This is a genomic window from Streptomyces sp. STR69 (assembly GCF_024519455.1).
Lineage (GTDB): Bacteria > Actinomycetota > Actinomycetes > Streptomycetales > Streptomycetaceae > Streptomyces.
The window spans coordinates 55,193-112,105 of record NZ_JALJRY010000022.1 but is presented as its reverse complement, the minus strand read 5'-3'; the positions used below and the strand labels follow the sequence as shown (position 1 = coordinate 112,105).

The window sequence follows — 56,913 nt, the reverse complement described above, 5'->3', positions numbered from 1 at the left end:
TGAGGGCGGGCGTTGATGTACGCCGTTGTCACACCCACTCGCAGTGTGTGCGCCGCGGCTGCCTGCGCCGCCGTCAGTTTGAAGTAGACCAGGACGCCGTCGTTCACGTCCTTCCAGATGTACGCCGGGAAGGACGCGGCCTCGCTTCCGCTCCCGATCGTGACGTTCCCCGTCCACTTCGCCGCCCGCGCGTCGGACGGATGCGCGTACGTCATCAGCTCGGCGTTCTTGAACTCGCGCGGCGTCCCGTCCCAGTTCCCGAGCCGCCACAGGGCGCTCGCGGCGGACGGGTCACCTGTGATGCTCAGGGTGTGCAGCGACGTCGTACCGCCCGCCGTCACCGCCACCGACTGCGTGTGCACGGCGAGTTCGCCCTTGAAGACGGTCAACGTGTACGTCCCCGGCAGCATCCCCTTGCAGGAGAAGGCGCCGGTGCCGGCCGCGGCCTTCGCCCAGTACTGCGCGTCCGCGTTGGAAAAGCCCACTGTGTAGGGGTACTTGGAGTCCATGCCCTTGAGGCCGACCCCTGCCACCTTCCCCCGGCCTGCCTTGCCCACCCAGCCCGTGATGCCGAGCGAGTCAACCCACGACGTGTCGAGATTCGCCGCGAAGAGGGAGGACGAAGGTGTGCCGCCGTCCGTGAAGGCCACCACGAACGGGCCCTGCAGACCGAAGCGTTCGGGCTCGGTCTGGGCCTCGTTGTAGTGCAGGATCTCGTACAGCCCCGCCCCGCCCTCGTTCGAGTGGCGCAGCAGCGAGCGGTAGAAGGGACCGCCGGAGGCCTTCTCGTGGTTGGAGCGGACGACCCACAGGCCGACCGAACCCGTCGTGAAGCCGACGTGGTCGTAGTCGATGGTCCGCTTGCCCGAGTAGTGCTTGGAGCGGGTCGTGCCGTCCGGGTGCTTCCAGACGTCACCCGCCTCGATGATCGTGTCCGTGGTCGAATCCCAGGCGTCTGAGCCGGAGTTGGGGAACACTCCCGGCTTCACCCGCACTATGTAGCGCGTCGCGGTGAAGGACGCGTCCGCCTTGTTCGTCCACAGGTAGACGTTGTTCTCGCCGCTGCGGGCCGCGTACCACTGGGTGATCGGGCCGTGGACCACCTTCACCAGGATCGTCGAACCCGACTGCTTGATGGTGACCGTGGAGGCGCCGAGCCCGGACTCGACATGCGAGTGCTTGCCGCCGTAGCCCTCGTACTCCTTGCCCTTGTAGGCGAGGGACGTGATGTCACCGGTCGACTTGGAGACCTTGAGGACGAGTGAGGCGCCCGTGGTGATTACGTAGTTGGAGCCGTCGTCGGTGTATCCGAACGCGGCGGCGGAGGCGGACGAGAGGAGGCCGGTGCCGCCCGCGACGGCCGCGCCGGTGGCGGCGACACCGATCGCGGAGGCCCCGAGCACCCGCCTGCGGGTGAGGTGCTTCTTGTGCGTGCTCAAGCGACTTGCTCCGTGTGACTCCGTGCGAGAGGAACCTTGCGCTTCCTTGTCGCCGCCGGAGGGGAAGGGGTTGCCGCCCGACCGGAGATTTTTCCGGGGCTGTCGGCTACGACTTCGTTGCCGCGAAGTCGCCCTTCACGGACAGCTGTCGGCCGGCCGCCGTGGCCGCCGCCGAGTAGCTGTCGTCCTTCGCGTCCCGGCCGCCGCGCTCATGGTTGTACTGCCCGGCGAAGACCCAGTCCCCGACCGCCACCGTACGGCCCTCCTTGAGCACCCAGGTGTAGACCAGGAACCCGTCCTGCTCCGTCACCGTCTGCGTGAAGTCCTGCTCGGGCAGCGAGCGCCAGGCGCCCGCAGAGCTGACCCCGGCGGTCAGCTTGACCTTCAACTGGACGGTGAGCGCGGTGAGTTGCTTGGTCGTCTTGAGGGTGACGTCGCTCTGCGCCCAGAAGTCGTTGCTGCCCGGGTCGATCGAACCGTCCGACCACAGCGGGCCGTCCTGTGTACCGGAGGCGGGCGGCAGCACGGGCGCGGACGGCGAGGCCGTCGCGGACGTCGTCGGGGAGGCGCTCGCCTCGGACGAGCTGTGCGAGGTGCCCGAGCCCGAACTCGGCTTCGGGGCAACCGGTTTGACCGGGGTGCGGCTCGTCGCGTCCGGCGACGGCGTGGGGGTCGGGGTCGGTGAGACGGACACCGTCTGTTCGGCGGGGGAGTTGCCCTTCACCGCGGACGCCACCGCGTAGCCGCCGATCGCGAGGACGCTCGCCACCGCCGCCGTCGCGCTGACGACCCGCACCCAGCCGAACACGGGCGGCCGGGTGGCCCGGTGGTCGGGACGCGACTGCGCGGCCATGCCGCGTTCGAGCCGCGCCAGGATGCGCGCCCGGTCGGGCTCGTGGCCCTCGGCCGCCTCGTGCAGCCGGGCGCTCAGCTCGTCGTCGTGGACGTTCTGGTGCCTCATCGGTTCCTCCCTCCGGTCTCGCCGCCGCGCGCCATCGCCGCGTGCATCTGCAGCGGAGGGCTCTGCGGGCCGAGCAGGCGCTGCAACTCGGCCATGCCCTTCGACGTCTGGCTCTTAACCGTACCGACGGAAACACCGAGCGCGAGCGCGGTGTCCTTCTCCGACAGATCGAACGCGTGCCGCAGCACCACACAGGCCCGCTTGCGGAACGGCAGCCTGCGCAGGGCCTCTTGGACGTCGACCACGCCGGCCACGTCCGGGTTCTCGGTCTTCTCCTCGCGCTGCGACCAGAACAGGGCGACCCGCCGCCGCTCGCGCACCGCGCTGCGGATCCGGGTGCGGGCCAGGTTGGCGACGACGCCACGGGCGTAGGCCGCGGGATGGTCGGCGGCGCGCACCCGGTCCCAGCGGTGCCAGAGCGCGAGCAGCGCGTCGGCCGCGAGATCGTCGGCGGCGTCCGCCTCGCCCGTCAACAGGTGGGCGAGACGCGACAGTTCGGCGTAGTGGCGTTCGAAGAAGGCGTGGAACTCCACGGAGGCGGCGTCGTCGACGACTGTGCCCACGGCGGACCTCTCCTCGCTGCGTGGTTGTGTGTGTCATGTAGATGACACGTGATCATTCGGGGGTGACCCCGACGAGATCCGGAAGCGTAGCAGTGATCAATTGGCTGGATTGGTGCAGGCCTTCGAACGCCGTCCGACAGGTCGACGACAGGCTGGTGCGTCGACCCTGATTCCGTAACACGGGGAAAACCTGAAACAGGTTCAACGCGGGAACAATCCAGCCAGCATCCGCGCACCGATCACTGAGGCCAACGAGGAGTACCCGCATGTCCGAGTCACAGAAGGTGGCCGACCGGCCAAGTGCCGAACCACCGGCGGCGAACGGTGTCGACCGGTTCTTCAAGATCTCCGAACGGGGATCCACCTTCGGTCGTGAGATACGCGGCGGCTTCGCCACGTTCTTCACGATGGCCTACATCCTCGTCCTGAACCCGATCATCCTGGGCAGCGCCAAGGACAAGTTCGGGCACTCGCTCGACACCGGCCAACTGGTCACCGCCACCGCCCTGGTGGCCTGTGTGATGACGGTCATCATGGGCGTCGGCGGCAACCTGCCCCTCGCCATCGCCGCGGGCCTCGGCCTCAACGCTGTCGTCGCCTTCCAGTTGGCCCCGCTGATGAGCTGGCCCGACGCGATGGGCCTCGTCGTCATCGAGGGCGTCCTGATCTGCGTCCTGGTCCTCACCGGACTGCGCGAGGCGATCATGAACGCGATCCCGCAACAGCTCAAGCAGGCCATCGGCGTCGGCATCGGGCTGTTCATCGCGTTCATCGGCTTCGTCGACGCCGGCTTCGTCAGTCGTATACCGGACGCCGCGCAGACCACGGTTCCCGTGCAGCTCGGATCCGTCGGCCATCTCGCCGGCTGGCCCGTCCTGGTCTTCTGTCTCGGCGTACTGCTGACCATCGCACTGGTCGCCCGCAAGGTGAAGGGCGCGATCCTGATCAGCATCGTCACGATGACCGTCCTCGCGATCATCATCAACTCCGTCGCCGACATCAAGAGTTGGGGCCTGATGACCCCCAAGGTGCCGGACAAGATCGTGGACACGCCCGACTTCGGACTCATCGGCCACTTCAGCCTGTTCGGGGCCTTCGGCGAGACCAGCGCGATCACCGTGATCCTGCTGATCTTCACGCTGATCCTGTCGGACTTCTTCGACGCCATGGGCACGATCGTGGGTATCAGCGCGGAGGCCGGTCTCCTGGACGACGACGGTCAGGTGCCGAACATCGGCCGCGTCCTGTTCATCGACGGTGCCGCCGCCGTCGCCGGCGGAATCGGGTCCGCGTCCTCCAACACCGCGTACATCGAGTCGGCTTCGGGTGTCGGTGAGGGGTCGCGTACCGGGTTCTCGAATCTGATCACCGGTGGGTTGTTCGGGCTCGCGCTGTTCCTGACCCCGCTGCTGACGATCGTGCCGTTGCAGGCGGCGGCGCCCGCGCTGATCGCGGTCGGGTTCCTGATGATGACCCACGTCAAGTACATCGACTGGGACAAGTACGAGATCGCGATTCCGGCGTTCCTCACCATCGCCGCGATGCCGTTCACGTACTCGATCACCGACGGGATCGGGGCGGGGTTCATCTCCTACGTCGTGATCAAGACGGTGCTCGGCAAGGCGAAGGAGGTCAACTGGCTGTTGTGGGGGGTGTCCGCGCTGTTCCTCGTGTACTTCGCCATCGACCCGGTGGAGCAGATCCTGGGCGTCAAGTGAACGACGGCCCCGGCCACCCGGCCGGGGCCGCTCGCTAACTCTTCAGCGCCGCCTTCATCATCGCCTTGGCCACCGGGGCCGCCAAGCCGTTGCCGCTGATCTCGGACCTTGCCGCGTCCGACTGCTCGACCACTACCGCCACCGCGACCTCTTTGCCGGTCGAGTCGGACTTGCCGTAGGACGTGAACCAGGCGTACGGGCTCTGGTCGTTGTTCTCGCCGTGCTGGGCCGTGCCCGTCTTGCCGCCCACTGTGACGCCGGCGATCCGGGCGTTCGTGCCGGTGCCCTCGGTGATGACCGTCTGCATCGCCGACTGGAGTTGCTGCGCCGTGCGTGAGCTGACGATCTCCTTCGTCGTCGTGCTGTCGTCGTAGTTGTGGACCACATCGCCGCCACTGTCGGTGGTCTCCGACACCATGTGCGGGGAGACCAATTTGCCGTCGTTGGCTATAGCGGCCGACACCATGGCCATCTGGAGCGGGGTGGCGGTCACGTCGTACTGGCCGATGCCCGTCAGGGCTGTCGACGACTTGTTCATGTTCGACGGATAGACGCTCGGGTACGCCCGCACCGGGATGTCCAGTTCCTCGTCGTTGAAGTCGAACTTCTCGGCCATCTCCTTGACCTTGTCCTGCCCCAGGTCCACCGCCATCTTCGCGAACACGGTGTTGCACGAGTACTGGAGCGCGACCCGGATCGAGGCGTTCGTGCAGGGCGCGGACGAACTCTCGTTCCTCAGCGGGGTGACCGTGCCCGGCAGCGTGTACGGCGAGGGGCTGGTCGTCTTCTCGTCCACCGAGGAGTAGAGCCCGTCCTCCAGGGCCGCCGCCGCCACGACCAGCTTGAACGTGGAACCCGGCGGCAGCGGCTGACGCAGCGCACGGTTGGTCAGCGGCTTGTCGGGGTCCGCGTTGAGCTGCTTCCAGGCCGCCGCCGCGGTGTTCGCGTCGGTCAGCGACGAGGGGTCGTAGGACGGGGTCGAGACCACGGCGAGGATCTTGCCGGTCGTCGGATCGATCGCGACGGCCGCACCCTTCTTGTCACCGAGCGCGTTGTACGCCGCCTTCTGCACATCCGGGTCGATCGTCGTGACCACGTCGCCCGGGGCGGCCCGCTCGCCGGTGACCGTGTCCATGACGGTCTTCAGGCCGCTGTCCGTGCCGTCGAGGAGGTTCGCGTAGATCCCCTCCAGCTGCGTCGGCGCGTAGCTCTGCGAGGCGTAACCCGTCACCGCCGCGTAGAGCTTGCCGTCCGTGTAGGTGCGTTTGTAGGCGAGGTCGCTGCTGCTCTCCGTCCGCGTCGAGCCGGTGATCGCGTTCCCGGCCACGATGATGTTCCCGAGCGGGTCCGCGTACGTCGCGATCGCGTTGCGCCGGTTGTCCTTGTCGTCCGCCAGCGCCTGGCCGTCGTAGAACTGCACCCAGGTCGCCCTCACCAGGAGGGCGAGCACCAGGAGCAGTGCGAAGACGGAGGCGCGCCTGATCGTCTTGTTCATCCCGCTCTGAAGACGACCGGACGGGAACGAATCGTTCCCTTACGACACTTTTCTCATCCAGCGCTCATGAAGTCAGCGTCAGCACGAGTTCGTCGATCTCCTCGCCCCGCGCGTTCGCGAACCCCCGGTCCTGCCCGCTGACCCGGAACCCGCACTTCTCCAGGACACGCCGCGAGCCCGCGTTGTCGGCCGCCACGCGCGCGTGCAGCGGGCGTTCGGGCTCCTCGGCCAACAGGTCGCGCAGCGCGGCCGTCGCGATGCCCTTGCCCCAGTAGGCGCGGTCGATCCAGTACGTCACCTCGCGCTCGCCCGGGTCGCCGTAGACCGCGGCGTTGCCCACGACGTCGCCGTCGGCGAGGACCGTGCGGTTCAGAACCCCGGGCAGGGCGCGGATGCGCTTCCAGTGGGCGTCGAAGGCGTCCCTGTCGGTCGGGTCCTTCGCGGTGAAGGCGGCCATCCGGACGGACTCGGGGTCGTTCGTCAGCCGGAAGAAGACCGGCAGATCACTGTCGTGGACCGGCCGGAGCGCGACGTCCATGGGTCAGAGCCTCCGGGTGGCGAGAGTGAGCCGGTCACGGGCGTCGAACAGGGCGTCCTTCACCATCTGTTCGTGCGCGGGGGTCAGCCGGGCCACCGGCACCGAGCAGCTGATCGCGTCGCGGGCCGGGGTGCGGTAGGGGATCGCGACGCCGAAGCAGCGCAGGCCGAGCGTGTTCTCCTCGCGGTCCACGGCGAAGCCCTGCTCACGGACCTGGTGGAGTTCCTCGATGAGCTTCTCGCGGTCGGTGATCGTGTGCTCGGTGAGTGCGGGCAGCGTCTCCGGGAGCATCTTGCGGACCTGCTCGTCCGAGTAGGTGCTCAGCAGCGCCTTGCCCAGCGAGGTCGAGTGCGCCGGGAGGCGGCGGCCGACGCGGGTGAAGGGCCGTAGGTAGTGCTGGGACTGGCGGGTGGCCAGGTAGACCACGTTGGTGCCGTCGAGGCGGGCGAGGTGGATGGTCTCCGTGGTGTCGTCGGAGAGCCGGTCCAGGGTGGGGCGGGCCGCCGCCACGACCTCGTCGCCGTCGATGTACGACGTGCCGACCAGCAGCGCCCTCACACCGATGCCGTACCGCGTGCCCGTCGCGTCCGTCTCCACCCAGCCCAGCTCCACCAGCGTGCGCAGCAGCATGTAGAGGCTGGACTTGGGATAACCGACGGCCTCCTGGACCGCCGCGAGGGAGTGCATACCGGGCCGGCCCGCGAAGTATTCGAGCAGCTCCACCGTCCGCACCGCGGACTTGACCTGTGCCCCGCCGCTTGTCTCGCCTGCCGACATCGCCCTTGACCCCTTCGTTCGACGAGAACCTTGAGTTATCGTCTCCACGAGCATATTCATCATCAGAGACAGCGTTCAGCATATCGAACGAGCCTGGTGAATGACCCAGAACTGCGGCATTACATGTGGAGGGACCCGCGGTGGCAGCAGCACCAGTCTGGAGTGTCGACCCCCGAACCGGGAAGCAGCGGGAACAGGTTGCGGTGGAGGCCACAGCCCAGGAGGTGGACGCCGCCGTCCGCGCCGCGTACGCCGCACGGGGTTCCCTCGCCGACCGCACGGTCCGCGCGGCCTTCCTGCGCGGCGCCGCCGACCAGCTCGAAGCGGCCAAGAACCAGTTGGTCGAGGTCGCCGACGCGGAGACCGCGCTCGGCCCGGTCCGGCTGAACGGCGAACTCGCCCGCACCTGCTACCAGTTGAGGGCCTTCGCGGACATCGTCGACGAGGGCGCCTTCCTCGACGTCGTCATCAACCACCCCGACGACACGGCCACCCCGCCGATCCCGGACCTGCGCCGTTACAAGGTGCCGCTGGGTGTCGTCGCCGTCTACTCGGCCTCCAACTTCCCCTTCGCCTTCTCCGTCCCCGGTGGCGACACCGCGAGCGCGCTGGCGGCCGGCTGCCCGGTCGTCGTCAAGGCCCACCCCGACCACCCCGGCCTGTCCGAGCTGGTCGCGAAGGTGCTGCGCCGGGCCGCCGCCGAGCAGGGCATCCCGGACGGCGTCCTCGGCCTGGTGCACGGCTTCGAGGCGGGCGTCGAACTGGTCAAGCACCCGCTGGTCTCGGCGGCCGGCTTCACCGGTTCCGTACGCGGCGGCCGTGCCCTCTTCGACGCGGCTGCCTCCCGTCCCGTCCCGATCCCCTTCCACGGCGAACTGGGCTCCCTCAACCCCGTCGTGATCACCGAGGCGGCGGCGGCCGAGCGGGCCGAGGCGATCGGCACGGGGCTCGCGGGTTCGATGACGCTGGGCGTCGGCCAGTTCTGCGTGAAGCCCGGGCTGGTGCTGGTGCCGTCCGGCTCCGCCGGGGACGGGCTGGTCAAGTCCCTCACCGATGCCGTCAGCGACACGGACTCCGGGGTTCTGCTGGACCACCGGATGCGGGACAACTTCCTTGCCGGTGTCGCCGAGCGGGCTCAACTCCCTGACGTGGACTCGCCGGTGACGCCCGGCGCGGGCAGCGAGCACACCGTGAGCCCAGGGTTCCTGACGGTTCCGGCGGAGAGGCTCGCGTCCGAAGGGGCGTACGACCTGCTGCTCGAAGAGTGCTTCGGGCCGGTCACCGTGGTGGCCCGCTACGACGACGACACGCAGGCGAATGCCGTGCTGTCGCGGCTGCCCGGGAATCTCACGGCGACGGTTCATCTGTCGGCGGAGGAAGCGGCGGGGGAGGGGCGGGGGGCGGAGATCCTGGCGGAGCTCACGCCGCTCGCCGGGCGGGTGTTGGTTAATGCGTGGCCTACGGGGGTTGCGGTGGCGCCTGCGCAGCACCACGGGGGGCCGTACCCGGCGACGACCTCTACGTCAACGTCCGTTGGTGGTACGGCTATTGAGCGGTGGCTGCGGCCTGTGGCTTATCAGAACACGCCTGAGGCGTTGCTGCCGTTGGAACTCAGGGACGACAACTCCCTCGGGTTGCCTCGGCGTTATGACGGGCGTTTGGAGCGGTAGCGCCATTGGGGGTGCGGTTGAGTGCGGAGTACCGGTCCGTTGTGGCTGGTCGCGCAGTTCCCCGCGCCCCTAAAAACCATTGCCTGGGCCTGAGATAGTTAGTGGATGGACTTGGAACTTCCCGAACTGCCTTTCCCCCTCCGCACTTACGGCCCCGATGGGCACTGGTCCTACGAGGACGGTGTGCTCACCGGGTGGGCCGGATCCCGGCAGGACCGGTTTGTGCCGCCGACCGGTGAGGGACTGGAACCCGCCTCCGACGCGCCCCGGTTGCTCGGGGCGCCGCATGGCGACTTCCAGCTCATCGCTCGCGTCACCGTCGGGTTCGCGGGGTCGTTCGATGCCGGTGTGCTCTATGTCCATGTCGGGGAGCGGGCCTGGGCGAAGTTGTGTCTGGAGTACTCGCCCGATGTGCCCACCGTCTGCACGGTGGTCACGCGGGGGCACTCCGACGACGCCAACTCCTTCACTGTCGACGGGAGTTCGGTGTGGCTGCGGATCAGCCGCACCGGGCGGGCCTTCGCCTTTCACGCCTCGCGTGACGGTGAGCGGTGGATCTTCGTGCGGCTCTTCACCCTCGGTGACGAGAAGGAGACGGACGAGGCCCTGGTCGGCTTCATGACGCAGTCGCCGATGGGGGAGGGGTGTGTCGTGACGTACGACCACCTTGAGTTCAGGCCGAGTTGGCCGGACGACCTGAGAGACGGAAGCTGAGCGAGGCCGTCACCGCGAAGAGGGCCGCGCTGATCGCGAGGCTCTCCCGCAGGCCCGCCGTGAACCCGCCGGAGACCAGCGCCCCGAACACCGCGATCCCCAGCCCGCCGGCCACCTGCCGCGCCGAGTTGAGCACCCCGGCCGCCAGGCCCGCCCGCTCGGCCGGTACCGCGTCCATCATCACGGCGGTCAGCGGCGGGACCGTCAGGGCGCAGCCGAGGGCCATCGGCACGAGCAGCACCGCCACCAGGAGCGGGGGTGTGCGCTCGTCGACGCAGAGCAGCCCGAGCGCGCCCGCTCCGGCCAGCAACTGTCCGATCAGCATGGGCAGTCGGGCTCCGTAGCGGCCCGCCAGCTTGCCCGACACGACGTTCGTCACCGAGATCAGGCCGGCCATCGGCAGGAACATCAGCCCGGCGTACAGCGCCGAACGGCCCTGCACCTGCTGGAAGAAGAGCGAGAAGAGGAAGACCACGCCGTAGAAGGCGACACTGCACGCCGCACCCGCCGCGACCGCCACGGACACCGTGCGACTGCGGAACAGGCCGAGCGGCACCACGGGATGTGCTTGTCGCAGCTCGACCCTGACGAAGACCGCGCCCGCGACGAGGGCGATCAGCGACGCCACAACTCCCGTTGCCCCGCCCTCGATCACCGCGAACGTCACGGCGGTGAGCGCCACCACCGCCGTCAGCTGGCCCGGCAGGTCGAGCGGCGCGGGCCGGCGTTCCGAGCGCGGTGAGCGGACCAGCAGCACCAGCGCCACCGCGCCCAGCGGCAGGTTGATGAAGAAGATGCCGCGCCAGTCCCAGACCGTGGTCAGCGCGCCCCCGGCGACCGGGCCGAGGGCCACCGCGATCGAGCCGCCCGCCGCCCAAGTGGCCACCGCCCGGGCCCGCTTGGCCGGTTCGGGGTAGGCCTGCCGGACGAGGGACAGCGAGGCCGGGAGGACGGCGGCGGCGGCCACGCCCTGGAGCACGCGGGCGCCGATCAGCGTGGGCAGGTTCGGGGCCAGGCCGCAGGCCGCCGAGGCGAGGGTGAACACGGCGACGCCGATCGCGTACGCCCGGCTCGCCCCGGCCCGGTCCGCGAAGGCGCCGGTGGACAGCATGAGGGCGGCGAAGGAGAGGGTGTACGCGTCCACCACCCACTGCAGTCCCGACATCCCGCCGCCCAGCGCCTGTCCGATCGACGGCAGCGCCACGTTCACCACCGACGCGTCGAGGGTGATCAGCGCGAAGCCGAGGAGGGCGGCGGTGAGGGTGAGAGCGGGGGAGAGCGGGGTCAAACCGCCGGTGCGGGGCGTGAGTTGGGTGGTGGTCGTTGGCATGTACCCATGCTGCGGAACCGCGACGGCATAGAGTAGTGGCCGGAACGCCATACAGCCGGAGGTTCTGGCCATGCCGAGGAAACGGCCCCCGCACCGCGTCGCGATCGTCGCGCCGTCCCCCGTCTCCATGTTCAACCTGGCCATCCCGGAGATGCTCTTCGCCAAGGTCGAGGTCGACGGTGCGCCTGGCTACGAGGTGACCATCTGCAGCTTGGACGGCGGGCCGGTGGTCACGACCGGCGGGCTGCACCTCCAGGTGGGCCGCGGCCTCGACGTGCTGCACACCGCCGACACCGTGGTGCTCGCGGGCACCGGCCGGCGGTACGAACCCGACCCGGCCGCGGTCACCGCCGTCCGCGAGGCCGCCGCCGCGGGCAAACGGATCGCCTCCATCTGCAGCGGCGCCTTCGTACTCGCCGAGGCCGGGCTGCTCGACGGCCGCAGCGCCACCACGTACTGGGGCGTGGCGGACGAGCTCCGTGAGCGCTACCCGGCCCTCGACCTCAGGGGCGACGTCCTCTACGTCCAGGACGGCCAGGTCCTGACCGCCTCCGGATACGCCGCCGGCATCGACCTCTGTCTGCACATCATCCGCACCGACTACGGCGCCGCCGTCGCCAACGAGGTCGCCCGCCTCGCCCTCGTCGCACCCGTACGGCCGGGCGGGCAGACGCAGTTCACCCAGACCCCGCTGCCGCCCGAACGCGGCACCGCCTGCGCCGACACCCGGGGCTGGGCCATGCGCAACCTCGACAAGCCGCTCACCCTCACCGACCTGGCCCGGCACGCGGGCGTGAGCGTCCGCACCCTCACCCGCCGCTTCCACGCCGAGAGCGGGGTGAGCCCCCTGCAGTGGCTGCTCCACCAGCGCGTCGAACGCGCCAAGGAACTCCTGGAGACCACCACCCTCCCCATGGACCAGGTGGCCCGCGCCTGCGGCCTGGGCACGGCGGACTCCCTGCGCGGCCACCTGGTCCGCCGCACCGGGCTGACCCCGAGCGCCTACCGGACGCAGTTCAGCCACCTGGGAACCGAAGCGGCGGACATCACGTCATCGGTCGCATGACGAGTGATCGCGACACCGACACCCTGATGATCCGCACGGCCCTGCCGGCCGAGGTCGACGCCATCGCCGGCCTGCACCTCCGTGCCCGGTCGACCTACTACCCCGACGGTCTGCCGCCGTCCGACTTCGACTGGCGCGCCGCCTGGCTGGCCTCCGTCGAACGCCCGGACGGCCATGTGCTGTGCGCGGTCGAGGACGGCCGTATCGTCGCCGTCGCCTCCTTCCGCACCGCGGAGGGCGACCCGGCGGAAACGGTCAAGCTGTTCCAGTTCCACGTCGACCCCGACCGCTGGCGCTCCGGCCTCGGTACGGCCCTGCACAGGGCCTGCGTCGAGCAGTGGCGGGCCGACGCACGGCGGACCGCCGTACTCGACGTGCATGTCGACAACGAACGGGCGCAGGCCTTCTACGTCCGTCAGGGCTGGGTCGCCGACCCGGCCGACGGCGATCACCATCTGGGGATGCGCCTGGACCTCACCGGGGAATGAACCGCGCCGAAGGAACGTTCCTGGGGGGAAACGGAGGGAGTCTCCGTCAACCGCACACGTCCTGGAAAGAGCCGAAGAATGCGCGTCGAGATCTGGTCGGACATCGCCTGTCCCTGGTGCTACGTGGGCAAGGCCCGCTTCGAGAAGGCCCTCGACTCCTTCCCGCACCGCGACGGCGTCGAGGTCGTCCACCGGTCCTTCGAGCTCGACCCGGGCCGCGCCAAGAGCGACATCCAGCCCGTGCTGAAGATGCTCACCAAGAAGTACGGCATGAGCGAGGCGCAGGCGCAGGCGGGCGAGGACAACCTCGGCACGCAGGCCGCAGCCGAGGGCCTCGACTACCGCACCCGTGACCGCGACCACGGGAACACCTTCGACATGCACCGCCTCCTTCACTTCGCCAAGGAGCAGGGCCGCCAGGACGAGCTGATCCAGGCGCTGTACAAGGCGAACTTCGCCGAGGAGCGGTCCGTCTTCGGCGACGACGAGCGCCTCGTCGAACTGGCCGCGGGCGTCGGCCTCGACGCGGACGCCGCCCGCAAGGTGCTGGCCGACCCGAGCGCCTACGCCGACGACGTCCGCGCCGACGAGCGCGAGGCCGCCGAACTGGGCGCGAACGGCGTGCCCTTCTTCGTCCTCGACCGCAAGTACGGCGTCTCGGGCGCCCAGCCCGCCGAGGTCTTCGCCCAGGCCCTGACCCAGGCGTGGGGCGAGCACTCGCCCCTGAAGCTGATCGACAACGGTGACGCGGAGGCCTGCGGCCCGGATGGGTGCGCGGTGCCGCAGGCCTGAAAGCCGCAGGTCAGGGCGGACACATAAGCGTTGCTTAGAGGATTCACGCAAAAATACGCAATGGACGAGGCTCGAACGGCACCGCAGAGTGGGTGCCATGGAGACCTTCGAGAGCCTCGTCCGTGCCGAGTTCGCCCCGAAGAACACCTACCTCAACACGGCGAGCACCGGCCTCCTCCCGAGGCGCACCGTGACCGCCATGCACACCGCCGTCGAGGCGGCCTCGATCGGCACACCGACCGACATGTTCGACGACGTCGAGGCGTCCCGCGCCGCCTTCGCCCGCCTGACGCGGGTACCGGTCGACCGGGTGGCGGCCGGGGCCTCGGTGGCGGTCTACAGCGGACTGATCGCCTCCTCACTCCCGCCCGGCGCCGAAGTCCTCACCGCCGAGGCCGACTTCAGCTCCGTCGTGAACCCCTTCCACATGCGCGCCGACCTCAAGGTGCGCGCCGTCCCGCTGGAGCGGATCGCCGAGTCGGTACGCCCCGGCACCGCGCTCGTCGCGGTCAGCGCCGCCCAGTCCGCCGACGGCCGCATCGCCGACCTGCCCGCGCTCCGGGCGGCGGCACACGAACACGGGGCGCGTACATACGTCGACGCCTCGCAGGCCGTCGGCTGGCTGGACCTCGACGCGGACGCCTACGACTATGTCGCCGCCGTGGGCTTCAAGTGGCTCTTCTGCCCGCGCGGGGTCGCCTTCCTGGTCACCCCGGAGGACCTCGGCGGCCTCAACCCGGTCTTCGCGGGCTGGGTCGCGGGCGAGGCCCCGTGGGACAGCTGCTACGGCCCGGTCGCCGAACTCGCCCACTCCGCCCGCCGGTTCGACGAGAGCCCGGCCCTCTTCTCCTACGCCGGTGCCCGCCACTCCCTCGCCCTGCTGGAGGAGTTGGGCGTGGACGCCGTACGCGCCCACGACCTCGACCTGGCCGACCGCTTCCGCGCGGGCCTGGCCACCCTCGGGCACGAGCCCGTCGCGTCCCCGGGGTCCCCGATCGTGTCGGTGCCCGGACTCGGCGGACGGCAGGGGGAGTTGAGCACGGCGGGTGTCGAAGTCTCGAACCGGGCGGGGAACTTGCGTGCCGCCTTCCACCTCTACAACACCCCGCAGGACGTCGACCGGCTCCTCGGCGTCCTCGCGGGCTGACGCCGGTCGCGCGGCTCACCTCACCGGTGTGAAGTCCCGCGCCCCGATGAACTCCGGCCGTCGCACCGGCGCCGCGAACGGCTCGACTGCCTTGTTCTCCACGCTGTTGAAGACGATGAAGACGTTGCTGCGCGGGAACGGCGTGATGTTGTCGCCGGAGCCGTGCATGCAGTTGCAGTCGAACCAGGTCGCCGAACCGGCCCTGCCCGTGAACAACCTGATGCCGTACTGGGAGGCCATGCCGGTCAGCGCCGCGTCGGACGGGGTGCCCGCGTCCTGCATCCGGAGCGACTGGCGGTAGTTGTCCTCGGGGGTCGCGCCCGCGCAGCCCAGGAACGTGCGGTGCGAGCCCGGCATGATCATGAGGCCGCCGTTGGTGTCGTGGTTCTCGGTGAGCGCGATCGACACGGACACGGTCCGCATGTTCGGCAGACCGTCCTCGGCGTGCCAGGTCTCGAAGTCCGAGTGCCAGTAGAAGCCGCTCGCGCCGAACCCCGGCTTGACGTTGATCCGGGACTGGTGGACGTACACGTCCGAGCCGAGGATCTGCCGCGCCCGCCCGACGACCCGTTCGTCCCGCACGAGCCGGGCGAACACCTCGCTGATCCGGTGCACTTCGAAGACGGACCGGATCTCCTTCGACTTCGGCTCGACGATCGACCGCTCGTCGGCCCGGATCGCGGGGTCGTCGACCAGACGTTCCAACTCCCGCCGGTAGACGTCGACTTCGTCGTCACGGAGGAGTTCCGGCATGGCGAGGAAGCCGTCGCGCTCGAAGGACTGGAGGTCGCCGGGCGGGATCGGCCCGGCTGCGTCGGGGGAGCCCCAGACGACGGGGTCCCTGCGCGGGACGGACACCTCGGTGGTGCCGCGGCTGGGGTACAGGTCGGTGGTGTCGGTGACGGTGGTCATGCTCTTCAGACCTCCTCGGGCTCGGTCAGCAGCGGGTATACGCCGTTCTCGTCGTGGTCCTCCCGTCCGGTGACGGGCGGGTTGAAGACACAGATGCAGCGGAAGTCCTCCTTGATCCGCATCGTGTGCCGCTCGTGTCCGTCGAGGAGGTACATGGTCCCGGGCGTGATCGTGTACGTCTGCCCGGTCTCGCTGTCGGTGAGTTCGGCCTCGCCCTCGACACAGACGACGGCCTCGATGTGGTTCGCGTACCACATCGACGTCTCGGTGCCCGCGTAGAGGACGGTCTCGTGGAGCGAGAAGCCGACCCGCTCCTTGGCGAGGATGATGCGCTTGCTCTCCCAGGTGCCGGACGCGGCCTTGACGTGCCGGTCGGTGCCTTCGAGTTCCTTGAACGAACGGACAATCACGGTGCTGTTTACGCCTCCTTGACGTGGTGTCGGACGGTCGGGTTGTTCAGACGGTTTCTCGTACGGCGCGGGCGAGGATGCTGAGCCCCTCGTCCAGTTCCTCGGGGGTGATGGTCAGTGCGGGCAGCAGTTTCACGACCTCGCCCTGCGGGCCCGACGTCTCGACGAGCAGGCCGAGTTCGAAGGCCCGGGCGCAGATCCGTCCGGCGCGCTCGGGGTCCTTGAACTCGATGCCCCAGACGAGCCCGCGGCCCCGGTACTCCTTGATGTCGGCGAGGTTCTCCTCGGTGATGGAGATCAGTCCCTGCTCGACCTGTTCGCCGCGGGTCCGGGTCTGCTTCTCCATCGCGGAGCCGTCCGCCCAGTACGTCTCCAGGGCGGCGGTGGCGGTGACGAACGCCGGGTTGTTGCCGCGGAACGTGCCGTTGTGCTCGCCCGGCTCCCAGATGTCCAGCTCGGGCTTGAACAGGCACAGGGACATCGGAAGGCCGTAGCCGCTGATGGACTTGGACACGGTGACGATGTCGGGCACGATCCCGGACTCCTCGAAGGAGAAGAACGCGCCGGTGCGTCCGCAGCCCATCTGGATGTCGTCGACGATGAGGAGCATGTCCTGGCGTTCGCACAACTCGGCGAGCGCGCGCAGCCATTCGGGGCGGGCGGCGTTGATGCCGCCCTCGCCCTGCACGGTCTCGACGATCACCGCGGCGGGCTTGTTGAGGCCGGAGCCCTGGTCCTCCAACAGCCGCTCGAACCACAGGAAGTCGGGGACCTGGCCGTCGAAGTAGTTGTCGAACGGCATCGGCGTGCCGTGCACCAGCGGGATACCGGCACCGGCCCGCTTGAACGCGTTGCCGGTCACGGCCAGCGAGCCCAGCGACATCCCGTGGAAGGCGTTGGTGAACGACACGATCGACTCGCGGCCCTTCACCTTCCGCGCCAACTTCAGTGCGGATTCAACGGCGTTGGTGCCGGTCGGGCCCGGGAACATCACCTTGTACGGCAGATCGCGGGGCCGCAGCACCAGGTCCTGGAAGGTCTGCAGGAACGCGCGCTTCGCACCGGTCGACATGTCGAGCCCGTGGGTGACGCCGTCGCGCTCCAGGTAGTCGATCAACGCCCGTTTCAGGACAGGGTTGTTGTGCCCGTAGTTGAGCGAGCCGGCGCCCGCGAAGAAGTCGAGGTAGGCGCGGCCGTCCTCGTCGTACATACGGCTGCCCCGGGCCCGGTCGAAGACGGTGGGCCAGCCGCGGCAGTAGCTGCGGACCTCGGACTCCAGGGTCTCGAAGACGCTGAGATCGGGCTGGGTGATGGTCACGCGAATCGCTCCTAAAGGGGTGGGGGGTTCTCGGAGGCCGGGGTCTCAGAGACTCAACGGGCCGATCCGGTACAGCACTTCGGGGTCGTGGGGTCCGTCCGGGAAGTCACCGGCCTCGAACAGGACCGTGCGCTCGACGGTGGCGCCGTGGCGTTCGGCGTACGACGTGAAGAGGCGCTCGGAGGCGGTGTTGCCGGGTGAGATCGTGGTCTCGATCGCGGTCAGCCCGTAGTGGGCCGAGACCCGCTCGGTGAGCCCGTCGAGGAGCCGGGCGGCCAGTCCGCGGCCACGCTGCGCGGCGTCGACGGCGACCTGCCACACGAGCAGGGTGCCGGGCCGGTCCGGCGGCACGTACCCGGTGACGAAACCGACCGGTTCCCCGCGCTCGTCCCGCACGACGGCGGAAGTGCCGGCGAAGTCCCGGCACCACAGCAGATAGCTGTACGACGAGTTCAGGTCGAGGGCGTTCGAGTCCTTGGCAATACGCCAGAGCGCGGCGCCGTCGGCCACCGTGGGGCGGTCTATGTGCAGGTCTGCTCGGGTGGCGGTCATGCAAATTGAATTTACCGAGGGAAATTCGAAATTGCATGGAGGGATGGGGTTACGTCCGCTGCTGCGCTGTGTTATCACGCGGGCGAGTGCGGTTTAAATGTGTGGATTTGACCTGTAGATAAAGGGCAAAGCGGGCGGTCTGTGTAACGGGTCACAAGCGTGTGACCCTCACGAGATCTACGCGAATTATTTGCGTTTAGGGGCACGGAAACCGGGCAGAAGAATTCTGGAATTACATCCGAAATCAGAATTGGGTGCCGGTCGTACCGTCGATGCTTTCCCGCAGGAAATCGGCGTGACCGTTGTGCCGCAGATACTCCTCGACCGAGGGTTACCGCCACGCCCCTTCCACGGCAGTCCGGGCCGCCTCCGGGTCCACCGCTACCCCCTGCGCGGCCAGTGCCGTGCCCAGTGCTGCCAAGCAGCTCTGTACCGCACCCACCGTCGCGTCCACTCCGTAGTGGTTGACCCGGATCATCTCCTTGGACAGGGCGCCACCGCCCGCCGCCAGCGGCAGGGTCGGGTGCGACGCCAGGGCCCTCGTCACCAGCTCCGACGCGACGACACCCGGCGGTGTCCTGAGTGTCGTGGCGACCGGGGCGGCCTCGGACGCGTTGTGGACGTACGGCTCCAGGCCGCCGCCCAGGGCAAGTGCGCCCGCCCGTGTCGCCGCAGCCGCTACCGCGTGGCGGCGCATCACCGTGTCCAGGCCTTCCGACTCGATCCGCGCCACGCATGCCTCCAGGGCGAGCATCTCCAACTGGGCCGGTGCGTGCGGCAGCGCCTTGCGGCCGGCGTCGGTGCAGCGGACCTTCCAGTCCAACAACGAGAGGTAGGAGCGGCGCGGGGCTCCGGGGTTGGACGTCATCCGCGACCATGCGCGCTCGCTCACCGACACCGCCGACACACCCGCGGGGCCGCCCATCGCCTTCTGCGCGCCGATCACGCACAGGTCGACACCCCACGCGTCCGGCAGCACCGGTTCCGCGCCGATGGAGGCCACCGCGTCGAGGTAGAAGAGGGCGCCGTGCGCGCGTACGACCTCGCCGATCTCCGCGACCGGGTTGGTGTTGCCGGTCGCCGCCTCCGCGTGGACGAGGGAGACGAAGTCGATCTCCGGGTGCTCGGCGAAGGCCTCTCGGATCTGCTCCGCGGTCACCGCCGTGTGGAATGGGACCGCCAGGTCGATCACCTCGGCGCCGCAGTCCCGCAGCCAGTCTCCGAAGGTCTGCCCGTAGGGGCCGGTGATGACGTTCAGCGCGACCGTGCCCTGACCGGCCGTCGAACGGATCGCGCCCTCCAACGGCAGCAACGCTTCGCCCTGCATGATCACGACATCCTGATCGGTGCCGAGCAGCCGGGCCACCCGGTCCTCGATCGAGGCGAAGTGCGCGGCGCTCAGCGGGGCCAGGTCAAGGAAGGGGTGCGTCACGGCGGTGCTCTTTCACTCGCGGGGACCGAAGGTGTCCCGGGATCGATGGGAACGAGCGTAACCGGCGCCCCGCACTGCCCTCCGCGCCCCTCTGACCGGCGACTTCTTAGCCCGTACGGCCCCGTGCCCGACACCTCACCACGAGCGGGCCGCCCCGCCCCTCCGAATAATCGGAAGCCACAGTTCCGTCACAGGAGGCCTCCGTGAACACGCTCCTCGGCCGCCGGGCCCGCACCCTGGCCGCCACCACCGCGACGGCCGCACTCGTCCTCGTGGCCGGCTGCACGTCGAGCGACAGCGGCGGCAGCGGTTCTAAGACCGCCGCCGGTGGCGTCGAACTCGTCAAGGCGGGTCGGCTCACGACCTGCACCCACCTGCCCTACCCGCCCTTCCAGTCCGAGATCGACGGCAAGGTGCAGGGCTTCGACGTCTCCCTCATCGACCTCGTGGCCAAGAACCTCGGCGTGAAGCAGCAGATCCTCGACACCCCCTTCGAGAACTTCAAGACCGGCGCCTTCCTCAACGCCGACGAATGCGACCTCGCTGCCGCCGGTATGACCATCACCGCCGAGCGCAAGAAGAACGTCGACTTCTCCGACCCCTACTTCGACGCCACCCAGGCCGTCCTCGTCGACAAGAAGAGCGGGATCACCTCCCTCGCCGACGTGAAGACCAAGGGCAAGAAGCTCGGCGCCCAGGCGCAGACCACCGGCGAGGACTACGCGAAGAGCAAGGGCTTCGACCCCGTCTCCTTCGAGTCCTCCGACGCCGTCCTCAACGGCCTGCGCACCGGCCAGGTCCAGGCCGTCATCATCGACTACCCCGTCGTACAGGGCTGGTTGAAGACCAAGGCCAACGCCGACGCCTTCGAGGTCGTCGACAACCTCAACACCGGTGAGCAGTACGGCTTCACGGTCAAGAAGGGCAACACGAAACTCCTCGCCGCCATCAACAGGGCGATCAAGGACGCGAAGGCCGACGGCACGTACAAGAAGCTGTACGAGAAGTGGATCGGCCCGTACGACGCCTCGGCCGCCTCGCCGTCACCCTCGGCCTCATGACCGACCTGCAACTCCAGCCGAGGGCGAAGGGCCTGACGCGTCGTCAACGGCGCAGGCTGTCCAGGGGAGTTCAGTACACGGTGTTCCTCGGCGCGGTGATCGCCTTCGCGGTCACCGCCGACTGGGGCCGGCTGAAGAACCAGTTCGCGCAGTGGAGCATCGCCAAGCAGATGTTCCCCGACGTCATCACGCTGGCGTTGAAGAACACGGTGCTCTACACCCTGTCGGGCTTCGTCTTCGGACTCGTCCTCGGCATGGTCGTCGCGCTGATGCGGCTGTCGTCCGTCGGACCGTACCGCTGGCTCGCCGGGATCTACATCGAGATCTTCCGGGGCCTGCCCGCCCTGCTGATCTTCATCTTCGTCGGTGTCGCCGTGCCGCTCGCCTTCCCCGGGACGGAGATCGTCGGCGGTACGTACGGCAAGGTCGCCCTCGCGCTCGGCCTGGTGTCGGCCGCGTACATGGCGGAGACGATCCGCGCGGGCATCCAGGCGGTACCCAGGGGGCAGCTGGAGGCGGCCCGTTCGCTCGGCTTCTCGCAGGCGCGGGCCATGGTGTCGATCGTCGTCCCGCAGGCGCTCCGGATCATCCTGCCGCCCCTCACCAACGAACTCGTGCTGCTCTTCAAGGACTCCTCCCTGGTCCTGTTCCTCGGCGTCACCCTGGAGGAGCGCGAACTGTCCAAATACGGACGGGACTTGGCCAGTACGACCGCCAACTCCACGCCCATCCTGGTCGCGGGCCTGTGCTATCTCCTCGTCACGATCCCGCTGAGCTTCGTGGTGCGCCGCATGGAGACGAAGACCGGGGAGGCCGTGCGATGACCGCCCCGTCGGGGAATCCCGAGATCGAAGTGCGCGGCCTGCACAAGTCGTTCGGCACGAATGAGGTACTGCGCGGCATCGACCTGGAGATCGGGCAGGGGGAGGTGGTGTGCGTCATCGGGCCGTCGGGCTCGGGCAAGTCGACCCTGTTGCGGTGTGTGAACCTGCTCGAAGAACCCACCGAGGGGCGGGTGTTCGTCGGCGGCACCGAGGTCACCGACCCCGATGTCGACATCGACGCCGTACGCCGTCGTATCGGCATGGTCTTCCAGCAGTTCAACCTCTTCCCGCACCTGACCGTCACCGAGAACCTCACCCTGCCCCAACGCCGGGTCCTGCGCCGGGACAGGGCGGCGGCCGAGAGGGTCGCCGCGGAGAACCTGCGGCGCGTGGGTCTCTCCGAGAAGGCGGCGGCCCACCCCGCGTCCCTCTCCGGCGGCCAGCAGCAACGCGTCGCGATCGCACGGGCGTTGGCGATGGACCCCGAGGTGATGCTCTTCGACGAACCGACCTCCGCACTCGACCCGGAACTGGTGGGCGACGTACTGGCGGTCATGCGGATGCTCGCGAACGAGGGCATGACCATGATGGTGGTCACCCACGAGATGACGTTCGCACGCGAGGTCGCTGACCGGGTGGTGTTCATGGACGCCGGGGTGATCGTCGAGGACGGCACACCGGACCGGGTCATCACCAAGCCGCAGCACGCCCGCACCCGCCATTTCCTGTCCCGGCTGCTGGACCCCGCGATGGCTGACGTGGACGACGAGGGCAGCGGCCCCTGAGGGGCGCGGGGCTGTGCCGATTTGCGGCTGCGCCGCGTGGGCGCGACCAGCCACGACGGACCCGCACCCGACGAACTATCGTGCGTCCATGAGCGATCTACCGGTGCTGCACATGAAGGGCCGAGTCCTGGTGGGCCCCGAGGACATCCGCGACGAACTCTGGGTCATCGACGGCCGCATCTCCTACGACCGCCCCGTCCACGCCGACGACATCCGGACGGTCGACGGCTGGGCCCTCCCCGGCCTCGTGGACGCCCACTGCCACGTAGGCCTGGGAACCCATGGCCCGGTAGACGCCGAGACCGCCGAGCAACAGGCCCTCACCGACCGCGATGCCGGCACCCTCCTGCTCCGCGACGCGGGTTCGCCGTCCGACACCCGCTGGATCGACGACCGCGAGGACCTACCGAAGATCGTCCGCGCGGGCAGACACATCGCCCGCACCCGCCGATACATCCGCAACTTCGCCCACGAGATCGAACCGGACGAACTCGTCGCCTACGTCGGCCAGGAGGCCCGACGCGGCGACGGCTGGGTCAAGTTGGTCGGCGACTGGATCGACCGCGACCTCGGCGACCTGTCGGCCTGCTGGCCGCGCGAGGCCGTGGAGGCGGCGATCGCCGAAGCGCACCGGCTCGGCGCCCGTGTCACCGCGCACTGCTTCGCGGAGGACGCGTTGCGCGACCTGGTCGAGGCGGGCATCGACTGCATCGAGCACGCGACCGGCCTCACCGAGGAGATCATCCCGCTGTTCGCCTCGCGGGGCGTGGCGATCGTCCCGACCCTCGTGAACATCGCGACCTTCCCGAAGCTCGCCGAGGGCGGCGACGCCAAGTACCCACGCTGGTCCGCCCATCTGCGGCGACTGTACGAGCGGCGCTACGACACCGTGCGCGCCGCCTACGACGCGGGCGTCCCGGTGTACGTCGGCACGGACGCCGGGGGGTCGTTGGCCCACGGCCTGGTCGCCGCCGAGGTCGCCGAGCTCGTCACCGCCGGCATCCCGGCCGTGGAGGCGCTCTCGGCGACCGCGTGGGGCGCGCGGCGGTGGCTCGGGCGGCCCGGGCTCGAGGAGGGCGCGCCGGCGGACTTCGTCGTGTACGAGGCGGACCCGCGCGCCGATGTCCGCGTCCTGGCGTCGCCGCGACGAGTGGTGCTGAACGGGCTGGTGGTCGAATAGTCGCCAGTCGATTCGAATGCGTTCACGGAAAACCCACGATGGGGTGAAGTGACGCGGGATCGCTGACGGTTCACCCTTCGTGGGTAATTCTTACCGGGTCCCAAGCATGTCTCTTCTGGGGGTCCCACACCTTGAACGGCACCAACTTCCGCATGCCCGCACGCCGTTGGGCCACCGTCGCCACGGCCGCCGCTCTCGCCGCCGGTCCCGCGACGCTGGCCGGCGCGGGGTCCGCCCACGCGAGAACCGACCAGGGTCGTGCGAGCGCCGTCGTCCTGCGTACCGGGCTCGACGTGTCCCTGCTCAACAAGACCGTGGACGTTCCGCTCGCGGTCTCCCTCAACGAGGTCCAGGCACCGCAGAGCGCCGAAAAGACCGCGCTCAGCGCCCAGTTGGACGGGGTGAACGGTGGGCAGCCGTTCAGTGTGCTCAGCGCGGACGTCGCCACGGCGAAGGCGACGGTGTCCGCGACGCAGGCCGAGGGGTACACGAACCTCGCCCATGTCCGGCTCCATGTGCCCGGGTTGCCGTTGCTCTCGCTCATCGAGGTCGACGCGGTCACCTCCAAGGCGACGTGCGAGGCGGGGAAGGCGCCGGTCGCCACGTCGCATCTGCCGGGGGCGGTGACGGTGCTCGGTAAGCGGGTCACGGTGACCGCCGGTGGTCCTACGGAGGTTCAGGTGCCGGGGGTCGGGTCGGTGCGGCTCGACTTGTCCAAGACGTCGACCACGTCCCGGACGGCCGCTGCGACCGCGCTCCAACTCAAGGTGTCCGTCAACCCGTTGAAGCTGAACGTGGCGGATGTGGAGGGGACGGTGACGTTGGCGCGGGCGACCTGTGAGGCACCGTCACCGTCACCGTCACCGTCGTCGGCCCCGGACGTGAAGCCGCAGGGGGCTCCGGTGGAGGAGGGGTTGGCCGAGACGGGGGGTAGCTCCATGACACCGTATGTCGCGGGTGGGGCAGTGTTGTTGCTGGCGGTGGGCGGGGGAGCGGTGATCACGGCGCGCCGCCGTCGTGGCTAGGGCAACCACCTTTCCCACCCACCCGTCTCGGATGCTTGAAAGGCGACCTCTCGACCGACCGAGTCGGGTGGTGGGTGGGCATGGGCCGGGGGTCCAGGGGACGGAGCCCCCTGGTACGGGATGTCACTTCCCCGACAACGTCACCGCCTGGTCCAGTGCCTGCAAGAACCTGTTGACCGTTGTCCGGTCTCGTACCGCCAACCGTAGCCACTCCTCGCCCAACCCCGGAAACGTGTCCCCCCTGCGCACCGCGAAGCCCAGGTCGCGCAGATGCCGTCGGACGGCAACCGCGTTGGGAACGCGAACGAGGACGAAGGGGCCCTCGGCGGGTTCCATGACCTGGAGGCCGTCAGGGGCGAACTCGGTGAGGCCGGCGACGAGATGGGCCCGGTCGGCGGCGATGCGGTGGGCCGCGTGGGCGGCCTCCACGAGGGCCGGTGACTCCATGCACGCCTCCGCCGCGGCGAGCGCGGGTGTGGACACCGGCCACAGGGGCTGGGCCCGTTCGAGTTCGGCGATCGTCTCGGGGGCTGCCAGGACGTAGCCGATCCGCAGCCCCGCCAGACCCCACGTCTTCGTGAGGCTGCGCAGCACCACCAGGCCGGGGATGTCGGTCCGGCCCGCGAGCGCCTCGCGCTCACCCGGCACCGCGTCCATGAACGCCTCGTCCACCACCAACGTCCGCCCCGGGCGGGCGAGTCGGGCGATCGAAGCCGCAGGGTGGAGGACGGACGTGGGGTTCGTCGGGTTGCCGATCAGCACCAGGTCCGCGCCCTCGGGAACCGCCCCCGGGGTCAGCCGGAAACCGTCCGCCTCCCGCAGCAGCACCCGCTCCACCGCGTGCCCCGCGTCCCGCAGCGCCGCCTCCGGCTCCGTGAACTGCGGGTGCACGACCACCGGCTGACGGACCTTCAGCGCGCGGGCGAGCAGCACGAACGCCTCGGCGGCACCCGCCGTCAGCAGTACCCGGTCCACCGCCAGCCCGTGCCGCGCCGCGACCGCCGCCCGCGCCGCCCGCCCGTCCGGGTAGGCGGCGAGACCGGTCAGTGAACCGGCTATCCGTTCGCGCAGCCAGGTGGGCGGGGTGTCCGCGCGGACGTTCACCGCGAGGTCGATCAACCGGGCGCCGTCGTCCCGGACTTCGGCGTCGCCGTGATGACGGAGGTCATGGGTTTCGCGCGTGGGCTCGTGCGCGTTGTCCGTGGGGTCGTGGGCTCTGTCAGTGTGCATGGGCGTGCCCACCGTGATGGTGATGCCCGTGGTGGTGACCGTCGTGGTCGTGACCGTCGTCGTCCGGGTGGAAGTGCGGCTGCTGCGGTTGCCCCACCTTGTCCTCGAAACCGGGCAGCGCGATGCGGTACACGCACGAGTCGCAGTTCATCCGCAGATCACCCTTGACCGCCTCCCGGTACCGCTCCATCACCAGGTCGAGCAACTCCGGCTCCGGACCGATGACTTCGGCCGACCGTACCTCGGTCTCCGGGTGCGCCGCCGCCCAGCCCTCCGTCTGCTGTCGCACCCGCTCCGGCAGGATGCCCGTGAACAGGAAGTACGGCAGCACGACTATCCGCCGCGCGCCCAGCTTCACACACCGGTCAAGACCGCTCGGCACGTCCGGCGCCGCCAGGGACACGAACGCCGGCTCCACGCCAGCGTAGCCTCGCCCCTCCCACAGCAGCCGCGCCGCCTTGTGCACCTCGGCGTTGGCGTCCGGGTCCGTCGACCCGCGCCCCACCAGCAGCACCGTCACATCGGCCCGGTCCTCGGGCGTGCGCGCCGACTCGCCCAGTGCCTCGTCGAGCCGCCGCTCCAGCACCTTCAGCAGCGACGGGTGCGGGCCCAGTGGGCGGCCGTACGTGTAGGAGATCCTCGCGTGCCGCTCCTTCTCCCGGGCCAGCGCCGCCGGGATGTCCCCCTTGGCGTGCCCGGCGGACACCAGCATCAACGGTACGGCGGCGAACCGGCGCACCCCGCGCTCCACCAGTTCGGTCACCGCGTCGCCCAGCGGCGGCGGCGAGAGCTCGATGAACCCGCCCGCGACGGGCAGTTCGGGATGGCGGCGGCCCAACTCCCGTACGAAGGACCGGAACGCCTCGGCTCCGGCCTCGTCCCGGGTGCCGTGTCCGGCGATGAGCAGGGCGGGCGGCGGGGTGGTCACGATGTCTCCTCGGACGGTGATGTGGGGTGGTACAGAAGGGCGTTGAGGGCAGCCGCGGCGACCGCCGAACCGCCCTTCTCGGACACGTTGCTCACGGCGGGCAGCCCGCTCTCGCGCAACGCGGCCTTGGACTCGACCGCGCCGACGAAGCCGACGGGCAGCCCGATGACGAGTGCGGGGGAGGCGTCCAGCGTGAGCAACTCCTCCAGGGCGGTCGGCGCGTTGCCGATCACCCACAGGGCGCCGGGCCCGACCTCGTCGTGGGCGAGCCGGATCGCGTGGGCCGAACGCGTCAGCCCGGGACCGGACCTGGCGTCCTTCAGCCGGCACACGGTCTTGAGCTGTGTGATCCCGGCCGCGACCATCGCCACGTCCACGACCACCGGCGCCCCCGCGTGCAGCGCGCTGTGCGCCTTCGCCAACTCGCCCTCGTCCAGGACCAGATCGGACGCGTACTCCAGATCGGCGGCGGAGTGGACGACCCGTTCCACGACCGCGCGGGTCAGCGGCGGGAGGTGCGAGGTGTCCAGGCGGGCGCGCATCCGCCGGTAGGACTCCACCTCGATCGGATGAACCACCCGGTCCACAGGGATCATTCGGCCACCTCCTGCGCTGCCCGATCCGCCTGCCAGCGGTACCCGCGCGGCGTCACCATGCGTCCGGCGATGTCCCGGGTCGCCGTGTTGCCCACGGTCACCACAGTCATCATGTCGACCGTCGCCGGATCCAGCGCGGCCAGCGTCGTCAGTCGGCTGGATTCGTCCGGCCGCGAGGCGTTCCGTACGACACCGACCGGCGTCGCCGGTTCCCGGTGTTCGGCGAGGACGGCGAGGGCCTTCGGGAGCTGCCAATCGCGGCCCCGGCTGCGGGGGTTGTAGAACGTCACCACGATGTCCGCCTCGGCCGCGGCCCGCACCCGGCGCTCGATGACCTCCCACGGAGTGTGCAGATCGGAGAGGCTGATCGACACATGGTCGTGGCCGAGGGGCGCCCCGAGGATCGCGGCGGCGGCCAACGCGGCCGTCACGCCCGGGACTCCGACCACGTCGATGTCGTCCGAGGCCTCCGCCAGCGCGGGCGAGGCCATCGCGTACACCCCGGCGTCCCCGCTGCCGATCAGCGCGACCGCCTGCCCCTTCCGCGCCTCGGCCACGGCCGTACGGGCCCGCTCCTCCTCGGCGCCGAGCCCCGACTCCAGGACCAGTGTCCCGGGCCGCAGCAGATCGCGGATCTGGTCCACGTACTGGTCGAGCCCCACCAGCACGGCCGCGCGCCGGAGTTCGGCCTTGGCGCGCGGGGTGAGCAGATCCCGGGCGCCGGGTCCGAGCCCGACCACCGCGAGCCGACCGCGCGCGAGCCGCCGTGCGACGGCACAGGTCGCCATCGCAGGCTGCCCGTCGGCGCGCTCCGACTTCCGCTTGGGGACGAGGAGTTCGCCCCCGCCGACGAGCGCGGCGGCCTCCGCCACGGACGGTGTGCCCACGGCGGTGAGCGGCGCCTCGGAGGGGTTGGGCACCTCTACGGCCGCCAACTCCTCGGCGGAGTAGGTCACCAGGGGCACACCCAGTCGCTGAGCCGCCTCGACGATGCCGGGCTCGTCCGACTTGGCGTCGACGGTGGCGAGTTCGGCGAGGGACGCGACGGACAGCCCGGCGTCGCGCAGTGCGCTCTCGATGAGTCCCGACACCTCGTCCACCGGCGCCCCCTTGGACGCCCCGACCCCGACGACCAGGGACGGCGGCCGGAGTACGACCTCCCGCTCGGCGGGCTCGACGGTGCGATCGGTGACACGGACGACGTAGGAGCCACCCGTTCCCGACACCCGGAGCGGCGGCAGCGGCCACGCCAACTCGGCGTCCAGGGCGACCGGTTCGCCGTCGAGCAGGGCCCGGGAGACGCCCGCGACATCCCCCTCCACGGGGAACCCGAGCGTGTCGAGGCCGGTCACTCCGACCGCGTCCGTGGCCGTGGTCACGACGGGCCGGGCGGCCAGCAACTCGCCCACCTCCACGGCGAGTTCATTGGCCCCGCCGCCGTGCCCACCGACCAGCGACACGGCGAACCGGCCGCCCTCGTCGACGCACACGACCCCCGGGTCGGTCCGCTTGTCGCCCAACAGCGGGGCGATCAGCCGTACTACGGCTCCCGTCGCGAGGAAACAGACGAGCTGCTCGCACTCCGCGAACGCGGCCCGGACGGCGTCCCCGACGGGACCCTCGTACACGCGCGTACGGTCCGGCCACGCGGCGGCCAGCCGGTCCCGCGCCGTCGCTCCCGCCGCGGTGGCGGAGATGAGGCCGATCACTGAGCAACTCCTTCAACAGATGCCGGAGGCCGGACGCCCCACAGCAGAAAAACGGGATTGGTCGCCGCCAGCCGGGTCACATCACCCGGCAGCGGCGCGAGCCGGGACGACTGCAGCAGCACGCCGTCGACCGCGAACCCGGCAGCGCCGAGTGCCTCGCGCACCGCCGGTACCCGGTCCAGCGCGGCCATCGCGACGACCACGGTCCGCCGGGCCCGCCGGGCGCACGCGGTGACGATGGCGGGCAGTTCGCGCCCGCCGCCGCCGACGAACACGGCGTCGGGGTCGTCGAGATCGGACAGCACGGTCGGCGCCGCCCCGTGCACGGTGTGCACGTCGACGCCGTGCGCCTCGGCGTTGGCACGGATCCGCTCGACACCGTCCCGGGTCTTCTCGACGGCGGTGACGGCGGCGCCGAGCCGGGCGCACTCGACGGCCACGGAGCCGGAGCCGGAGCCGATGTCCCAGACCAGTTCGCCGAGCCGCGGCCCGAGCCGGGCCAGTGCCAGCGCCCGTACCTCGAACTTGGTGATCATGGAGTCCCGGTGCTCGAACTCCCGCTCGTCCAGGGCCCATCGGGCGGGTCCGACGGCGGCTCCGGCGACCGTCCGCGCGGTACCGAGGCTCCGCGACTCGTCCAGGCACAGGACCACACTCACCGCCGTACCCCAGTCCCGGGCGGCGGCCTCGGCGGGCGTGACCCGCTCGACCCGCTCCTGCCCGGAGCCCAACGCGGACGCGACGACGAGGACGCGCCCGGCGGTGCGGTGGCTGAGGGCGGCGCCCAGTTCGGCGGGACCGGCCCCCGGCCCGGTGAGCACGGCGACCTTGGGATGCGCGCGGCACGCGTTGACCGCCGTACGGAGATCGCGTCCGTGCGCGCTGACCACGACCGCGTCGTCCCAGGTCAGGCCGGTGCGGGCGAAGGCGGTGGCGACGGAGGAGACACCGGGGCGGACGTCGAGGACATCGGTGCCGAACCGTTCCGCCAGCGCCCGTACGATCCCGAAGAACCCGGGGTCCCCCGAGGCCAGCACGACGACCGGCTCGCCCTTCTCGACGTACGCCTGGATGGTGTCGAGGGCGGGCGCGAGCGGGCCGAGGACGATCTGCTCGGCGTCGTCCGGGAGCGTGGCGGCGGTCAGATGGCGCCGGCCGCCGACGACGAGGCGGGCACCGGCGAGCACGTCGTCCGCGACCGGCGCGCCCGTCCCCGTACCGACGACCGTGATCATGTGCTCGCACCCCGCGAGCGCAGGGCCCTGCGGGCCTCCGGGTCGGCCTTGCGGTAGCCGTGGAAATGGCCCGGGTGGTAGAGGTGCGAGCGGGTGCCGTGCGCGTCGAGGGCCGGGCCGACCAGGAAGAGGGTGTGCTTCCAGAGCTTGTGCTCCTTGACCGTCTCCTCCAGCGTGGCGATCGTGCACTTCACGATCAGTTCCTCGGGCCAGGTCGCCTGGTAGGCCACGACGACGGGCGTGTCCGTCGGATAGCCGCCCTCCAGCAGCTCACGCACCAACTGCCCGCTGCGGGCGGCCGACAGGAAGATCGCCATGGTCGTGCCGTGGCGCGCGAACTCCCGCACCTCCTCCCCGGGCGGCATCGGCGTCTTGCCGCCGCCGAGCCGGGTGAGCACGACGGACTGCGCGACCTCTGGGATCGTCAGCTCGCGCTGTGCGAGGGCGGCCACGGCGGAGAACGCGGAGACACCGGGGACGATCTCGGTCTCGATGCCGATCGCACGGCACCGGTCGACCTGTTCCTGCGTGCCTCCCCAGAGGGCCGGGTCGCCCGAGTGGATGCGCGCGACACGCAGCCCTTCCGCCACGGCCCGCTCGTACACGGCGACGACGTCCTCCAGGGACATCGTCGCCGAGTCCAGGATCTCGGCGCCCTCGCGCGCGTGGTCGAGGACCTCGGCCTGGACCAGGCTGGCCGCCCAGATCACGACGTCGGCCTCGGCGATGGCGCGCGCGGCACGGAACGTCAGCAGGTCGGCGGCGCCGGGGCCGGCACCGACGAAGGTCACCTTGCCGGTGGGGGTGTCGGCGGTGGCATCGGCATCGGCCATGGGGTCGGATCCTCTCAAGCGGGACAAACAGAACGGGAACGTCAGTACACGTGGGGGTGGAGCGGTCCAGGATGTGCGCGAACAGGGGTTGATCGGATAGCAAGGGGACTATGGCGGTCTTCGTCGCGCTCGGCGCGTTCCTGATGACGCTGGCCGGCGGCTGGACGGCACAGCGGGTGACCGACCGCCGCCATCTCGTCCTGGGCCTGGCCGGCGGCCTGATGCTGGGCGTCGTCGGCCTCGACCTCCTGCCGGAGGCGCTGCGCGCGGCGGGCCGCGAGGTCTTCGGCGTACCGGCCGCCCTGCTGCTCTTCGTGGCCGGTTTCCTCGTGGCCCATCTGGTCGAACGCCTGCTCGCCGCCCGCCAGGCCTCCCACGGCGCGGAGGAAACCAACGGCCGCGCGCCCGAGGTGGGCCTGACGGCAGCCGCCGCGATGGTCGGCCACAGCTTCATGGACGGGGTGGCGATCGGCGCCGCGTTCCAGGTGGGCGGCGGCATGGGCACGGCGGTCGCGCTCGCGGTCATCGCCCATGACTTCGCGGACGGCTTCAACACGTACACGATCACGAGCCTCTACGGGAACGCCCGCCGCAAGGCCATCGCGATGCTGGTCGCGGACGCGGCGGCCCCCGTGGCCGGCGCCGCCTCGACGGCGTTCCTCACCATCCCCCAGGGACTGCTCGGCGGCTATCTCGGCTTCTTCGGTGGCGTGCTCCTCTATCTCGCCGCCGCCGAGATCCTCCCCGAGGCCCACCACGAACACCCCGCGCCCGCGACCCTGCTGTGCACGGTCGCCGGAGCGGCGTTCATCTGGCTGGTGGTCGGCCTCGCGGCCTGATCCACGGCATCTACGACCGGTCACAACTTCCCGCCCCGCCCGCCCTCGCGCCGCGCGGGTGCGATGAGCGTGGACAGATAGGGCAACGGCTCCCCGTCCAGTTCGGCGGCCGGCCGGATCGACTCCTCGGGCAGCCCGAGCGCCGACCCCCACACCGCGTCCTCGATCCGCCCGGTCTCCCGCAGCGCCTCGGCGACCTCCGCCGCCTGCCGCCCGAACTTGTACGCCACCACGGTCCCCGGCCCGGCCAGCGCGTCCTTGAGCACGGCGGACCCGGCCGTCACGGGAACGAGCGTCAACGGCTCGGTCCCTTCGGTGAGTACGGCCCCGGAGCGCGCGGCGAGATCCTGCATGGCGGTGATCCCGGGCACGGTCTCGACGACGGTCCCCGGCACCGACTCCCCGATGGTCAGGGCGAGATAGGTGAAGGTGGAGTAGACGTTCGGGTCCCCGATGGTGGCGAACGCGACGACGGGATGCGCGGCGAGCAGCTCGGCGACCTTCGCCCCGGCGGCATCCCAGGCGGCCTCGCGCCGGGCCCGGTCGGTCCGCTCGTTGAGCGCGAAGACGACTCGGAGGACCTTCTCCTCCGGCACGTAGTGCAGGACGGTCGCCTCGGCGCGCCCCCGCTCACCGGTGTCCATCACCGGCACCACGACGACGTCGGCGGCCCGCAGAGCGTTGACGCCCTTGACGGTCACCAGCTCCGGATCGCCGGGACCCACCCCGACTCCGATCAACCTGCTGCTGCTCATGACGTCCGGCACCTCTCCACGAACCGACGGGCCACACCGGGCTCGGCCGCCCAGTGCGTGTGCAGATAACTCGCGTGCACACCCTGTTGTACGAAACCTTCGACCCGCCGCTCGGGGGCGCGCACCCCCCAGGCGGGAGCCGCCCCCGAGCCGGGCTCGACGACGGTCCGGTGGAACTCGTGCCCGCGCATCCGCGTCCCGGCAACGGCCAGCACACTGTCGCTCAGCGCGACGGCGTCCCGATACCCCAGGGTCAGCCGTTGGCTCATCCGCGCGGTGGCATCCAGCACCCCGCACATCGGCCGGCCGTCCAACTCCCGGCACAGATACAGCAGTCCGGCACACTCGGCGGCCACAGGGGCCCCGCTCTCCGCGAGCGCGCCAACGGCCTTGCGCAACGGCTCGTTGGCGGACAGCTCCGCGGCGTACACCTCGGGAAACCCGCCCCCGATGACCAAGCCGCGTGTCCCGTCCGGGAGTTGTTCATCCCGGAGCGGATCGAATACGACGACCTCGGCACCGGCCGCGGTGAGCAGTTCGGTGTGTTCGGCGTAGGAGAAGGTGAAGGCGGGGCCGCCCGCGACGGCAACCACTTCGCGTGTCGTCGTGCTGGTGACCGGTGCTTCCCACGCTTCACCCGTCAGCGCGCCCGCACTTCGTGCCAGTGCGAACAGAGCTTCCAGGTCACAGCCTTCACGTACCTGCGCCCCCATCGCCGCGACAGCCTCCACCGCGGCCGACTGCCGCTCGGCAACCGGCACCAACCCCAGATGCCGGGACGGCGTGTCCACCTGCGGCGCCCGCCGCAGCACACCCAGCACCGGCACCCCGGCAGCGTCCAACGCCTCCCGCAGCAACGCCTCGTGCCGGTCCGACGCGACCTTGTTGAGGATCACGCCCCCGACCCGCACCTGCGGATCCCAGGACGCGAACCCGTGCACCAGCGCGGCGACGGACCGGGACTGCGAGGACGCGTCGACGACCAGCACGACCGGCGCCCGCAGCAACTTCGCGACATGGGCAGTGGACGCCAACTCCCCCTCGCCCGCGGCCCCGTCGTACATCCCCATCACGCCCTCGACCACGGCGAGATCGCACCCGCGCGCCCCGTGCGCGAACAGCGGACCGATCAACTCCGGCCCGCACAGGTACGCGTCGAGGTTCCGCCCCACGCGCCCGGTGGCGAGCGCGTGATACCCGGGGTCGATGTAGTCCGGCCCGACCTTGTGCGGGGACACGGCGAGCCCCCGCGCGGCGAACGCGGCCATCAGCCCCGTGGCGACGGTGGTCTTGCCGCTGCCGGACGACGGCGCGGCGATGACCAGCCGAGGGACGGAGGACGAGGAGGACGTCATGACGGATTCACCACTCGATACCCCGCTGACCCTTCTGGCCGGCGTCCATCGGGTGCTTGACCTTCGACATGTCGGTCACGAGATCGGCGAAGTCGACGAGCTTCTCGGGCGCGTTCCGCCCGGTGATGATCACGTGCTGGGTGCCCGGACGGTCCCGCAGCACGGAGATCACCTCGTCCGTGTCGACCCAGCCCCAGTGCATCGGGTACGCGAACTCGTCGAGCACGTACAGCTGGTACGTCTCGGCGGCGAGGTCCCGCTTGACCTGCTCCCAGCCCTCGCGGGCCTTCTCCTCGTTGTCCATCTGGGAGTCGCGCTGCACCCACGACCAGCCCTCGCCCATCTTGTGCCAGTCGACGGACCCGCCCTCGCCGGAAGCCCCCAGCACCCGAAGGGCGTTCTCCTCGCCGACCTTCCACTTCGCCGACTTGACGAACTGGAACACCCCGATCGGCCACCCCTGGTTCCAGGCGCGCAACGCCAGCCCGAAGGCGGCGGTCGACTTGCCCTTGCCGATGCCGGTGTGCACGACGACGAGCGGCCGGTTCCGTCGCTGACGGGTCGTCAGTCCGTCGGCGGGTACGACACTCGGCTGTCCCTGCGGCATTAAGCGGCCCTCCTCTGTACGTCCTTGACCAGCCCGGCGATGGAGTCGGCCCGCAACTCGTCCAGCGTCACCGCAGTGCCCTCCAGCTCACCGGCCAACTGCCCGGCCAGGCCCAGCCGTACGGGCCCCGACTCGCAGTCCACGACCACGGAGGCGACCCCGTCCGCCGCGAACAACCGCGCCGCCCGCCCGGCCAGCGCGACCGGCTCGGGACCACCGGTGGCCCGCCCGTCGGTCACCACGACCACCAGCGCCCGCCGCGCGGGATCCCGCAACCGCTCCACCCGCAGCACGTCACGCGCCTTGAGCAGCCCGGCCGCGAGCGGCGTCCGCCCACCGGTCGGCAACGACTCCAGCCGTACGGCGGCGGCGTCCACGGAGGAGGTCGGCGGCAGGGCTACATCCGCGGACGAACCCCGGAAGGTCACCAGCCCCACCTTGTCCCGCCGTTGATACGCGTCGAGCAGCAGCGACAGTACGGCCCCCTTCACCGCGCTCATCCGCTGCCGGGCCGCCATCGACCCGGAGGCGTCCACGACGAACAGCACGAGGTTGCCCTCACGCCCCTCCCGCGTCGCCTGCCGCAGATCGTCCCGGCGCACCACCAGCCCGCGCCCGGCCCGCCCACGCGCCAGCTGATGCGGTGCCGCCGCCTGTACGGTCGCCGCCAAGTGCAGTTTGGTGAGCGCCCCTTGGGGCCGCCGGGCCCCGGTGGTCCGCCCGTGCTCGGTCCGCGCCCGCGAACGCCGCCCGGCGGCACCCTCGCCGATCCCGGGCACACTCAACGCCTTGGTGCGGAAGGGCTCGGAGGCGCGGACGGGCTGCTGCTCGCCGGAGTTCTGGGGCTGACCGCCCTCGCCGGCTTCCGGCTGTGCACCGGTGTCGCCGCCCTGAGGGCCGTCCGAGTCGTCCTCGGGCGATTGCCCACCGCCGCCACCCGGGCCGTCGGGACCGTCCGGCCCCGGATCATCATCTTCGGGTGCCTGCTCCTGCTCGGCGAACTCCTCCAACGTGTCGTCGAGCTTGTTCTCGTCAAGTCCCGGCGCGTCGAAGGGATTTCGCCGCCTGCGGTGCGGCAGCGCGAGCAACGCGGCCTGCCGCACGTCCTCGGCGAGCACATCGGTCCGTCCGGCCCAGGCGGCCAGCGCGGTCGCCGTACGCGCCATCACGATGTCGGCGCGCATACCGTCGACCTCGAAGGCGGCACAGGTCGCCGCGATCTGCCGCAGTGCCCCGTCGCCCAGCCGCACGGACGGCAACAGCGCACGTGCGGCGATGATGTGGGCCCGTACGGAGGACTCCTCGTCCGCCCAGCGCTCGGTGAAACCGGCCGGATCGTCGTCGTAGGCGAGCCTGCGCCGTACGACCTCGACCCGCTGGTCGGGTTCCCGCGAGGCCGCGACTTCGACGGTCAGGCCGAAGCGGTCGAGCAACTGCGGGCGCAGTTCGCCCTCTTCGGGGTTCATGGTGCCGACGAGCAGGAAGCGGGCGGCGTGCCGGACGGAGACGCCTTCGCGTTCGACGTACGACGCGCCCATCGCCGCCGCGTCCAGCAGCAGGTCGACCAGGTGGTCGTGGAGGAGGTTGACCTCGTCGACGTAGAGGATGCCGCGGTGCGCGTCGGCCAGCAGGCCCGGCTCGAAGGCCTTGACGCCCTCGGCGAGCGCCCGCTCGATGTCGAGCGCGCCGACGAGCCGGTCCTCGGATGCGCCGACCGGCAACTCGACCATGCGCGCGGGGCGTTGGGTGCCGGGTCCGGTCTCGTGCGGCCCGTCCGGGCAGGCCGGGTCGGGCGAAGCGGGGTCGCAGGAGAAGCGGCAGCCGGGGACGACGGCGACCTCAGGCAGCAGCGCCGACAGAGCGCGCACGGCCGTCGACTTGGCGGTGCCCTTCTCGCCGCGCACCAGCACACCGCCGACCGCCGGCGACACGGCGTTCAGCAGCAGCGCGAGCCGCAGATCGTCCTGGCCGACAACGGCCGTGAACGGAAAGGGAGTTGTCACTGGTCGTCGCCCTCCAGGTCGCCTTCGAGCTCCAGATAGGTGGCCCGCAGTCGCTCCAGCGTGTCCGCGTCCGGCTCGGCCCACAGGCCGCGCTCGGCTGCTTCGAGGAGCCGTTCCGTGATGCCGCGCAGCGCCCACGGGTTGGACTTCTTCATGAAGTCCCGGTTCTCCGGGTCGAAGACGTACTCGGCGCTGAGCTTCTCGTACATCCAGTCGTCGACGACCCCGGCCGTCGCGTCGTAGCCGAAGAGGTAGTCGACGGTCGCCGCCATCTCGAAGGCGCCCTTGTAGCCGTGCCGCCGCATCGCCGCCATCCAGCGGGGGTTGACCACCCGGGCGCGGAAGACACGGTGGGTCTCCTCGCCGAGCGTGCGCGTCTTCACCTGGTCCGGGGTGGCGGAGTCGCCGACGTACGCCTCGGGGAAGGTGCCGGTCAGGTGGCGGACCATGGCGACCATGCCGCCGTGGTACTGGAAGTAGTCGTCGGCGTCGACGAGATCGTGCTCGCGGGTGTCAACGTTCTTGGCGGCTACGGCGATTCGCTTGAACGCCGTCTCCATGTCGCCGCGCGCCGCCCGCCCGTCGAGGCCGCGCCCGTACGCGTAGCCGCCCCACACCGCGTACACCTCGGCGAGGTCCGCGTCGCTGCGCCAGTTGCGGGCGTCGATCAGCGGCAGCAGACCGGCGCCGTACGCGCCCGGCTTGGAGCCGAAGATACGGGCCGTGGCCCGGCGCCGGTCGCCGTGTTCGGCGGTGTCCTCGTCGGCGTGTGCGCGGACGTAGTTGGACTCGGGGGGCTCCGGCAGGTCGGCCACGGCTCGCACCGCGTCGTCGATCAGTGCGACGACGTGCGGGAACGCGTCCCGGAAGAAGCCCGAGATCCGGACCGTGACATCGATGCGCGGCCGGCCCAGCTCCGTGACGGGCACGATCTCGAAGCCGGTCACCCGGCGCGAGGCGTCGTCCCAGACCGGACGGCAGCCCAGCAGTGCGAGGATCTCGGCGATGTCGTCGCCCTGGGTGCGCATCGCGGACGTGCCCCACACCGTGAGGCCGACCGACTTCGGGAACTCGCCGTTGTCCTGGAGGTACCGCTGCACGAGCGAGTCCGCCAGTGCCTGCCCGACCTCCCAACTCAGCCTGGACGGAATGGCCTTGGGGTCGACCGAGTAGAAGTTCCGGCCGGTCGGCAGGACGTTGACCAGACCACGGGTCGGGGAGCCCGAGGGGCCCGCCGGGACGTAACCGCCGTCCAGCGCCTTGAGGATGTGGTCGATCTCGTCCGTGGTGCGGGCGAGACGGGGGACCACCTCGTCACAGGCGAACTTCAACACCGCTACGGCGTCCGGGAGTTCGGCGCCGATGACGGCACGCACGAGAGCCGGGACGGTCGTGACGTCCCACTCCTGGGCCTCCATGCCCTCCGCGAACCGGCGGCACAGCTGCTCCAGCAGGTCGATCGCGTCGGCCGCCGAACGGGCCGGTCCCTCGACGAGATCCGTCAGCTCCACCGGCACCTTCACGGGAGCGCCCGGCTCGGCCAGCAACTCCTTCTCGACCAGGCCGAAATGCTCGGCCAGCGCGGCCCGCAGACCCGGCAGGGCGTTCGCCTGCCCGCCCCACACCTGCGAGGCGCGCAGCACGGCCAGCACGAGGTTCACGCGCGCCTCATCGACCGGGCCGCCGCCGAGGATGTGCAGCCCGTCGCGGATCTGTACGTCCTTGATCTCGCACAGATAGCCGTCGATGTGCATCACGAACTCGTCGAAGGCCGCGTCGTCCGGCTGGTCGTCCACATGCAGGTCGTGGTGCAGCTCGGCCGCCTTCACCAGCGTCCAGATCTGCGCGCGCACGGCCGGTGCCTTCGTCGGGTCCAGGTCGGACACCAGGGCGTACTCGTCGAGGAGTTGCTCCAGCTTCGCCAGGTCGCCGTAGGTGTCGGCACGCGCCATCGGCGGCACCAGGTGATCGACGACCGTGGCGTGGCCGCGCCGCTTGGCCTGGGTGCCCTCGCCCGGGTCGTTCACGATGAACGGATAGATCAGGGGGAGTTCACCGAGTACGGCGTCGGGCGCGCAGCCGCTGCTGAGCCCAAGTCCCTTGCCGGGCAGCCATTCCATGGTGCCGTGCTTGCCCATGTGCACGATCGCGTCCGCGCCGAAGCTGTTGTCCAGCCAGCGGTAGGCGGCCATGTAGTGGTGCGACGGCGGCATGTCGGGGTCGTGGTAGATCGCGATCGGGTTCTCGCCGAAGCCACGCGGCGGCTGGATCATGACGACGACGTTCCCGAACCGGAGGGACGCCAGCACGATGTCGTCGCCGTCGACGTAGAGGCTGCCCGGCGGCTCGCCCCACGCGTCCAACATGCCCTGCCTGAGGCCCGGTTCGAGTTTGTCGAACCACGCCTGGTAGTCGGCGAGCGGCACGCGTGCGGGCGCGGCGGCCAGTTGCTCCTCGGTGAGCCATTCGACGTCGTGGCCACCGGCGTTGATGAGCCGGTGGATCAACTCGTCCCCGTTGTCCGGGTGTCCGTCGACCCCGTACCCGGCGTCTCGCAGCGCGTCCAGCACCCGGATCGCCGACGCGGGCGTGTCCAGCCCGACCGCGTTGCCGACGCGTGAGTGCTTGGTCGGGTAGGCGGTGAAGACCAGCGCGAGCTTCTTCCCGGCGTTCGGCTTGTGCTTCAACTTCGCGTGCCGTACGGCGATTCCGGCGACCCGAGCGGCCCGCTCGGGGTCGGCGACGTAGACCGGGACGTCGTCCGGGCCCTGCTCCTTGAAGGAGAAGGGGACCGTGATCAGCCGCCCGTCGAACTCCGGGATCGCGACCTGCATCGCCGCGTCCATGGGGGAGAGGGCGGCGTCGGACGCCTCCCACGCCGCCTGCGAGGTGGTCAGGCAGAGCCCCTGCAGGACAGGGATGCCGAGGATGTTGAGCGCCTCGACGTCCCAGGCCCCCTCCTCGCCGCCTGCGGAGGCCTCCGAGGCGTTCGCGCCGCCGGCCGCGAGGACGGTGGTGATCAGTGCGTCCGCTCCGTCGAGGAGCTCGTACACGCCTGATTCCGCGCCGCGCAGTGAACCGCAGTACAGAGCAAAGGCGTTGGCGCCCTTCGCCTCGATCGCCTCGCACAGGGTGTCCACGAAGGCGGTGTTGCCGCTCAGTTCGTGGGCGCGGTAGAAGAGCACGGCGACCGTCGGGCGGTCCAGGTCGAGTTCGGGCTCGCCGTGGATCCCGTACTCGGGCATCTCCTGAGGCGCTTCGAAGCCCTCGCCCGTCAGCAGCACCGTGTCGGAGAGGAACCGGGTGAGTTCGGCGAGGTTCTCCGGCCCGCCCTCGACGAGATACCTGAGCGCCTCGGCCACCACACCCGCCGGCACCGACGACTCGGCCATCAACTCGGCGTCGGGGACGGTCTCTCCGCCGAGCAGCACGGTCGGAATCCCGGACGCCTTCAGCGCGGCGAGCCCGTCCTCCCAGGCACGCTTGCCGCCGAGCAGCCGTACGACGGCGACGTCCGCGCCTTCGACGAGCGCGGGCAACTCTGCCGTGACGTCCACCCGGTTCGGGTTGCCGATCCGGTACCCGGCGCCGGAGGCCCGGGCCGCCAGCAGATCCGTGTCGGCGGTCGACAACAACAACACTGTGCTCATGCGGGCGCTCCCGGTGGAATGAAAGGCAGTCCTTGTGGCGCGCCGGACTCGATGAGCCGCCACAGCGCGTCCGTGTCCGCGTGCTGTTCGATGAGGTCGCCGAGCCGGTCGAGCTGCTCCTCGCGCAGCGCGGCGAACGAGGTGTCGGCGGCCGGCACGAACCGGCGCCCCGCGGCGGCGGCCACCTCGCGCAGGAACGCCCGCCGGAACCCGTCCGACTCCAGCGAGCCGTGCCAGTGGGTGCCCCAGGTCTGGCCGACCCGGCAGCCGTCCAAAAAGGCTTCTCCGCCGGTCAGTTGGGCGACACCGTGATGGATCTCGTACCCCTCGACCCGCTCGCCGAGGGCTTCGCCGATGGGCCGGGTGAGGGTTTTCTCGCGCGCGAACCGCACGCGCAGTGGGAGTACTCCGAGTCCGTCGACCGAGCCCCGCCGGCTCTCGACCTCGTCCTCGATGTGCTCGCCGAGGATCTGGAAGCCGCCGCAGACGCCGAGGATCGGCCGCTGGTCGGCGGCCCTGCGGACGAGGGCGTCGGCGAGGCCGCGCTCCCGCAGCCACTCCAGCGCCTGCACCGTTCCCCGGGTCCCGGGGACGACGACGAGATCGGCGTCGGCCAACTCCTCCGGCCGGTCCACGAACCGCACCACGACGCCCGGCTCGGCGGCCAGCGCGTCCACGTCGGTGAAGTTGGACATGAGCGGGATCGCGCAGACGGCGACCCGCAGCACGTCCTCGCCGACCGGCGGCGCGGTGTTGGACTCGCGGACGGTGCCGCGCAACGAGATCCGCAGCCCGTCCTCCTCGTCGATCCCGAGCCCGTGCTGGAACGGCAGCACGCCGTACGTCCGGCGCCCGGTGAGGCCGAGCAGCATGTCCAACCCCGGTTCCAGCAGCGACACATCGCCGCGGAACTTGTTGACGAGGAACCCGGCGACGAGGGCTTGGTCCTCCGGGCCGAGCAGCGCCACCGTCCCGAAGAAGGAGGCGAAGACGCCGCCGCGGTCGATGTCGCCGACCACGAGCACGGGCAGTTGCGCGTTGCGCGCGATGCCCATGTTCACGATGTCGGTCCGCCGCAGATTGATCTCGGCGGGCGAACCGGCCCCCTCGCAGATCACCGCGTCATACGTGCCCCGCAACTCGGCGAGACAGTCCAACACGGTCCCGAGCAGCGCCTCCTGCCGCCCGCCGTGATAGCCGCGCGCGCTCATCTCCCCCACGGGCTTGCCCATGAGCACGACCTGGCTGGTGCGGTCGCCGCCCGGCTTGAGGAGGACGGGGTTCATCAGCGCGGTCGGCTCGATCCGGCAGGCCTGTGCCTGCATGGCCTGGGCCCGGCCGATCTCGGCACCTTCGCGCGTCACGAACGAGTTCAGGGACATGTTCTGCGCCTTGAACGGCGCCACCTTCACGCCCTGCCGCACCAGCCACCGGCAGATCCCGGCGGTCACGACACTCTTGCCGGCGTCCGAGGTGGTGCCCGCGACCAACAGCCCGCCGCCGCTCATGACTTGCGTCCCTTCAGCAGCAGGCGCCCGGCGACACTGACGCCGAGCGCCAGCCAGCCGACGCGCCGGGACAGCCGTACCGCCCGATCGATGTCGGGTACGGCGACGGCGCGTCCGTCGTCGTTGAGCACGGGCCGGTGCTCGACCCGGCCGCCGTAGGAGAGCGTTCCGCCCAGCCGCACGCCGAGGGCGCCCGCGAAAGAGGCCTCCACGGGACCGGCGTTGGGGCTCGGGTGTTTGCGGGCGTCGGTGCGCCAGGCGCGTACCGCTCCGCGTGGGTCGCCGCCCGCGACGGTCGCGAGGGCAGCGGTGAGGCGGGCGCCGGGCCAGCCGGCGAGGTCGTCGAGGCGGGCCGAAGCCCAGCCGTAGCGGCGGTACTTGGCCGACTTGTGGCCGACCATGGCGTCCAGGGTGTTCACGGCCCGGAAGCCGAGCAGACCCGGGACACCGGCGATGCCGCCCCACACCAGGGCGCCCACCACGGCGTCGGAGGTGTTCTCGGCGACGGACTCGACGACGGCCCGGGCGATCCCGTCGGCGTCGAGGGCCTGTGGGTCCCGGCCGCAGAGGTGGGGCAGGCGCGCCCGTGCGGCCTCGATGTCACCGGCCTCCAGCGCCCGCCCGATGGTGCCGGCCTCGCGCGCGAGGGAGGTCCCGCCGACGACCGCCCAGGTGGCGGCGGCGGTGAGGGCGGCAGAGGCCGTACGGGACGGTCGTAGGGCCGAAGTTGCCACGGCGGCCAGGGAGACGGCGCCGCCCACGCACACGGCGGTGTGCAGGGCGCCCCAGCCTCGGTGGTCGCGCCACAGCAGCTGTTCCACGGCGCCTGCGGCGTGGCCGAACGCGGCGACCGGATGCCCGCGGCGGGGATCGCCGAGCAGGTGGTCACCGAGAAGGCCGGCGGCGGCGCCGTACGCGAAGACGCGATCGGCACGCATCGGCTCAGCCGGTCGCTGAGTCGGACACTGCGCTGGTACGGGACCTCGAACGACAGCCGAGCATGGCGATATGTCCTCACTCAGGGTGTCCACGCCCTGGTTCGACGAGACCGGCGGTGAGAGTTCCTGGCTCCCGGGGTTGTCTACCCCGGTGACAGTGGCGGGACCGCGCCGGATTCGCACCGGCTTCCTCTCCTGCCGCCGTATATGGCTCCGGCAGTCCACCACGGTGTTGGAAGGGGCGTCAACTTGCTGTTGACCTGCGGGGGAGGAGTGTGCTGATGCCCACACGCGGGTCGTCGAAGGGGGCACGAAGACGTGGGGTGCGGGACGGTGATCCGTCCCGCACCCCACGCTCGGTCCAACTGGCGGCCGGTCAGGCCACGATCAGAAAGATCCCGTACGCCACCGCCGTCGCGCAGGCCGCGAAGCACACGTACGCGCCGGTCAGGGCGAGGGTCGCGGAGTCGCCCTGGGCGGTGGCCCGTTCGCGGCGGGAGAGGGCGGTGATGCCGAGGGTGAAGACGGCCACCAGGGCCACGGTGGCCACGAGGCTGACGCCGAAGACGGAGCCGAGGGCTGCCCAGTCGATGTCCATGCTGATTCGTTCCTTCTAACCGGGGGCGCGGGCTCAGACGGCGGCGGCCGGCGGGGTCGCCGGGTCGGACTTCACGGCGGTGGCCGGGGTCGCGGGCGGCGAGGGGATCGTCGCCGTGAGGCCTTCGGAGAGGGCGACCGACGGGGGCGGGGTGACGGCGGCGATCGCGGTGGTGACCACGCCGGCCGGCTCCTCGAACTCGTTGACGTTCGAGGCGTCGACCACCTGGCGGCGGGAGAGCAGCCAGATCGCGGTGCTGGAGGCGACCAGGAAGACGGCCACCAGCGCGGTGCCCCAGTCGCCGAGGTCGGTCACCGACTCGGCGAGCGCGCCGACCAGTGCGGCGGCCGGCAGGGTCAGACCCCAGGCGACGAACATCCGGGTGGCGGTCGACCAGCGGACGACTCCGCCCTTGCGGCCCAGGCCCGCGCCCATCACGGAGCCGGAGACGGCGTGCGTGGTGGAGAGGGAGAAGCCGATGTGCGAGGAGGCCAGGATGACCGCGGCTGCGCTGGTCTGGGCGGCGAAGCCCTGCTGCGGGCGGAGGTCGGTCAGGCCCTTGCCCATGGTGCGGATGATGCGCCAGCCGCCGATGTAGGTGCCCATCGCGATGGCGAGGCCCGCGGAGAGGATGACCCAGGTGGGCGGGTCCGAGTCGGGGGCGATGGAGCCGCCGGCGATCAGGGCCAGCGTGATGATGCCCATCGTCTTCTGCGCGTCGTTCGTGCCGTGGGCCAGGGAGACCAGGCCGGCCGAGGCGATCTGGCCGACGCGGAAGCCCTTGTCGGCGGCCTTTCCTTCGGAGTTCCGGCTCAGCGCGTACGAGAACCTGGTGGCGAGCATCGCCGCTACGCCCGCGACGATCGGGGCGGCGACCGCGGGCAGCAGCACCTTGGTGACCAGGACGTCGCCGTGGACCGCGCCGGTGCCGGCCGAGGCGATGGTGGCGCCGATCAGACCGCCCATCAGGGCGTGCGAGGAACTGGACGGCAGGCCGACGAGCCAGGTCACCAGGTTCCAGAGGATCGCGCCGACCAGGGCGGCGAAGATGACCTCGGGACGGATGCCGCTCTCGTCGACGAGACCCTTGGAGATCGTGTTGGCGACCTCCACGGAGAGAAAAGCGCCCACCAGGTTGAGGGTGGCCGACATGGCCACCGCGACCTTGGGCTTGAGTGCACCGGTCGAGATGGTGGTGGCCATCGCGTTGGCGGTGTCGTGGAAACCGTTCGTGAAATCGAACGCGAGTGCGGTGACTACCACAATCGCGAGAATCAGCGAGAAGCTTTCCATTTACCCAGGCAATCGTTCGAAGTCATTGGTGTGTTGACCGTAGGAAACATGGGTGAACGGAAGGTGAACTGAGGGGGTCTCTGGAGTGTCTGTACGGCCTAGTAACCCCGGGCGAACTTCTTCAGTTGGCTCAAGGACCCGTTGAAGAGATTCTGGTCACCCGGCAGGCTCCCGCTGTTGTCGTACTGCCAGAAGGTCCAGTGCGACCAGCCGGCGGGCAGCGAGCCCGTGTCCGCCGACTCGTGACGGGCGATCCACAGTGCGTGTGCCGAGGTCAGGGCGGTGCTGCTGCCCGTGCAGGTGTTCCACCAGTGGGTGGTCGTGTAGATCACCGGGCGGCGGCCGGTCTCCCGCTTCACCTCGGCGCTGAAGGCCTTGATCCAGCCGACCATTTTCGCCTTGCTCAGGCCGTAGCAGCCGTGTTTCTTGTCGTACGGGTTGTATTCGATGTCGAGCGCGGGCGGCAGCGTCCAGCCGTCCGCCTTCCAGCCGCCGCCGTGCGCCACGAAGTACGCGGCCTGGGTGGCGCCCGACGACTTGTCCGGGAGCGCGAAGTGGTAGGCGCCGCGGACGATGCCGGCGGTGCGGGCGCCGTCGTACTGCTGGGTGAAGTACGGATTGACGTAGTCGGTGGACTCGGTCGCCTTGACGTAGGCGAAGGTGGCGCCCTTCGCCTTCGCGCTCGGCCAGTCGACGCTCTTCTGGTGCGAGGAGACGTCGTGGCCCCTGGCGGGGTTCGCCGCCGGGCTCGCGGCCGTGGCGGGGAGCTCGGCGAGCGCGATCCCGGCGATGCCGAGCGCGACTGCAGGCGCTGCGAGGAGGTGTGTGCGACGGCGGGACGGTTTGCGATCACGGGCCATTTTTCCCCCGGGGATGGCGACGTGCACGGCAAATCCCCCAGAGGCTATTGGAAGATCTGTCGATGCCGATCGGTCTCCAGCCAAGCGGCTTGAGTGGGCGTTACATGCCTATATGTACTCTTTCGGATGCGCGGCTTCCGGCTTAAAGTGCCCCAGTCCGAGCGCGTGTTGGGAACCGGCTGGCAGGATCGCGGCATGGCTGAGCAGCGGCGGGACGAGCGGGGCGGGCGGGATGCCCGGGAGGGCGCACAGGCTGTGGGGGAGCCGTGGCGGAGGCGGGTGCACGCCGAGGAGGCGGACGCCTGGGACGAACTCGTCGTGACGGCCCGCCGGACGGTGTCCGACGGCCTGGTGGTCGGCACCTCCGGGAACGTCTCGGCGCGCGTCGGCGACATCGTCCTGGTCACGCCCTCGGGCGTCCCCTACGACCGGCTGACGGCCGACGACACGGTCGGCGTCGACCTCGACGGCCGACAGGTCCTCGGCACCCTGCTCCCGACGAGCGAACTGCCGATGCATCTCGCCGTCTACCGCAGCACCGACGCCCACGCCGTCGTCCATACCCACGCCGTCCACGCGACGGCCGTCTCGACCCTCGTCCCCGAACTCCCCTCGGTCCACTACATGTCCGGTGCCCTCGGCGGCCCGGTCCGGGTTGCCCTGTATGCGACATACGGCACCGAGGAGTTGGCCGAGAACATGCTCCACGCCCTCGCCGACCGCTCCGCCTGCCTCCTCCAGAACCACGGCACGATCGCCTACGGCAACTCCCTGGACCAGGCGTTCGACCGCACGGCCCAGCTGGAATGGATGTGCCGCCTGTGGCTGACGGCGTCGTCGGTACCGGGGCTGTCGCCGACGCTGCTGTCGGGGGAGCAGGTGGCCGAGGCGGGGGAGCGGTTGCGGGGGTACGGGCAGCGGGGGTGAGGGGATCGGGGTGGTCGACAGTGGCGAGTGCGTTGACACGGAAAAGTGTGAGTGGTTGAGTACTCACATGAAGACGGAACGGCCCCGCCAGTTGTCCACCGCCGAGGAGCGCCGCGAGACGGTGCTGCGCACCGCCATCGGCGCCTTCGCGGCGCGTGGCTACTGGGGCACCACCACGACCGAGGTCGCGAAGGCGGCCGGCATCTCGCAGGCCTACGTCTACCGTCTGTTCCCGAACAAGGAACTGCTGTTCACCGCGGTCGTCGAGTACTGCTTCGTGCAGGTGCGGGCCAGTCTGGAGCGGGCGGCGGCCGAGGCGAAGGGCAGCTCCGCCGAGGTGGTGCTGGAGGCCATGGGGGATTCCTACGCGCGGCTGATCAGCGACAAGGACCTGATGCTGATCCAGTTGCACGCCCAGGCGGCTGCCGTTTCCGAACCCGCTGTCCGTGAGGCGGTCCGGCAGGGCTACGCCCGGCTGGTGGAGTACGCCCGCGGTGCCTCCGGAGGCACCGAGAGGGAGATCCAGGAGTTCTTCGCGTACGGCACGCTGTGTCATCTCATCGTCTCCATGGGGCCCGACGAGGTGGACGCTCCCTGGATGCGCACGTTGTCCGCGGGTGTCACGCACTACTGAGATCCGCACGCTGTACTGAGATCCGCACGCTTTGCCGGCGGGGCACGCAGCCCCGCCTTTTCTTGGCCGTCAGTTGTGAGTGGTTGACCACACATGGAGGAAGCCGTGAGAACCACAGGGACCAGGTGGACCAGCTGGACCAGGTGGACCTTGGACAGCACCCGCAGCCCCGGAGCGGCGCTCACGGCCCTGGCGGGGGCGCAGTTCACCGTCATGCTCGCCACCTCGATCGTGAACGTGGCCCTGCCCCAGATCCGCGCCGGCGTCGGACTCTCGGACAGTGGAACGACCTGGGTGGTCAACGCCTACGGCCTCGCCTTCGGCGCGCTGCTGCTCGCCGGCGGAAGAGCGGCCGACCTCCTCGGCCGGCGCCGCGTACTGCTCGCCGGACTCGGGCTCTTCGGTGCCGCCTCGCTGGCGGCCGGGCTGGCCGCCTCGTCCCCGGTCCTCATCGCGGCCCGCGCGGTGCAGGGCCTGGGCGCGGCGGCCATCGCCCCGGCGGCACTGGCCCTGGTGATGGACCTGTTCCCACCAGGACCCGGACGGGGCAAGGCACTTGGCGTCTGGGGCGCGGTCTCCGGCGCGGGCGGCGCGGCCGGAGTCCTGCTCGGCGGCGTCCTCACCCAGGCCTGGGGCTGGCAGTGGATCTTCTACGCCGTCGCCCTCGGCTCGTCCCTGATCCTGGCCGGTGTCGCCGTCAGTGTGGAGCGGGCCCCGGTCTCCGGCGGCGGCCGGTTCGACCTGCTCGGCACCACCACCGTCACCCTCGCGCTGACCGCCCTGGTGTGGGGCCTGACCACCGCCCGCCGTTCGGGCTGGACGGACCCCGCCGTCCTCGGCGCCTTCGCCGTCACCGCCGTACTGGGTGCCGCGTTCGTCCTGGTCGAGCGCCGCCATCCGAACCCGCTTCTCCCGCCACGCCTGTTCAGCGCCGGTCGCGTCACCGTCGGCAACGCGCTGATGGCGCTGCTGGGTTCGGTGTGGATCGCCCTGTTCTTCTTCCTGCCGCTCTACCAGCAACAGGTCCTCGGCTCCAGCCCGTTGGTCACCGGCCTGGGCCAACTCCCGCTCGCTGCCGCCAACATGCTCGGCTCGACCCTCGCCCCGCAGATCTCCCGCCGGATCGGCGCCACGGCGACCGTGACCGGCGCCCTGCTGGCCGAGGCCGCCGGACTGCTCTGGCTGTCCCGGATCAGCGCCGACGGCAGCTACCTCACCGACGTCCTCGGCCCCAGCGTCCTGGTCGGACTGGGGCTGAGCATCGCCTTCGTCCAGCTCACCGCCCTGTCCGTGGAGGGTGTCGCCCGGCAGGACTCCGGGCTGGCCGGCGGCCTGGTGAACACCTCACGACAGGTCGGCGGCGCGATCGGCCTCGCCGTCCTGGCCACCCTCGCGGGCACCACCACCGCCCACGCGGCCGTCCGTCAGCCGGAGTTGGAAGCCCTCACCGCCGGCTACCGCACCGCCTTCGGCATCTCCGCCGCGGTCCTTACGGTGACCGCCGTCCTTGCCGCTCTGCTGACCCGACGGGGGCGCGCGGCGGAAGGGGGAGCGTCGGTGGGTGCCGGTGCCGGTGCCGGTGCCGGTGCTGATGGCGATGCCGGTGGTGGCTCCGCCTCGTCCACTGCCCGTCTCCGCTGATCCACCGTCAAATCCACCTGGCTCGCTGCCCGTCCAATCCGCCTGATCAACCTGATCGACCTCATCAACCGAAAGGAAGAACCGCCATGTTCACCATCGACGAGACCGCCCCCGTCATCGTCCGCCTGTCCACCACGATCGACGCCCCGCTGGACCGGGTCTGGGCCCTGCACACCGACATCGACGCCTGGCCGAGCTGGAACGCGGACGTCGACCGAGCCACCCTCAACGGCCCGCTCCTGCCCGGCACTTCCTTCACCTGGACGACCCACGGCCTGGACATCACCTCCACGGTCCGCGAACTGGTCCCGGGCGAGCGGATCGCCTGGGGCGGTCCCGCGAACGGCATCGAGGGCGTCCATGTGTGGACCTTCGAGCGGACCGACGGTCAAGTCACCGTCCACACCGAGGAGTCCTGGAGCGGCGCCCCCGTCGAGGCCGCCGTCACGGAACTCGGCCAGGCCCTGCACAACTCCCTGACCGATTGGCTCGCCGCCCTCAAGTCCCGTGCCGAGCAAGCCGCCTGACGCCACGTCACCCCTGCTCACCCATCACCTCTGCACAACCGTCACCACCCATCCGAGAAGCGAGGTACCTGCCATGACCGCCACCACCGACAAGCCCTACCTCATCGGCCACTACACCCCGGCCGTCGACGAGATCACCGCCACCGAACTGACCGTAGAGGGCTCCCTTCCGCCGGAGTTGACGGGCCGACTGCTCCGCAACGGCCACAACCCCAAGCCCGGCGTCACCCCCACCCACTGGTTCAAGGGCAGCGGCATGGTGCACGGCATCCGGCTGCGCGAGGGCCGCGCCGAGTGGTACCGCAACCGCTGGGTGCGCACCCCCGCCCTGGACGGCGCCCCCTACATGACCGAGCACGGCCCGGACCTGACGGCCAGCCCGGCCGGCACCCACGTCATCGAGCACGCCGGACGCCTGCTGGCACTGTGCGAGGCCAACCTCCCCTTCGAACTCACCCGGGACCTCGACACGGTCGGCGCCCACGACTTCGACGGCAAGCTGCGCAGCGCGATGACCGCGCACCCCAAGACCGACCCGCTCACCGGCGAACTGCACTTCTTCGGCTCCTCGCCGTTCCCGCCCTTCCTGATGTACTACGTCGCCGACGCCAAGGGACACATCACCCACAGCGCCGAGATACCGGGCGCCACCGCCTCCCTCAAGCACGACTTCGCCATCACCCGCCACCACGTGGTCTTCGTCGAGGGCACCGTCACCTTCGACCCGGGCGAGCACTCCGGCATCCCGTACGGCTGGAACGACGCGCAGCCGGCCCGGATCGGCGTCATGCCCCGCGGCCCGCAGGGCGCGTCGAAGATCCGCTGGTTCGCCATCGAGCCGGGCAACATGCTGCACGCCGCCAACGCCTACGAGGACGACCGGGGCCGCATCGTCCTGGAGGGGCCGACCGTGGACCGGGAGGGCTTCCAGCTCTCCTGGAACTGGTGGGTCGGCGCCCCCGGCCGCGGCACCGAGCCCAACACCCGCTCCTACACCCGCCGTTGGATCGTCGACCTGGCCGCCGGCAGTGTCGACGAGCAGATCATCGACGATCTCGCCGTCGAATTCCCCACCCTCAACGAGGAGTTCCTCGGCACCGAGCACCGCTACCAGTACGCGGTCTCCTTCCCCGACCAGGAGGGCTTCGGCGGCTACGGCATCGTCAAGTACGACCGCACCACCGGCGCCCGCAGCATCCATCGGGCAGGCGACGCCCGGCTGCCCAGCGAGGCCGTGTTCGTCCCTGCCGAGGGCGCCACCCGCGAGGACGACGGTTATCTGCTCACCGTCGTCTCGGACCTGAAGCAGGACGCCTCCCAACTCCTGGTCCTGGACGCCTCCGGCCTCGACCGGATCGCGACCGTCCACCTCCCGCGCCGGGTCACCGGGGGCATCCACGGCTCCTGGATCCCCGACAGCGACCTGGACACCACCGACAGCGACAACTGACTCCGCGAGGTCACTTCGCGACGGTGCCCCTGGGGGAGTGCCCCCAGGGGCACCGTCGTGTCCCTGGTCCGGGCCGCTCCCTCCCTTCGCCCTCTTCCTGCACCGAAACCACCCCACCCACCACCCCGAGCCACTCCCGCCCCGCTCCGGCTGGCCGGTAGCCGGGTCCGCCGGGACACTGGATCCGTGCGCACAGTCAAAGCGACGGCCGCGGCCGTCTCCGTGGCCCTCGCGGCCGGTGCGGTGGGCGTCGCCGCCGGCCGGTACGCCAGCGACGCCGCACTGAAGGCGCCGCCCGGCCGCCCCCTGCCGACCGAACCCCGGCTCACGGTGCACGCCACCGCCGCCGGACAGATCACCCTCACCCGGGATCTGGCCTCCCTGCGCCCCGGCACCTACGGCCTCGCCGGTGACGGCTCCCACGCGGTCGTCGGCCCCGTCATCGACACGGCGCCCCTCCCCCGGTCTCGGCTTCGCTCGACCGGGGGGACCCCCATCGCCGACACCGTCGTACGCCGCCTCGAACGCGTCACCCACGGCACCCTGCACCCCCGCGACAAGGTGTGGCTCACCCCCAACGTCCACATCGGCAACCCGAGCGCCGCCCTCGGCCTGGACCACGCCGACATCGACATCCCCGGCGAACTCGGCTCCCTGCCCGCCTGGTTCGTACCCGGAGCACGCAGCACCTGGGTGATCGCGGTGCACGGCCTGGCCACCACCCGCGAACTCGCCCTGAACGTCATGGAGTTCCTGCACCGCAACCGCTTCCCGGTACTCGCCCCCTCCTACCGCGGCGACCTCGGCGCACCCCGCAACCCCGACGGCCTGGGCCATCTCGGCGAGACCGAGTGGCGCGACCTGGACGCCGCGATCCGCTACGCCGTGCGCTACGGCGCCGAGCACGTCGTCCTGTACGGCTGGTCCACCGGCGCCACCATGGCGCTGCGCGCCGCCGCCCACTCCGGGATGCGCGAGCGCGTCTCCGGCCTCGTGCTGGACTCGCCGGTGCTGGACTGGGAGACGACGCTGCGCGCCCTCGCCACCGCCCGGCGCACCCCGGGCGCGCTGCTGCCGCTCGCGGTCCGTGCCGCCCAGGGCCGCACCGGTGTGCACGGCGACCGCATCGCCGAGGCCGCCGACCCCGCCCGGCTCAGGGTCCCGACCCTGATCTTCCACGGACCCGACGACACCGTCGCCCCCTGGTCCCTCTCCAGCCGCCTCGCCGCCCGCCGCCCCGACCTGATCACCCTCCAGCCGGTCGCCCGGGCCCCGCACAGCGCCATGTGGAACGCCGACCCGGCCGCCTACGAGGAGATCCTGCGCCGCTTCCTCACTCCGCTGATGTGATCCCGGCCGATTCACCGGCCCGCCCCCTCCGACCTTCCGTTTAGCCCTGTACCACTGGCCTGAACCCGGTCCCCAGCAGCCCGCGGGACCCCCTGCCTTGGCCCTCCCCGTCGCCCGCCGTGACATTCCGTTTGGGTTTTCGGACCGTCAACCGGAAGACTGCACCCGTGACGTCCCGTATCCCGCGCGACTCCAGGCTTCGACTCGTCCGCCCGCGACCCCTGGCCGCCGCCCCCCGAGCGATGAACCAGCGGCGCTCGCGCCGCCCCGCACCCCGCCCTCCGGAGGGCACACCGGCCCCCGCGGAACTGGCCAGAATGGCACGCTCCGGCCTGGCCGGAGCGGCTCGCGTCGCCCACTGGGCCGACGCCGCACTACGACCCGGCCGTGACGGCGCGAGCCCCGACGGCAAAGGCACCCTCTCCGAAGCGACCGCCGAACTCGCGGCCGAGGACCTGGGTCTGACCCCGGCCCAGGTCCGCGCCGACTGGGACACCGCCCGCCTCGCCGGCCTCGTCGAGGTGCACGGCGACAGCGCCCGCCCCGGCTGGCGGCTGCGCGCCTGGGACCGCGACGACAGCGCCGTACTGCGCGGCTGGGTCGCCCTCTTCGACGCCTGGTCGCTCGCCCACCCGGAACCCCGGGAGCACGAGCCGTCCGCCGTCGCCGAGGTCGTCTCGGCCATGCCTCAGGTGCTCTCCTTCCTCCAGCTGTCCGCCGGGCCCGTCCCCGTCGCCCAGCTCCTCGACCTCCTCGGCCAACGCGTCACGGAACTGCGCACCGAGCGCTGCGAGATTCCCTACGGCCCGCAGCCCGAGCCGGTCCAGCAGCCCCCGGCCGCCGCCGACGCTCCTCTCGACCCCCTCCTCGACTGGGCCCTGCACGCCCTCGCCTCCGTCGGTGCCCTCACCTACGGCGACGCCCAGGCCACCCTCACCCCGCTCGGCAGCTGGGCGGTCTGGGTCAAGCTGGAGCAGATCTGCGTGGCCGCGCAGAGCCCCGCCGGGAACATCGAGCAGTCCGCCGAGGACATGCTCCGCGGCTGCTCCCAGCTCCGCCCGAACGCCGCCCGCGCCGAATACCGCGCCTGGCTCGCCGCCCGCACCGTGGGCAGCGCGGTCGGCCAGCTGATCGACGCCGCCCGCGGTGAGGACGCCCTGCTCCGCGGCCTCGCCTTCGAGGCGCTGCGCGTCGTCGGCGCCCCCGCCGAGCCCGACGTCCGCGCGGCGGTGGACGAGGCGACGCTGCGGCCGTACGCCCTGCTGTGGCTGGCCGAGCACGACGGGATCGACCCGGAGGACGCCCACGAGGTCCTCACCCGCGAAGAGGCCACCTGGATGTGGGTCGACACCGCCGCCGCGGTCGCCGACCACGGGGAGGCCCCGCTGCTCGTGCGCCACCTGGAGTCCGCGATCCAGCCGACCGTCCCCATGCTCCTCGACGAGGTCCGCGCCGTGGGCCACCCGCGCACCGTGCAGGTCCTGGTCGCGCTCGCCGCCGCCCACCCCGACCCGGCGCTGGCCAAGGCCGTACGCCGGGCGGCCTTCCAGGTGCACACAGGGGGCAGCTAGGCGGGGTCAGGCACCTGTCGTCCCGGGTATCTCCGGGGCGTAGGTACCGAAGCTCCAGATGTTGCCCTCGATGTCCCGGGCCATGTAGTCCCGGGATCCGTACTCCTGGTCCGTCGGGGGCATCAGGATCTCCGCGCCGTGCTCCACGGCCCGTCGGTGGTGGGCGTCGACGTCGTCCACGACGAGGTACACCCCGACGGGTCCCGCGCTCTTCATCGCCTCGTCGAAACGGCCGCCGCGGCCCTTGGAGCCGAGCATCACCGCGCCGTTGCCCTGCACCAGCTCGGCGTGCATCACCGAGCCGTCCTCGCCCTCGTAGACCGCGAGTTCGGTGAAGCCGAAGGCCTCCGTGAGCTGCCGGATCGCCGCCTTCGCGTCCGTGTACAGCAGGGACGGGTAGATGCTGGGACGTCCGCTGTCCTTGCCTGCCATGCCGATCACTTCCTTGTGCATCGGGTCCTCTTGGCGTTTTCGCCGCTTTGATCGCTTTCGACGAGTCTTGCACCCGCCACTGACAACGCCCCGCGAACCGGCATCCCGGCCGTCAGCGGAAGGTGTTGCACTGCGCCATGTCCCCGGTCCGGTAGCCCTGGTGGAACCACTGCTGCCGCTGCGCCGCCGATCCGTGCGTCCAGGTCTCCGGCGTGACCCGGCCCTGGAACCGCTCCTGGATCCGGTCGTCGCCCACGGCCGCCGCCGCGTCCAGGCCGTCCCGGATGTCGGCCTCCGTGAGGCTGGTGATCAACGGCCGCCCGGTCGACTCGTCCTTCGTGGTCGTCGCGTGATGGGCCCAGACCCCCGCGTAGCAGTCCGCCTGCAGCTCCACCCGCACCGCGTTGCTGTTCGCGCCGGTCCGCCCGTCCTGCGACCGGCTCAGCGTGCCCATCAGGTCCTGCACGTGGTGCCCGTACTCGTGGGCCACGACATACGCCTGCGCGAACGGGCCGCCACTGGAGCCGAACTTCGTCCGCAGCTCGTCGAAGAACCCCAGGTCCAGATAGACCTTCCGGTCGCCGGGACAGTAGAACGGCCCCACCGCCGAGGTCGCCGTCCCGCACGCGGTGGCGACCTGCCCGCTGAAGAAGACCGTGGGGGAGCGGGTGTACGTACCGTTGCGCCGCCGGAACTCCTGCGCCCAGAAGTCCTGCACGCTGTTGACCACCGCCACGATGCGGCAGTCCTCCTTGGTGTTCGCGTCCTGTCCGGTACGGCAGCTCGACTGCACCTGGGCCAGCGAGGACGCGGTCGCCGCCGGTGAGTCACTGCCCGACGACAACCCCAGGTTGTCGGGGCCGACGCCGAAGAACAGCCCCAGGAGCAGCGCGATCAGCCCGGCGAGGCCCCCGCCCACGGTCGCGCGCCCACCGGGAATCCGGCTGCCGCGCACGTCCTGCACCTCGGAGGTGTCCAGATCGGCATCGTCGTCGAACTGCATGGGCAGCCCCGCTCTTCGCGCGTGTGGACCCCCTGGCGTCCATCCTCGCCCGCAGCCCGCGCGGTGGCGCCGGTCGAGCGGCCGAACGGGGGACGCCCCTGGTGGCGCCGAACACACCCGCGCACCGGAAAAACGCTTGCATTGCCCAGTTAGACTTGGCCCATGGCCATTCTCCTCGCGCATTAGACGGCGGGAACGTCCTCAGCCGCCCCTTCCGCCTACGACCCCGCTCTGGAGTCTGACCGTGATCTCCGCCTCCGGTATCGAGCTGCGCGCCGGTGCCCGTGTCCTCATCGAGTCCGCGACCTTCCGAATCGCCAAGGGCGACCGCATCGGTCTGGTCGGTCGCAACGGCGCCGGCAAGACCACCCTGACCAAGGTCCTGGCCGGTGAGGGCCAGCCCGCCGGCGGCACCGTCACCCGCTCCGGCGAGGTCGGCTACCTGCCGCAGGACCCCCGCACCGGCGACCTGGACGTGCTCGCCAGCGACCGCATCCTCTCCGCGCGCGGCCTGGACACCCTGATCCGCAAGATGCGGGAGAACGAACAGCGCATCGCCAACGGCAGCGGCGCCACCCGCGACAAGGCCATGCGCCAGTACGAGCGCCAGGAGACCGAGTTCCTCACCAAGGGCGGCTACTCCGCCGAGGCCGAGGCCGCCACCATCGCCGCCGCGCTCAACCTGCCCGACCGCGTGCTCGGCCAGCCGCTGCACACGCTCTCCGGCGGTCAGCGCCGCCGTATCGAGCTGGCCCGCATCCTGTTCTCCGACGCGGACACGCTCCTGCTCGACGAGCCCACGAATCACCTGGACGCCGACTCGATCGTCTGGCTGCGCGACTACCTGAAGACGTACCGCGGCGGCTTCATCGTGATCTCCCACGACGCCGACCTCGTGGAGACCGTCGTCAACAAGGTGTTCTACCTGGACGCCAACCGCGCCCAGATCGACGTCTACAACATGGGCTGGAAGCTGTACCAGCAGCAGCGCGAGGCCGACGAGAAGCGCCGCAAGCGCGAGCGGCAGAACGCCGAGAAGAAGGCCGCCGCCCTGCATTCGCAGGCCGACAAGATGCGCGCCAAGGCCACCAAGACGGTCGCCGCGCAGAACATGGCCAAGCGCGCCGACCGGCTGCTCGCCGGGCTGGAAGCGGTGCGTGTCTCCGACAAGGTCGCCAAGCTGCGCTTCCCGGAGCCCTCGCCCTGCGGCAAGACCCCGCTCATGGCGGAGGGCCTGTCGAAGTCCTACGGCTCCCTGGAGATCTTCACCGACGTCGACCTGGCCATCGACAAGGGCTCGCGCGTCGTCATCCTCGGCCTGAACGGCGCCGGCAAGACGACCCTCCTGAAGCTCCTCGGCGGTGTCGAGAAGCCCGACACCGGCGAGGTCATCGAAGGGCACGGTCTCAAGCTCGGCTACTACGCGCAGGAGCACGAGACCCTGGATCCGGAGCGCACGGTCCTGGAGAACATGCGCTCCGCCGCCCCCGACCTGGACCTGGTCGAGGTCCGCAAGACGCTCGGCTCGTTCCTGTTCTCCGGCGACGACGTGGACAAGCCCGCCGGGGTCCTCTCCGGCGGCGAGAAGACCCGCCTCGCGCTCGCCACCCTGGTCGTGTCCTCGGCGAACGTCCTGCTCCTGGACGAGCCGACGAACAACCTCGACCTGGCCAGCCGCGACGAGATCCTCGGGGCGCTGCGCACCTACAAGGGTGCCGTCGTCCTCGTCACCCACGACGAGGGGGCCGTGGAGGCGCTGCAGCCGGAGCGGATCATCCTGCTGCCGGACGGCGTCGAGGACCTGTGGGGCGCGGACTACGCGGATCTCATCGCCCTGGCCTGATCGAGGCGGCTTGATCGAATGCTTGATCCACGGCGTATGGATCATTCGGCCTACCGGTGATCCACCATCTGTGTGAGATCTCCTCGTACCGAGGTGTGTCGTACATCGATTTTCCGGCCGAGTCCTTTATCGACTAGGGCTCGGCCGTTCCGCGTCTCTGACCAGGTATTTCGCGGAGCAACTCGTTCGGCCGTGCGGACACGGCCGTATGGAATTCCACATTCCACTTGTGGGGACGCGCTCCTGTCGTCAAAACCTTGTCTCACGGACCTTGCCGAATGGGTGGCCATGAACGCTTGGAGGGGTGATCATGAGGAGACCAAGAGCGCACTTCCCATGAGGAGGCACGGGTGGCCGAGACTCTGAAGAAGGGCAGCCGGGTAACCGGCGCCGCGCGCGAC

The 56,913-nt window shown here is 70.7% G+C and carries 52 protein-coding genes, 1 pseudogene and 1 riboswitch (2 of these 54 only partly in view); of the genes and pseudogenes, 22 read left to right on the top strand and 31 right to left on the bottom strand.

Annotation, left to right across the window (positions count from 1 at the left end; genetic code table 11):
* The 3 genes from OC490_RS34540 to OC490_RS34530 all read right to left on the bottom strand — a co-directional run.
* Window positions 1-1,439 carry the 5' portion of a rhamnogalacturonan lyase B N-terminal domain-containing protein gene (locus OC490_RS34540; RefSeq protein ID WP_262061966.1) on the bottom strand. The gene continues 244 nt to the left of window position 1, outside the view, so 1,439 of the gene's 1,683 nt are visible here — the first part of the coding sequence; the start codon lies at window positions 1,437-1,439; its stop codon lies beyond the left edge, outside the window.
* A gap of 106 nt (window positions 1,440-1,545) precedes the next feature.
* Window positions 1,546-2,400 carry a hypothetical protein gene (locus OC490_RS34535; protein ID WP_262061965.1) on the bottom strand — a complete coding sequence of 285 codons (855 nt, stop codon included), beginning with the start codon at window positions 2,398-2,400 and terminating at the stop codon, window positions 1,546-1,548.
* A complete protein-coding gene (locus tag OC490_RS34530) occupies window positions 2,397-2,963 on the bottom strand; it encodes a SigE family RNA polymerase sigma factor (RefSeq protein ID WP_200713547.1) in 567 nt (188 codons plus the stop codon). Before OC490_RS34530 ends, OC490_RS34535 begins: the two co-directional genes overlap by 4 nt.
* A 266-nt stretch (window positions 2,964-3,229) precedes the next feature.
* Between OC490_RS34530 and OC490_RS34525 the strand changes: the two genes are divergently transcribed.
* Window positions 3,230-4,681, top strand: coding sequence for an NCS2 family permease (locus tag OC490_RS34525; RefSeq protein WP_262061964.1), 1,452 nt, complete (start codon window positions 3,230-3,232; stop codon window positions 4,679-4,681).
* Between the two features lie 34 nt (window positions 4,682-4,715).
* On the opposite strand, the gene OC490_RS34520 is transcribed toward OC490_RS34525, so the two are convergent.
* From OC490_RS34520 to OC490_RS34510, 3 genes are all read right to left on the bottom strand, one after another.
* Window positions 4,716-6,176: a peptidoglycan D,D-transpeptidase FtsI family protein gene (locus tag OC490_RS34520; RefSeq protein ID WP_262061963.1), complete on the bottom strand. Its 1,461-nt coding sequence runs from the start codon at window positions 6,174-6,176 to the stop codon at window positions 4,716-4,718.
* Window positions 6,177-6,240: 64 nt separating this feature from the next.
* Window positions 6,241-6,714 (bottom strand): GNAT family N-acetyltransferase, encoded by a 474-nt coding sequence (locus tag OC490_RS34515; protein WP_262061962.1) that lies wholly within the window; start codon window positions 6,712-6,714, stop codon window positions 6,241-6,243.
* Between the two features lie 3 nt (window positions 6,715-6,717).
* Complete coding sequence (locus tag OC490_RS34510) at window positions 6,718-7,491, bottom strand: IclR family transcriptional regulator (RefSeq protein ID WP_262061961.1); 774 nt, start codon at window positions 7,489-7,491, stop codon at window positions 6,718-6,720.
* A 140-nt stretch (window positions 7,492-7,631) separates the two neighbouring features.
* On the opposite strand from OC490_RS34510, the gene OC490_RS34505 reads away from it, so the two are divergent.
* Together OC490_RS34505 and OC490_RS34500 are read left to right on the top strand one after the other, a co-directional pair.
* On the top strand, window positions 7,632-9,161 hold the full coding sequence (locus tag OC490_RS34505; RefSeq protein ID WP_262061960.1) for an aldehyde dehydrogenase (NADP(+)): 1,530 nt from the start codon (window positions 7,632-7,634) through the stop codon (window positions 9,159-9,161).
* A 105-nt stretch (window positions 9,162-9,266) separates the two neighbouring features.
* Window positions 9,267-9,875 (top strand): DUF1349 domain-containing protein, encoded by a 609-nt coding sequence (locus tag OC490_RS34500; RefSeq protein WP_262061959.1) that lies wholly within the window; start codon window positions 9,267-9,269, stop codon window positions 9,873-9,875.
* Here OC490_RS34500 and OC490_RS34495 read toward each other — a convergent pair.
* Window positions 9,835-11,205, bottom strand: coding sequence for an MFS transporter (locus OC490_RS34495; RefSeq protein WP_262061958.1), 1,371 nt, complete (start codon window positions 11,203-11,205; stop codon window positions 9,835-9,837). The two genes, OC490_RS34500 and OC490_RS34495, sit on opposite strands and share 41 nt — an antisense overlap.
* Window positions 11,206-11,275: 70 nt before the next feature.
* Between OC490_RS34495 and OC490_RS34490 the strand changes: the two genes are divergently transcribed.
* The 4 genes from OC490_RS34490 to OC490_RS34475 all read left to right on the top strand — a co-directional run bounded on the left by OC490_RS34490 (window position 11,276) and on the right by OC490_RS34475 (window position 14,698).
* Entirely contained in the window at window positions 11,276-12,271 is a 996-nt protein-coding gene (locus OC490_RS34490; protein ID WP_262061957.1) for a GlxA family transcriptional regulator, read from the top strand.
* On the top strand, window positions 12,268-12,759 hold the full coding sequence (locus tag OC490_RS34485; protein ID WP_262061956.1) for a GNAT family N-acetyltransferase: 492 nt from the start codon (window positions 12,268-12,270) through the stop codon (window positions 12,757-12,759). The genes OC490_RS34490 and OC490_RS34485 overlap by 4 nt, the downstream gene beginning before the upstream one ends.
* Before the next feature lie 78 nt (window positions 12,760-12,837).
* The gene (locus OC490_RS34480; protein WP_262061955.1) at window positions 12,838-13,551 is read left to right on the top strand and encodes a DsbA family oxidoreductase; all 714 of its coding nucleotides are present in this window, start codon (window positions 12,838-12,840) and stop codon (window positions 13,549-13,551) included.
* A 97-nt stretch (window positions 13,552-13,648) separates the two neighbouring features.
* The gene (locus tag OC490_RS34475; RefSeq protein WP_262061954.1) at window positions 13,649-14,698 is read left to right on the top strand and encodes an aminotransferase class V-fold PLP-dependent enzyme; all 1,050 of its coding nucleotides are present in this window, start codon (window positions 13,649-13,651) and stop codon (window positions 14,696-14,698) included.
* A 15-nt stretch (window positions 14,699-14,713) separates the two neighbouring features.
* Here OC490_RS34475 and thpD read toward each other — a convergent pair whose 3' ends face one another.
* The 6 genes and pseudogenes from thpD to OC490_RS34445 all read right to left on the bottom strand — a co-directional run bounded on the left by thpD (window position 14,714) and on the right by OC490_RS34445 (window position 19,322).
* Window positions 14,714-15,610, bottom strand: coding sequence for an ectoine hydroxylase (gene thpD, locus OC490_RS34470; RefSeq protein WP_262061953.1), 897 nt, complete (start codon window positions 15,608-15,610; stop codon window positions 14,714-14,716).
* Between the two features lie 5 nt (window positions 15,611-15,615).
* A complete protein-coding gene (locus tag OC490_RS34465) occupies window positions 15,616-16,020 on the bottom strand; it encodes an ectoine synthase (RefSeq protein WP_262061952.1) in 405 nt (134 codons plus the stop codon).
* A 46-nt stretch (window positions 16,021-16,066) separates the two neighbouring features.
* Window positions 16,067-17,338, bottom strand: a complete 1,272-nt coding sequence (ectB, locus tag OC490_RS34460; RefSeq protein ID WP_262061951.1) for a diaminobutyrate--2-oxoglutarate transaminase — start codon at window positions 17,336-17,338, stop codon at window positions 16,067-16,069.
* A 45-nt stretch (window positions 17,339-17,383) separates the two neighbouring features.
* Window positions 17,384-17,890: a diaminobutyrate acetyltransferase gene (gene ectA / locus OC490_RS34455; protein WP_262061950.1), complete on the bottom strand. Its 507-nt coding sequence runs from the start codon at window positions 17,888-17,890 to the stop codon at window positions 17,384-17,386.
* A 244-nt stretch (window positions 17,891-18,134) separates the two neighbouring features.
* Window positions 18,135-18,212 (bottom strand): annotated as a pseudogene (locus tag OC490_RS34450) (DUF664 domain-containing protein); the annotation flags it as partial.
* Window positions 18,213-18,221: 9 nt separating this feature from the next.
* The gene (locus OC490_RS34445) at window positions 18,222-19,322 is read right to left on the bottom strand and encodes a pyridoxal-phosphate-dependent aminotransferase family protein (RefSeq protein WP_262061949.1); all 1,101 of its coding nucleotides are present in this window, start codon (window positions 19,320-19,322) and stop codon (window positions 18,222-18,224) included.
* Window positions 19,323-19,525: 203 nt separating this feature from the next.
* On the opposite strand from OC490_RS34445, the gene OC490_RS34440 reads away from it, so the two are divergent.
* The 5 genes from OC490_RS34440 to OC490_RS34420 all read left to right on the top strand — a co-directional run bounded on the left by OC490_RS34440 (window position 19,526) and on the right by OC490_RS34420 (window position 24,197).
* A complete protein-coding gene (locus OC490_RS34440; RefSeq protein WP_262061948.1) occupies window positions 19,526-20,383 on the top strand; it encodes a transporter substrate-binding domain-containing protein in 858 nt (285 codons plus the stop codon).
* The gene (locus tag OC490_RS34435) at window positions 20,380-21,207 is read left to right on the top strand and encodes an amino acid ABC transporter permease (protein ID WP_262061947.1); all 828 of its coding nucleotides are present in this window, start codon (window positions 20,380-20,382) and stop codon (window positions 21,205-21,207) included. The genes OC490_RS34440 and OC490_RS34435 overlap by 4 nt, the downstream gene beginning before the upstream one ends.
* Complete coding sequence (locus tag OC490_RS34430) at window positions 21,204-21,992, top strand: amino acid ABC transporter ATP-binding protein (protein ID WP_262061946.1); 789 nt, start codon at window positions 21,204-21,206, stop codon at window positions 21,990-21,992. Before OC490_RS34435 ends, OC490_RS34430 begins: the two co-directional genes overlap by 4 nt.
* Window positions 21,993-22,080: 88 nt before the next feature.
* Window positions 22,081-23,172, top strand: coding sequence for an amidohydrolase family protein (locus tag OC490_RS34425; RefSeq protein WP_262061945.1), 1,092 nt, complete (start codon window positions 22,081-22,083; stop codon window positions 23,170-23,172).
* Between the two features lie 131 nt (window positions 23,173-23,303).
* The gene (locus OC490_RS34420; RefSeq protein WP_262061944.1) at window positions 23,304-24,197 is read left to right on the top strand and encodes an SCO1860 family LAETG-anchored protein; all 894 of its coding nucleotides are present in this window, start codon (window positions 23,304-23,306) and stop codon (window positions 24,195-24,197) included.
* A 123-nt stretch (window positions 24,198-24,320) separates the two neighbouring features.
* Here the strand turns inward: OC490_RS34420 and cobC are convergent, their stop codons facing one another.
* From cobC to cobM, 6 genes are read right to left on the bottom strand one after another with little or no spacing between them, the layout of a single operon-like run.
* On the bottom strand, window positions 24,321-25,427 hold the full coding sequence (gene cobC, locus OC490_RS34415; RefSeq protein ID WP_262061943.1) for an Rv2231c family pyridoxal phosphate-dependent protein CobC: 1,107 nt from the start codon (window positions 25,425-25,427) through the stop codon (window positions 24,321-24,323).
* Entirely contained in the window at window positions 25,417-26,355 is a 939-nt protein-coding gene (locus tag OC490_RS34410) for a sirohydrochlorin chelatase (protein ID WP_262061942.1), read from the bottom strand. Before OC490_RS34410 ends, cobC begins: the two co-directional genes overlap by 11 nt.
* Window positions 26,352-26,942: a precorrin-8X methylmutase gene (locus OC490_RS34405; protein WP_262062044.1), complete on the bottom strand. Its 591-nt coding sequence runs from the start codon at window positions 26,940-26,942 to the stop codon at window positions 26,352-26,354. The genes OC490_RS34410 and OC490_RS34405 overlap by 4 nt, the downstream gene beginning before the upstream one ends.
* A 5-nt stretch (window positions 26,943-26,947) precedes the next feature.
* On the bottom strand, window positions 26,948-28,660 hold the full coding sequence (gene cobJ / locus OC490_RS34400) for a precorrin-3B C(17)-methyltransferase (protein ID WP_262061941.1): 1,713 nt from the start codon (window positions 28,658-28,660) through the stop codon (window positions 26,948-26,950).
* Window positions 28,657-29,895: a precorrin-6y C5,15-methyltransferase (decarboxylating) subunit CbiE gene (cbiE, locus tag OC490_RS34395; RefSeq protein ID WP_262061940.1), complete on the bottom strand. Its 1,239-nt coding sequence runs from the start codon at window positions 29,893-29,895 to the stop codon at window positions 28,657-28,659. The genes cobJ and cbiE overlap by 4 nt, the downstream gene beginning before the upstream one ends.
* Window positions 29,892-30,728 (bottom strand): precorrin-4 C(11)-methyltransferase, encoded by an 837-nt coding sequence (gene cobM / locus OC490_RS34390; protein WP_262061939.1) that lies wholly within the window; start codon window positions 30,726-30,728, stop codon window positions 29,892-29,894. Before cobM ends, cbiE begins: the two co-directional genes overlap by 4 nt.
* Before the next feature lie 110 nt (window positions 30,729-30,838).
* Here cobM and OC490_RS34385 point away from each other — a divergent pair, with 110 nt between their 5' ends.
* Window positions 30,839-31,567 carry a ZIP family metal transporter gene (locus tag OC490_RS34385; RefSeq protein WP_262061938.1) on the top strand — a complete coding sequence of 243 codons (729 nt, stop codon included), beginning with the start codon at window positions 30,839-30,841 and terminating at the stop codon, window positions 31,565-31,567.
* A gap of 20 nt (window positions 31,568-31,587) precedes the next feature.
* Here OC490_RS34385 and cobI read toward each other — a convergent pair whose 3' ends face one another.
* From cobI to OC490_RS34335, 10 genes are all read right to left on the bottom strand, one after another.
* The gene (cobI, locus tag OC490_RS34380; protein ID WP_262061937.1) at window positions 31,588-32,334 is read right to left on the bottom strand and encodes a precorrin-2 C(20)-methyltransferase; all 747 of its coding nucleotides are present in this window, start codon (window positions 32,332-32,334) and stop codon (window positions 31,588-31,590) included.
* Window positions 32,319-33,677, bottom strand: a complete 1,359-nt coding sequence (locus tag OC490_RS34375) for a cobyrinate a,c-diamide synthase (RefSeq protein WP_262061936.1) — start codon at window positions 33,675-33,677, stop codon at window positions 32,319-32,321. Before OC490_RS34375 ends, cobI begins: the two co-directional genes overlap by 16 nt.
* 7 nt (window positions 33,678-33,684) lie before the next feature.
* Window positions 33,685-34,284 (bottom strand): cob(I)yrinic acid a,c-diamide adenosyltransferase, encoded by a 600-nt coding sequence (gene cobO / locus OC490_RS34370; protein WP_262061935.1) that lies wholly within the window; start codon window positions 34,282-34,284, stop codon window positions 33,685-33,687.
* Window positions 34,284-36,287, bottom strand: coding sequence for a putative cobaltochelatase (locus OC490_RS34365; protein ID WP_262061934.1), 2,004 nt, complete (start codon window positions 36,285-36,287; stop codon window positions 34,284-34,286). The genes cobO and OC490_RS34365 overlap by 1 nt, the downstream gene beginning before the upstream one ends.
* Window positions 36,284-39,937, bottom strand: a complete 3,654-nt coding sequence (cobN, locus tag OC490_RS34360) for a cobaltochelatase subunit CobN (protein ID WP_262061933.1) — start codon at window positions 39,935-39,937, stop codon at window positions 36,284-36,286. The genes OC490_RS34365 and cobN overlap by 4 nt, the downstream gene beginning before the upstream one ends.
* Window positions 39,934-41,445 (bottom strand): cobyric acid synthase, encoded by a 1,512-nt coding sequence (locus tag OC490_RS34355; protein ID WP_262061932.1) that lies wholly within the window; start codon window positions 41,443-41,445, stop codon window positions 39,934-39,936. Before OC490_RS34355 ends, cobN begins: the two co-directional genes overlap by 4 nt.
* The gene (locus OC490_RS34350; protein WP_262061931.1) at window positions 41,442-42,383 is read right to left on the bottom strand and encodes a cobalamin biosynthesis protein; all 942 of its coding nucleotides are present in this window, start codon (window positions 42,381-42,383) and stop codon (window positions 41,442-41,444) included. The genes OC490_RS34355 and OC490_RS34350 overlap by 4 nt, the downstream gene beginning before the upstream one ends.
* A 99-nt stretch (window positions 42,384-42,482) precedes the next feature.
* A riboswitch (cobalamin riboswitch) is annotated at window positions 42,483-42,625 on the bottom strand.
* Window positions 42,626-42,759: 134 nt separating this feature from the next.
* Window positions 42,760-42,981 carry a hypothetical protein gene (locus OC490_RS34345; protein WP_262061930.1) on the bottom strand — a complete coding sequence of 74 codons (222 nt, stop codon included), beginning with the start codon at window positions 42,979-42,981 and terminating at the stop codon, window positions 42,760-42,762.
* 33 nt (window positions 42,982-43,014) lie between these two features.
* A complete protein-coding gene (locus tag OC490_RS34340) occupies window positions 43,015-44,274 on the bottom strand; it encodes an inorganic phosphate transporter (protein WP_262061929.1) in 1,260 nt (419 codons plus the stop codon).
* 98 nt (window positions 44,275-44,372) lie between these two features.
* On the bottom strand, window positions 44,373-45,134 hold the full coding sequence (locus tag OC490_RS34335; RefSeq protein ID WP_262061928.1) for a lysozyme: 762 nt from the start codon (window positions 45,132-45,134) through the stop codon (window positions 44,373-44,375).
* A 195-nt stretch (window positions 45,135-45,329) separates the two neighbouring features.
* On the opposite strand from OC490_RS34335, the gene OC490_RS34330 reads away from it, so the two are divergent.
* From OC490_RS34330 to OC490_RS34300, 7 genes are all read left to right on the top strand, one after another.
* The gene (locus tag OC490_RS34330; RefSeq protein WP_262061927.1) at window positions 45,330-46,061 is read left to right on the top strand and encodes a class II aldolase/adducin family protein; all 732 of its coding nucleotides are present in this window, start codon (window positions 45,330-45,332) and stop codon (window positions 46,059-46,061) included.
* 67 nt (window positions 46,062-46,128) lie between these two features.
* Window positions 46,129-46,695: a TetR/AcrR family transcriptional regulator gene (locus tag OC490_RS34325; protein WP_262061926.1), complete on the top strand. Its 567-nt coding sequence runs from the start codon at window positions 46,129-46,131 to the stop codon at window positions 46,693-46,695.
* A gap of 150 nt (window positions 46,696-46,845) precedes the next feature.
* On the top strand, window positions 46,846-48,336 hold the full coding sequence (locus OC490_RS34320) for an MFS transporter (RefSeq protein WP_262061925.1): 1,491 nt from the start codon (window positions 46,846-46,848) through the stop codon (window positions 48,334-48,336).
* Between the two features lie 86 nt (window positions 48,337-48,422).
* A complete protein-coding gene (locus OC490_RS34315; RefSeq protein WP_262061924.1) occupies window positions 48,423-48,863 on the top strand; it encodes an SRPBCC family protein in 441 nt (146 codons plus the stop codon).
* A 73-nt stretch (window positions 48,864-48,936) separates the two neighbouring features.
* Window positions 48,937-50,313 carry a carotenoid oxygenase family protein gene (locus OC490_RS34310; protein ID WP_262061923.1) on the top strand — a complete coding sequence of 459 codons (1,377 nt, stop codon included), beginning with the start codon at window positions 48,937-48,939 and terminating at the stop codon, window positions 50,311-50,313.
* 186 nt (window positions 50,314-50,499) lie between these two features.
* Window positions 50,500-51,663, top strand: a complete 1,164-nt coding sequence (locus tag OC490_RS34305; RefSeq protein WP_262061922.1) for an alpha/beta hydrolase family protein — start codon at window positions 50,500-50,502, stop codon at window positions 51,661-51,663.
* A gap of 167 nt (window positions 51,664-51,830) precedes the next feature.
* Window positions 51,831-53,234, top strand: coding sequence for a hypothetical protein (locus OC490_RS34300; protein WP_262061921.1), 1,404 nt, complete (start codon window positions 51,831-51,833; stop codon window positions 53,232-53,234).
* Between the two features lie 6 nt (window positions 53,235-53,240).
* Here OC490_RS34300 and OC490_RS34295 read toward each other — a convergent pair whose 3' ends face one another.
* Both OC490_RS34295 and OC490_RS34290 read right to left on the bottom strand, forming a co-directional pair.
* Window positions 53,241-53,687, bottom strand: a complete 447-nt coding sequence (locus tag OC490_RS34295) for a VOC family protein (RefSeq protein ID WP_262061920.1) — start codon at window positions 53,685-53,687, stop codon at window positions 53,241-53,243.
* A 91-nt stretch (window positions 53,688-53,778) separates the two neighbouring features.
* On the bottom strand, window positions 53,779-54,669 hold the full coding sequence (locus tag OC490_RS34290) for a neutral zinc metallopeptidase (RefSeq protein WP_262061919.1): 891 nt from the start codon (window positions 54,667-54,669) through the stop codon (window positions 53,779-53,781).
* 244 nt (window positions 54,670-54,913) lie between these two features.
* On the opposite strand from OC490_RS34290, the gene OC490_RS34285 reads away from it, so the two are divergent.
* Complete coding sequence (locus OC490_RS34285; protein ID WP_262061918.1) at window positions 54,914-56,512, top strand: ABC-F family ATP-binding cassette domain-containing protein; 1,599 nt, start codon at window positions 54,914-54,916, stop codon at window positions 56,510-56,512.
* A gap of 350 nt (window positions 56,513-56,862) precedes the next feature.
* Window positions 56,863-56,913 carry the 5' end (the start) of a helix-turn-helix domain-containing protein gene (locus OC490_RS34280; protein WP_019060653.1) on the top strand. 168 nt of this gene lie beyond the right edge of the window, so the window shows 51 of its 219 coding nt (coding positions 1-51); it begins with the start codon at window positions 56,863-56,865; its stop codon lies off the right edge, out of view.

Coding starts and splice junctions, on each gene's coding strand:
- OC490_RS34535 (WP_262061965.1), bottom strand. CDS start 2,400: ATGAGGCACCAGAACGTCCACGACGACGAGCTGAGCGCCCGGCTGCAC.
- OC490_RS34525 (WP_262061964.1), top strand. CDS start 3,230: ATGTCCGAGTCACAGAAGGTGGCCGACCGGCCAAGTGCCGAACCACCG.
- OC490_RS34520 (WP_262061963.1), bottom strand. CDS start 6,176: ATGAACAAGACGATCAGGCGCGCCTCCGTCTTCGCACTGCTCCTGGTG.
- OC490_RS34515 (WP_262061962.1), bottom strand. CDS start 6,714: ATGGACGTCGCGCTCCGGCCGGTCCACGACAGTGATCTGCCGGTCTTC.
- OC490_RS34510 (WP_262061961.1), bottom strand. CDS start 7,491: ATGTCGGCAGGCGAGACAAGCGGCGGGGCACAGGTCAAGTCCGCGGTG.
- OC490_RS34500 (WP_262061959.1), top strand. CDS start 9,267: ATGGACTTGGAACTTCCCGAACTGCCTTTCCCCCTCCGCACTTACGGC.
- OC490_RS34495 (WP_262061958.1), bottom strand. CDS start 11,205: ATGCCAACGACCACCACCCAACTCACGCCCCGCACCGGCGGTTTGACC.
- OC490_RS34490 (WP_262061957.1), top strand. CDS start 11,276: ATGCCGAGGAAACGGCCCCCGCACCGCGTCGCGATCGTCGCGCCGTCC.
- OC490_RS34485 (WP_262061956.1), top strand. CDS start 12,268: ATGACGAGTGATCGCGACACCGACACCCTGATGATCCGCACGGCCCTG.
- OC490_RS34480 (WP_262061955.1), top strand. CDS start 12,838: ATGCGCGTCGAGATCTGGTCGGACATCGCCTGTCCCTGGTGCTACGTG.
- OC490_RS34475 (WP_262061954.1), top strand. CDS start 13,649: ATGGAGACCTTCGAGAGCCTCGTCCGTGCCGAGTTCGCCCCGAAGAAC.
- thpD (WP_262061953.1), bottom strand. CDS start 15,610: ATGACCACCGTCACCGACACCACCGACCTGTACCCCAGCCGCGGCACC.
- ectA (WP_262061950.1), bottom strand. CDS start 17,890: ATGACCGCCACCCGAGCAGACCTGCACATAGACCGCCCCACGGTGGCC.
- OC490_RS34435 (WP_262061947.1), top strand. CDS start 20,380: ATGACCGACCTGCAACTCCAGCCGAGGGCGAAGGGCCTGACGCGTCGT.
- OC490_RS34430 (WP_262061946.1), top strand. CDS start 21,204: ATGACCGCCCCGTCGGGGAATCCCGAGATCGAAGTGCGCGGCCTGCAC.
- OC490_RS34425 (WP_262061945.1), top strand. CDS start 22,081: ATGAGCGATCTACCGGTGCTGCACATGAAGGGCCGAGTCCTGGTGGGC.
- cobC (WP_262061943.1), bottom strand. CDS start 25,427: ATGCACACTGACAGAGCCCACGACCCCACGGACAACGCGCACGAGCCC.
- cbiE (WP_262061940.1), bottom strand. CDS start 29,895: ATGATCACGGTCGTCGGTACGGGGACGGGCGCGCCGGTCGCGGACGAC.
- cobM (WP_262061939.1), bottom strand. CDS start 30,728: ATGGCCGATGCCGATGCCACCGCCGACACCCCCACCGGCAAGGTGACC.
- OC490_RS34385 (WP_262061938.1), top strand. CDS start 30,839: ATGGCGGTCTTCGTCGCGCTCGGCGCGTTCCTGATGACGCTGGCCGGC.
- OC490_RS34375 (WP_262061936.1), bottom strand. CDS start 33,677: ATGACGTCCTCCTCGTCCTCCGTCCCTCGGCTGGTCATCGCCGCGCCG.
- cobO (WP_262061935.1), bottom strand. CDS start 34,284: ATGCCGCAGGGACAGCCGAGTGTCGTACCCGCCGACGGACTGACGACC.
- cobN (WP_262061933.1), bottom strand. CDS start 39,937: ATGAGCACAGTGTTGTTGTTGTCGACCGCCGACACGGATCTGCTGGCG.
- OC490_RS34355 (WP_262061932.1), bottom strand. CDS start 41,445: ATGAGCGGCGGCGGGCTGTTGGTCGCGGGCACCACCTCGGACGCCGGC.
- OC490_RS34350 (WP_262061931.1), bottom strand. CDS start 42,383: ATGCGTGCCGATCGCGTCTTCGCGTACGGCGCCGCCGCCGGCCTTCTC.
- OC490_RS34345 (WP_262061930.1), bottom strand. CDS start 42,981: ATGGACATCGACTGGGCAGCCCTCGGCTCCGTCTTCGGCGTCAGCCTC.
- OC490_RS34340 (WP_262061929.1), bottom strand. CDS start 44,274: ATGGAAAGCTTCTCGCTGATTCTCGCGATTGTGGTAGTCACCGCACTC.
- OC490_RS34335 (WP_262061928.1), bottom strand. CDS start 45,134: ATGGCCCGTGATCGCAAACCGTCCCGCCGTCGCACACACCTCCTCGCA.
- OC490_RS34330 (WP_262061927.1), top strand. CDS start 45,330: ATGGCTGAGCAGCGGCGGGACGAGCGGGGCGGGCGGGATGCCCGGGAG.
- OC490_RS34325 (WP_262061926.1), top strand. CDS start 46,129: ATGAAGACGGAACGGCCCCGCCAGTTGTCCACCGCCGAGGAGCGCCGC.
- OC490_RS34315 (WP_262061924.1), top strand. CDS start 48,423: ATGTTCACCATCGACGAGACCGCCCCCGTCATCGTCCGCCTGTCCACC.
- OC490_RS34310 (WP_262061923.1), top strand. CDS start 48,937: ATGACCGCCACCACCGACAAGCCCTACCTCATCGGCCACTACACCCCG.
- OC490_RS34295 (WP_262061920.1), bottom strand. CDS start 53,687: ATGCACAAGGAAGTGATCGGCATGGCAGGCAAGGACAGCGGACGTCCC.
- OC490_RS34290 (WP_262061919.1), bottom strand. CDS start 54,669: ATGCAGTTCGACGACGATGCCGATCTGGACACCTCCGAGGTGCAGGAC.